43 protein-coding genes and 2 pseudogenes (1 of these 45 cut by a window edge) are annotated in these 57,671 nt (G+C 64.8%); 16 read left to right on the top strand and 29 right to left on the bottom strand.

Annotated elements, in window-relative coordinates:
• Window positions 1–894 carry the 5' portion of an ethanolamine ammonia-lyase subunit EutB gene (locus B5V03_RS08630; protein WP_129269126.1) on the bottom strand. 489 nt of this gene lie to the left of the window's left edge, so only the first 894 of its 1,383 coding nucleotides appear in the window; the start codon lies at window positions 892–894; the stop codon falls past the left edge of the window.
• Between the two features lie 219 nt (window positions 895–1,113).
• On the opposite strand from B5V03_RS08630, the gene B5V03_RS08625 reads away from it, so the two are divergent.
• Window positions 1,114–2,844 (top strand): methyl-accepting chemotaxis protein, encoded by a 1,731-nt coding sequence (locus B5V03_RS08625; protein ID WP_129269124.1) that lies wholly within the window; start codon window positions 1,114–1,116, stop codon window positions 2,842–2,844.
• A 966-nt stretch (window positions 2,845–3,810) separates the two neighbouring features.
• Here B5V03_RS08625 and B5V03_RS08615 read toward each other — a convergent pair.
• Window positions 3,811–5,304, bottom strand: a complete 1,494-nt coding sequence (locus tag B5V03_RS08615) for an FAD-dependent oxidoreductase (protein WP_129269122.1) — start codon at window positions 5,302–5,304, stop codon at window positions 3,811–3,813.
• 49 nt (window positions 5,305–5,353) lie between these two features.
• Between B5V03_RS08615 and B5V03_RS08610 the strand changes: the two genes are divergently transcribed.
• From B5V03_RS08610 to B5V03_RS08595, 4 genes are all read left to right on the top strand, one after another.
• A complete protein-coding gene (locus B5V03_RS08610; protein ID WP_129269689.1) occupies window positions 5,354–5,833 on the top strand; it encodes a MarR family winged helix-turn-helix transcriptional regulator in 480 nt (159 codons plus the stop codon).
• A gap of 24 nt (window positions 5,834–5,857) precedes the next feature.
• Window positions 5,858–6,310, top strand: a complete 453-nt coding sequence (locus tag B5V03_RS08605) for a low molecular weight phosphatase family protein (protein ID WP_129269120.1) — start codon at window positions 5,858–5,860, stop codon at window positions 6,308–6,310.
• Window positions 6,311–6,373: 63 nt separating this feature from the next.
• Window positions 6,374–7,891 carry a M81 family metallopeptidase gene (locus tag B5V03_RS08600; RefSeq protein WP_129269118.1) on the top strand — a complete coding sequence of 506 codons (1,518 nt, stop codon included), beginning with the start codon at window positions 6,374–6,376 and terminating at the stop codon, window positions 7,889–7,891.
• A 435-nt stretch (window positions 7,892–8,326) separates the two neighbouring features.
• The gene (locus tag B5V03_RS08595) at window positions 8,327–9,667 is read left to right on the top strand and encodes an epoxide hydrolase family protein (RefSeq protein WP_129269116.1); all 1,341 of its coding nucleotides are present in this window, start codon (window positions 8,327–8,329) and stop codon (window positions 9,665–9,667) included.
• 45 nt (window positions 9,668–9,712) lie between these two features.
• Here the strand turns inward: B5V03_RS08595 and B5V03_RS08590 are convergent.
• The 3 genes and pseudogenes from B5V03_RS08590 to B5V03_RS08580 all read right to left on the bottom strand — a co-directional run bounded on the left by B5V03_RS08590 (window position 9,713) and on the right by B5V03_RS08580 (window position 12,392).
• Window positions 9,713–10,729, bottom strand: a pseudogene (locus B5V03_RS08590) (zinc-dependent alcohol dehydrogenase family protein).
• Window positions 10,730–10,757: 28 nt separating this feature from the next.
• Window positions 10,758–11,143, bottom strand: a pseudogene (locus tag B5V03_RS08585) ((R)-mandelonitrile lyase); the annotation flags it as partial.
• A 19-nt stretch (window positions 11,144–11,162) separates the two neighbouring features.
• Entirely contained in the window at window positions 11,163–12,392 is a 1,230-nt protein-coding gene (locus B5V03_RS08580) for an MFS transporter (protein ID WP_129269115.1), read from the bottom strand.
• A gap of 130 nt (window positions 12,393–12,522) precedes the next feature.
• On the opposite strand from B5V03_RS08580, the gene B5V03_RS08575 reads away from it, so the two are divergent.
• The gene (locus tag B5V03_RS08575) at window positions 12,523–13,431 is read left to right on the top strand and encodes a LysR family transcriptional regulator (RefSeq protein WP_129269113.1); all 909 of its coding nucleotides are present in this window, start codon (window positions 12,523–12,525) and stop codon (window positions 13,429–13,431) included.
• Here B5V03_RS08575 and B5V03_RS08570 read toward each other — a convergent pair.
• The 19 genes from B5V03_RS08570 to hpaR all read right to left on the bottom strand — a co-directional run bounded on the left by B5V03_RS08570 (window position 13,428) and on the right by hpaR (window position 40,410).
• Window positions 13,428–14,900: a hypothetical protein gene (locus B5V03_RS08570; RefSeq protein ID WP_245502184.1), complete on the bottom strand. Its 1,473-nt coding sequence runs from the start codon at window positions 14,898–14,900 to the stop codon at window positions 13,428–13,430. The two genes, B5V03_RS08575 and B5V03_RS08570, sit on opposite strands and share 4 nt — an antisense overlap.
• Window positions 14,901–15,169: 269 nt before the next feature.
• On the bottom strand, window positions 15,170–15,661 hold the full coding sequence (locus tag B5V03_RS08565) for a septal ring lytic transglycosylase RlpA family protein (protein WP_349643388.1): 492 nt from the start codon (window positions 15,659–15,661) through the stop codon (window positions 15,170–15,172).
• Window positions 15,662–16,007: 346 nt separating this feature from the next.
• Entirely contained in the window at window positions 16,008–17,225 is a 1,218-nt protein-coding gene (locus B5V03_RS08560; RefSeq protein WP_129269111.1) for an acyl-CoA dehydrogenase family protein, read from the bottom strand.
• 194 nt (window positions 17,226–17,419) lie between these two features.
• Window positions 17,420–18,631, bottom strand: a complete 1,212-nt coding sequence (locus B5V03_RS08555) for an ABC transporter substrate-binding protein (RefSeq protein WP_129269109.1) — start codon at window positions 18,629–18,631, stop codon at window positions 17,420–17,422.
• Window positions 18,632–18,746: 115 nt separating this feature from the next.
• Window positions 18,747–19,322, bottom strand: coding sequence for an HdeD family acid-resistance protein (locus B5V03_RS08550; RefSeq protein WP_129269107.1), 576 nt, complete (start codon window positions 19,320–19,322; stop codon window positions 18,747–18,749).
• 140 nt (window positions 19,323–19,462) lie between these two features.
• A complete protein-coding gene (locus B5V03_RS08545) occupies window positions 19,463–20,578 on the bottom strand; it encodes a sensor histidine kinase (protein ID WP_129269105.1) in 1,116 nt (371 codons plus the stop codon).
• Window positions 20,579–20,584: 6 nt separating this feature from the next.
• A complete protein-coding gene (locus B5V03_RS08540; RefSeq protein WP_206736129.1) occupies window positions 20,585–23,194 on the bottom strand; it encodes an ATP-binding protein in 2,610 nt (869 codons plus the stop codon).
• A gap of 138 nt (window positions 23,195–23,332) precedes the next feature.
• Window positions 23,333–24,226: an alpha/beta fold hydrolase gene (locus tag B5V03_RS08535; protein ID WP_164987873.1), complete on the bottom strand. Its 894-nt coding sequence runs from the start codon at window positions 24,224–24,226 to the stop codon at window positions 23,333–23,335.
• A gap of 125 nt (window positions 24,227–24,351) precedes the next feature.
• Window positions 24,352–25,179 carry a metal-dependent phosphohydrolase gene (locus B5V03_RS08530; RefSeq protein WP_129269101.1) on the bottom strand — a complete coding sequence of 276 codons (828 nt, stop codon included), beginning with the start codon at window positions 25,177–25,179 and terminating at the stop codon, window positions 24,352–24,354.
• Between the two features lie 213 nt (window positions 25,180–25,392).
• Window positions 25,393–26,271: a transglutaminase family protein gene (locus B5V03_RS08525; protein WP_129269099.1), complete on the bottom strand. Its 879-nt coding sequence runs from the start codon at window positions 26,269–26,271 to the stop codon at window positions 25,393–25,395.
• A complete protein-coding gene (locus tag B5V03_RS08520; RefSeq protein WP_129269097.1) occupies window positions 26,268–28,805 on the bottom strand; it encodes a circularly permuted type 2 ATP-grasp protein in 2,538 nt (845 codons plus the stop codon). Before B5V03_RS08520 ends, B5V03_RS08525 begins: the two co-directional genes overlap by 4 nt.
• 27 nt (window positions 28,806–28,832) lie before the next feature.
• Window positions 28,833–32,102 (bottom strand): DUF2126 domain-containing protein, encoded by a 3,270-nt coding sequence (locus B5V03_RS08515; RefSeq protein WP_129269095.1) that lies wholly within the window; start codon window positions 32,100–32,102, stop codon window positions 28,833–28,835.
• 179 nt (window positions 32,103–32,281) lie between these two features.
• Complete coding sequence (locus B5V03_RS08510; RefSeq protein WP_129269093.1) at window positions 32,282–33,805, bottom strand: UxaA family hydrolase; 1,524 nt, start codon at window positions 33,803–33,805, stop codon at window positions 32,282–32,284.
• A 157-nt stretch (window positions 33,806–33,962) separates the two neighbouring features.
• Window positions 33,963–34,739: an HpcH/HpaI aldolase family protein gene (locus B5V03_RS08505; RefSeq protein ID WP_164987872.1), complete on the bottom strand. Its 777-nt coding sequence runs from the start codon at window positions 34,737–34,739 to the stop codon at window positions 33,963–33,965.
• A 260-nt stretch (window positions 34,740–34,999) separates the two neighbouring features.
• A complete protein-coding gene (locus B5V03_RS08500; protein ID WP_129269089.1) occupies window positions 35,000–35,728 on the bottom strand; it encodes an ABC transporter ATP-binding protein in 729 nt (242 codons plus the stop codon).
• Window positions 35,728–37,506, bottom strand: coding sequence for a branched-chain amino acid ABC transporter ATP-binding protein/permease (locus B5V03_RS08495; RefSeq protein WP_129269087.1), 1,779 nt, complete (start codon window positions 37,504–37,506; stop codon window positions 35,728–35,730). The genes B5V03_RS08500 and B5V03_RS08495 overlap by 1 nt, the downstream gene beginning before the upstream one ends.
• Entirely contained in the window at window positions 37,503–38,375 is an 873-nt protein-coding gene (locus B5V03_RS08490; RefSeq protein ID WP_129269085.1) for a branched-chain amino acid ABC transporter permease, read from the bottom strand. Before B5V03_RS08490 ends, B5V03_RS08495 begins: the two co-directional genes overlap by 4 nt.
• A gap of 84 nt (window positions 38,376–38,459) precedes the next feature.
• Window positions 38,460–39,605, bottom strand: a complete 1,146-nt coding sequence (locus B5V03_RS08485; RefSeq protein ID WP_129269083.1) for an ABC transporter substrate-binding protein — start codon at window positions 39,603–39,605, stop codon at window positions 38,460–38,462.
• Window positions 39,606–39,891: 286 nt separating this feature from the next.
• On the bottom strand, window positions 39,892–40,410 hold the full coding sequence (gene hpaR, locus B5V03_RS08480) for a homoprotocatechuate degradation operon regulator HpaR (RefSeq protein WP_129269081.1): 519 nt from the start codon (window positions 40,408–40,410) through the stop codon (window positions 39,892–39,894).
• 111 nt (window positions 40,411–40,521) lie between these two features.
• On the opposite strand from hpaR, the gene hpaH reads away from it, so the two are divergent.
• From hpaH to B5V03_RS08450, 6 genes are read left to right on the top strand one after another with little or no spacing between them, the layout of a single operon-like run.
• Window positions 40,522–41,328: a 2-oxo-hept-4-ene-1,7-dioate hydratase gene (gene hpaH / locus B5V03_RS08475; protein ID WP_129269079.1), complete on the top strand. Its 807-nt coding sequence runs from the start codon at window positions 40,522–40,524 to the stop codon at window positions 41,326–41,328.
• A 29-nt stretch (window positions 41,329–41,357) separates the two neighbouring features.
• Window positions 41,358–41,756 carry a 5-carboxymethyl-2-hydroxymuconate Delta-isomerase gene (locus B5V03_RS08470; RefSeq protein WP_129269077.1) on the top strand — a complete coding sequence of 133 codons (399 nt, stop codon included), beginning with the start codon at window positions 41,358–41,360 and terminating at the stop codon, window positions 41,754–41,756.
• Window positions 41,749–43,287, top strand: coding sequence for a 5-carboxymethyl-2-hydroxymuconate semialdehyde dehydrogenase (gene hpaE / locus B5V03_RS08465; RefSeq protein WP_129269075.1), 1,539 nt, complete (start codon window positions 41,749–41,751; stop codon window positions 43,285–43,287). Before B5V03_RS08470 ends, hpaE begins: the two co-directional genes overlap by 8 nt.
• 26 nt (window positions 43,288–43,313) lie before the next feature.
• Window positions 43,314–44,297, top strand: a complete 984-nt coding sequence (gene hpaD, locus B5V03_RS08460; RefSeq protein WP_129269073.1) for a 3,4-dihydroxyphenylacetate 2,3-dioxygenase — start codon at window positions 43,314–43,316, stop codon at window positions 44,295–44,297.
• A gap of 3 nt (window positions 44,298–44,300) precedes the next feature.
• Window positions 44,301–45,170 carry a fumarylacetoacetate hydrolase family protein gene (locus B5V03_RS08455; RefSeq protein ID WP_129269071.1) on the top strand — a complete coding sequence of 290 codons (870 nt, stop codon included), beginning with the start codon at window positions 44,301–44,303 and terminating at the stop codon, window positions 45,168–45,170.
• A 25-nt stretch (window positions 45,171–45,195) separates the two neighbouring features.
• Window positions 45,196–46,824 carry a thiamine pyrophosphate-dependent enzyme gene (locus B5V03_RS08450; RefSeq protein ID WP_129269069.1) on the top strand — a complete coding sequence of 543 codons (1,629 nt, stop codon included), beginning with the start codon at window positions 45,196–45,198 and terminating at the stop codon, window positions 46,822–46,824.
• Between the two features lie 3 nt (window positions 46,825–46,827).
• Here B5V03_RS08450 and alkB read toward each other — a convergent pair whose 3' ends face one another.
• From alkB to B5V03_RS08430, 4 genes are all read right to left on the bottom strand, one after another.
• Window positions 46,828–47,481 (bottom strand): DNA oxidative demethylase AlkB, encoded by a 654-nt coding sequence (alkB, locus tag B5V03_RS08445; protein WP_129269067.1) that lies wholly within the window; start codon window positions 47,479–47,481, stop codon window positions 46,828–46,830.
• Window positions 47,482–47,490: 9 nt separating this feature from the next.
• Window positions 47,491–48,237 carry a 2OG-Fe(II) oxygenase gene (locus B5V03_RS08440; protein ID WP_129269065.1) on the bottom strand — a complete coding sequence of 249 codons (747 nt, stop codon included), beginning with the start codon at window positions 48,235–48,237 and terminating at the stop codon, window positions 47,491–47,493.
• 185 nt (window positions 48,238–48,422) lie between these two features.
• Complete coding sequence (locus tag B5V03_RS08435) at window positions 48,423–49,109, bottom strand: DUF2848 domain-containing protein (RefSeq protein ID WP_129269063.1); 687 nt, start codon at window positions 49,107–49,109, stop codon at window positions 48,423–48,425.
• Window positions 49,102–50,451: an amidase gene (locus B5V03_RS08430; RefSeq protein WP_129269061.1), complete on the bottom strand. Its 1,350-nt coding sequence runs from the start codon at window positions 50,449–50,451 to the stop codon at window positions 49,102–49,104. Before B5V03_RS08430 ends, B5V03_RS08435 begins: the two co-directional genes overlap by 8 nt.
• 176 nt (window positions 50,452–50,627) lie before the next feature.
• Between B5V03_RS08430 and B5V03_RS08425 the strand changes: the two genes are divergently transcribed.
• The 4 genes from B5V03_RS08425 to B5V03_RS08410 all read left to right on the top strand — a co-directional run bounded on the left by B5V03_RS08425 (window position 50,628) and on the right by B5V03_RS08410 (window position 54,341).
• On the top strand, window positions 50,628–51,041 hold the full coding sequence (locus tag B5V03_RS08425; RefSeq protein ID WP_129269059.1) for a Zn-ribbon domain-containing OB-fold protein: 414 nt from the start codon (window positions 50,628–50,630) through the stop codon (window positions 51,039–51,041).
• 3 nt (window positions 51,042–51,044) lie between these two features.
• Window positions 51,045–52,193: a thiolase C-terminal domain-containing protein gene (locus tag B5V03_RS08420; RefSeq protein WP_129269057.1), complete on the top strand. Its 1,149-nt coding sequence runs from the start codon at window positions 51,045–51,047 to the stop codon at window positions 52,191–52,193.
• Window positions 52,190–53,104 (top strand): SDR family oxidoreductase, encoded by a 915-nt coding sequence (locus tag B5V03_RS08415; protein ID WP_129269055.1) that lies wholly within the window; start codon window positions 52,190–52,192, stop codon window positions 53,102–53,104. Before B5V03_RS08420 ends, B5V03_RS08415 begins: the two co-directional genes overlap by 4 nt.
• A gap of 124 nt (window positions 53,105–53,228) precedes the next feature.
• Window positions 53,229–54,341, top strand: coding sequence for an SMP-30/gluconolactonase/LRE family protein (locus B5V03_RS08410; protein ID WP_129269053.1), 1,113 nt, complete (start codon window positions 53,229–53,231; stop codon window positions 54,339–54,341).
• A 69-nt stretch (window positions 54,342–54,410) separates the two neighbouring features.
• On the opposite strand, the gene ppc is transcribed toward B5V03_RS08410, so the two are convergent.
• Complete coding sequence (gene ppc / locus B5V03_RS08405) at window positions 54,411–57,209, bottom strand: phosphoenolpyruvate carboxylase (RefSeq protein ID WP_129269051.1); 2,799 nt, start codon at window positions 57,207–57,209, stop codon at window positions 54,411–54,413.
• Window positions 57,210–57,671: the final 462 nt, after the last annotated feature.

The raw sequence follows: 57,671 nt of genomic DNA, 5'->3' as shown, positions 1-57,671 counted from the left end.
ATTGGCCGACAGCGCCGAACCCTGCCCGGTCTCGAAATACATCACGTTCTCGCCCACCGTACCGCGCTTCTGCGACAGCCCGGCCTGCTGCCCTTCCTTCAGCAGCGCGAGGTCGATGCCAAAGCTGCGGTTGGCGGCCTCGGTGCCGGCAACCGACTGGAAGACGAGATCGACCGGCACGCCTTGCCCGATCAGCGACAGCGTGGTCGTGACATGGGTGAGCACGCAAGCCTGCGTCGGAATCTTCAGCCGCGCGATGATTTCGTCCAGCAGCCGCAGCAATTGCCCGATCACGGCGGGATCGTCGCTCGCGGGGTTGATACCGATGCAGGCGTCGCCCGCCCCCAACAGGATGCCGTCGAGGATCGACGCCGTGATGCCCCTGGCATCGTCGAACGGATGGTTCGGCTGAAGCCGCGTGCTCATCCGGCCCTTCAGGCCGATGGTGTTGCGGAAGGCGGTGGTGACCTCGCATTTCCGCGCCGCCAGGATCAGGTCCTGGTTGCGCATCAGCTTTGAGACCGCGGCGGCCATCTCCGGGGTGATGCCGGGCGCCAGCCTGCGCAGGATTTCGGGCGTGGCGGCGTCCGACAGCAGCCAGTCGCGGAAGGCGCCGACCGTCAACGAGGCCACTGGCGCAAACGCCTTGGCGTCGTGGCTGTCGATGACGAGGCGGGTGACCTCGTCGGCCTCGTAGGGGATGACGGCTTCCTGTAGGAACTGCCCGAGCGGGACGTCGGCGAGCGCCATCCGGGCCGCGATCATCTGCTCGGCGCTGGCGGCAGCGATGCCGGCCAGCCGGTCGCCGGAGCGCGGCGGGGTCGCCTTGGCGAGGAGGTCGCGCAAATCGGGGAAAGTGTAGGTCGTGGCGTCGATGGTGTGGCGGTAGACCAAGGGCCTCTCCGGGGTTCGTCGGCCAGTGACCGACTTCAGCGCGATCCCAAGACTATAGCTTCGGATCAAGACGCTGAAATATCTTACCTTTCTTTCGACTAATGGCGAAGGGGCCGAACCAGCACGTTAACGCTGCATCCATCTTCATTCTGCATAGTTTTGCATCAATTGTGTACGACCGCGCACCGGCCGCTCCTGGCCATTCGGGCCCCTGAAGTCATGACCACCGATCGATCTGGGAATGCCACTCGCCTGGCAGGCCGTTTCACGCTTGCGACCAAGCTCTATGCGATCTTCGCGCTGTTCGCCCTGCTGACGGCGGCGATCGCGATGCTGTCGGACTACAATAGCCGCCGCAGCGCCGATTTGATCAGCGCGATCGAGACGGCCAATGCCGCCGCGCTGAATGTCGAGCGCGTCAACTCGCTGGTCTATGCGGTGGTGATGGAATCGCGCGGCGTCTACATGTCGACCGAGCCCGCCGTCGTGAAGAAATACGGCGAGGGCCTGCTCAAGTTCAACGACCAGATCCTCGCCGTCGTGAAGCACTGGGAAGGCATCGTCAAAGCCGACGATGCCGAGCAGTTCGCGACCTTCAAGAAGCGCATCGAGCAGTTCGTCGAGTTCCGCAAGGAGCTGGTGCGCCGCGGCGTCGAGATCAATGCGGCCGCGGGCCGCGAATGGGGCGACAACGACGCCAACCGCGCCGTGCGCTCGGCGCTGAACAAGGACCTCGAGGCGCTGTCCAAGGTCTATGCCGAGCGCGCCAGGCTGATCGCGCACCAGACCGAGACCAACCGCATCCTGTCGCTGGTGCTGACTTGTCTCGGCGGCGTGGCGCTGGCGCTGGTCGTGATCGGCATCGTCATCATCGCCCGCTCGATCGCGCGGCCCCTCTCCGCGATCACCGCGACCATCAAGCAGGTCGCCGATGGCGCCGAGAACGTCGTGGTGCCGCACGCCGACCGCGCCGACGAGATCGGCGCGCTGGCCCGCGCCATCCAGATTTTTCAGGACGCGATGGGCCGCAACCGCAATCTCGCCTCGCAGGTCTCGCAGGACTCGGCTGCACGCGAGCAGCGCGCCCGGCATATCGAGCAATCGGTAGAAGCGTTTCGCGAGGCGATCGGCGCGATCATGCGCGGCCTCAGCGACAACGCCAGTGTCATGCGCGAGACCGCGCAGACCATCACGCGCGTCACCGCGGATGCGAGCAATCGCGCCGGCACGGCGGCGAATGCCACCGAGCAGGCATCGCACAACGTCACGGCCGTGGCGGGTGCAGCAGAAGAGCTGTCGGCGTCCGTCGAGGAGATCGGCCGGCAGGTACGGCAGAGCGCCAGCGCCGTCGAGCAGACCGGCCAGCGCACCGAGAAATCGATCGCCGAGATCGAGAGCCTTGCGGCCGCGACGCAGCGCATCGACGGCGTGCTGACTCTCATTCAGACCATCGCGGAGCAGACCAATCTGCTCGCGCTCAACGCCACCATCGAGGCCGCCCGCGCCGGCGATGCCGGCCGCGGCTTCGCTGTCGTCGCGCACGAAGTGAAGGCGCTGGCAGGACAGACCGCAAAGGCGACCGCCGAGATCGGCGAGAACGTCAGCCAGATCCAGACGTCCACGCGCAACGCCGTCGACGCCGTCCGCGAGATCGGCGGCGCGGTTCGCGAGATCAACGATGTCACCTCCGCCATCGCCGGTGCCATCGGCCAGCAGGACCAGGCCACGCGCGAGATCTCCTCCAACGCGCAAAGCGCAGCCCAAGGCAACGAGACGCTGGTCGCCAACATCACCTCGCTGCGCGACGCCATCGGCGAGACCGACACGGCGGCAGCCTCGGTGCTGACGGCTGCGGGCAGCCTGACGGAGACCGCGGACACGCTGTCGCGTGAGGTGGAAAAGTTCTTCCAGAACCTGCGCGCGGACAGCCGCATCGCCAAGGCGGGGTGACGGCGCGTCGGCCGGCCCGCGAAGCCGGCGGTGGGTCAGCCAGAACAAAAATTCGAAAACAACCCCATGCACAGTAGCCGGGGATAGCGATATGATTTGGCGACGCGGCCAAGCGGTTTGCTGATTTTACGAAATCAATTTGAAGCCGAAATCATGGAGCCAGAGTTCGCCGAGGCCAGCAAGGTTGCGATGCGAGCAACCGGTTGGACCCTAGGATTCCATCACGCAGATCAGGGTTGTTGCTAATGCCCCCGCAACGGGCGCGCAGGTAGCATCGCCTCCGCTCAAACTGCGGAGTTGTTCCATGTTCAAGAAGGCCCTCATCGGACTCAGTTTGACTATCGTTCTCGTGACGGCGCCGACCGTTGCGTCTGCACAACGGTTCCACGGCGGAGGCTGGCACGGCGGCGGTTGGTCCGGCGGTGGCTGGCGTGGTGGTGGTTGGCGCGGCCCGGGATGGGGCGGTGGCGGCTGGGGCTGGCGCGGTCCCGCAATCGGCCTGGGCGTAGGATTGGGATTGGCCAGCGCCGCAGCATGGGGACCCGGATGGGGCGCTCCGGGCTGGGGCGGACCCGGATGGAGCTACGCCAGCTATGGCGGCTGCACTCGCTGGCGCCGGGTTTGGACCGGCTGGGGTTGGCGCCTCGCGCCCGTCAACGTGTGCTGGTAGCAAGGGCACCCTTGTCCTAGCGCCATGCGAGAGCGCCTGCATCGCCGCAAAGGCGCTCTTGTCCAGCGATCGCCCGCGACGCGGTGAAGGCCCAGGCGTCGTGCGTCCGGGCGTCGCGCTGGATCGTTCGTTCGGGCTTGCATGTCTTCGCCACCATGTCTTCGCCACCATGTCTTGGCCACCCTCTCGGCACCTGCGGTGTGCGATGGTCGGCCCGACGAGCGTGCTCACTTACTTGCAGGCCCCAAGTCGGCTTGCGGCCCGGCATCCGATCACGAGCCAAACCGTTCTCTCGATCAGCCTACCCCCTGCTCCGCCAGGAAACGCGCCAGCGCATCCGTCTGCTGCTCTCCCACAACAGCACCAATATAGCCGTCCGGCCGCACCAGCACCCAATCTCCCGGCGACACCGTGTATGCGCCACGGAAGTGGCCGCTCTCGTCGATCAGCTCACAATCCGGACCAATGCAGTGGATGTGCAATCCAGTGCGCGCCGGCACGGCCGCGCGTTTCACCTGGTAGCCGAGCAGTGTCCAATGCGGGCCCTTGAACAGCTCGAACACGCGTGTGGGCTGTCCGGCGGCACCGCGTAGCGGCGCATCCGGAGCGCGGTCTCCCGCGAGCACGCCTGCAACGCGCTCAGGTTTCTCCAGCGCCAGCGGTGAGTCGGCATAGCCGATGTCGAGTTGCTGGACTTCGCGGCCGCGCCTGATGTCGCCGCGCTTGGCGGCCTCCAGCAATCCGGTGGCCAGGCCGAGCATGCTGGCGGCGATGGGGCGGCGTTCGCTCTCATAGCTGTCGAGCAAACCAGCGGGCGCGCCGCCGATCACCGCTGCAAGCTTCCAGCCGAGATTGTAGGCATCCTGCACGCTGGTATTGAGACCTTGCCCGCCTGTCGGCGGATGAATGTGAGCCGCGTCGCCAACCAGAAACACGCGGCCATCCCGGTAACGATCGGCGAGGCGCGCGTTCATCTGATAGGCCGAGGCCCAATGCACGGCGTGAACGCGGATATCTTCGCGCCCGGTGCGATCGGTGATCATCGCCGAAAGCCCCTCAGCCGACAGATCGACCTCGCCTTCGCGCGGGACTGGTGCCTGCAACTGAAACAGCTCTGTTCCGGCGAGCGGACACAGCGCGAGCTGGCGGTCCATCGCGCCATCGTTGAAACGATGCCATGCCGTGCGGTCGAGCCCCGTCAGGACAATGTCGGCCACCACGGCGCGCACGCCGAGCGTCTTGCCGGGAAAGCCGATGTCGAGCGCTTGACGCACGAAGCTGCGGCCGCCATCGGCACCGATGAGGTAACGCACCCGCACAACCTCCTCGCCGGCCGCGCCGGACAGACGCGCCGTCACGCCGTCCTGGCCCTGCTCCAGGCCGATCAGCTCGCGGCCGAATTCCACGCGGTGGCCGAGTTCGAGCAAACGCTCGCGCATCACGCCCTCGGTCAGGAATTGCGGGATCATCAGCGCCATGTGGTAGGGCTCGGCGGGTGTCGGAGCGATGTGTTCGCCGACCTCGGAGTCCGTGAAGCCGCCGTCGTCGCGATAGACGCGCTGCGGCGGGTAGAGGCCGCCGGCCGCGACGATGCGGTCGATGATGCCGATATCTTCGAAGATCTCCTGGGTGCGCGGCTGGATTCCCTTGCCGCGAGAGCCGTGGAACGGACGGTCCGTCTTCTCGATCAGCCGGAAGGAGACGCCGCGCCGCGCCAGATCGATGGCGAGCGTGAGGCCGGCCGCGCCGGCGCCGCAGATCAGGACGTCCACTGTGGATTGCTTTGTCATGGGATCCTCAATATGTGTATTATGCACACATAAGGCAGAGGGCGGCGGGATGTCAAGAAGCGTGCAAAATACACATATTAAAAAACATGTGCGATCGCTTCACGAGGCGTTGATCGACATCATCAGCGTCATCAACCGCCGGCAGGGTGACGAGATGATGATCCGCGAGGCCGGCATCTCGCTCGATCGCGCGCTGTTTCCGCTGCTCGTCGGCATCGAGCGGCGCGGCCCGATCGGCGTCGTCGACCTCGCCGATCGCATGGGGCGGGACTACACGACCGTCAGCCGGCAGGTCGCGAAACTGGAGAGCCTCGGCCTCGTCAAGCGCCACGCCAGCAAAGCGGATCGCCGCGTCAGCGAAGCCACCATCACCCCGAATGGCAAGGCTATGACGGATGCAGTCGACCGGGCACGCGAACGCATCGTCGGCGGAATGTTCGCAAGCTGGGACGATCACGATATCGAGGAACTGGTACGCTTGATGCGCAAGCTCGCCGATGCGATGAACGCACAAAGCGACCCGGCCTGAGACCAATCACGGAAGCGCTGCCTGATGACCAAGAACAATCGCGTGCTGTTTCTCTGCACCGGCAATTATTATCGCAGCCGCTATGCCGAGGAGATTTTCAACCATCGCGTCGGGCGCGAAAGGCTCGGTTGGCAGGCCTTCTCGCGCGCCGTCGCCGAAAAGCTCTCGCCTGAAAACGTGGGGCCGATCTCGCTCCACACGCTGGAGGCCCTGCAAGCGAGAGGCATCGCGCCGGGAGGCGCTACGCGCAATCCGGTACTCTGCACGCTCGACGACTTTGCGCAAGCCGAGCTTGTGGTCGCACTGAAGGATGCGGAACATCGCCCCATGATCGCGCAGCGCTTTGCCGGCGTTGCCCATCGTGTCCAATACTGGGACGTGGACGATATCGAGGACCTCGATCCCAAGACAGCGCTGGGCAAGATCGACGAACTGGTCGGGCTCTTGATCGCGAGCTTGCAGATCCACGACCGATAGCGGCAAGCCCCTTGCATATGACCTTTCGCCAGATTGTATGAAGCAAGACCAAGAAGGAATCCCATGAGCCAGACGCGGCGCGTTCTCTCGGCGCAAGTCGCCCACGAGACCAACACTTTCTCAATCATTCCGACGACGCTGGAAGACTATCGCAAGCGGCTATTTCTGCTTGATGGCGAGATCGCCGCGGCGCTGGCCGATACCAGGATGGAGATCGCCGCGCATCTGGCCGCAGCCAAAAATTACGGCTGGACGCTGGTGCAGCCGCTCGCCGCCGCGGCCACTCCATCGGGCAAGGTGACGGCCGCGTGCTGGGCCGAGTTGCAGCGCCTGGTCTATGATGCCTGCGAAACCGGGCCGCTCGACGGCGTCATCCTCGCATTGCACGGCGCGATGGTGACCGAGACCGACGACGACGCCGAGGGGGCGCTGCTCGACGGATTGCGTAAGCGTCTCGGCGACACGATCCCGATCGCGGTGACGCTCGATCTGCATGCCAACGTCACTGAGCGCATGGGCCGGCTGGCCAGCATCATGCTGCCCTACCGCACCTACCCGCACATCGACCAGTATGAGACGGCGTTCCGCGCCGCCGAACTGCTGCAATCGGCGATGGACGGCACGATCCGCCCGAAAGTCTTCCGCTTGCAGGGAGCCCTGCTCGACGGATGCAATCACGGCCGAACCCAGGGCGGCGTGATGAGCGATTTGCTGGCGCGCGCCGCGGACATGCAGGCGCAAACGCCGGGCCTCCTGTCCGTCGATGTCTGCGCGGGCTTCAGCCGCGCGGACATTGCCGAGGTTGGCCCCAGCGTTCAGGTGACCTACGATGCCTCCCACAACGCCGCCGAAGCGGCCGCGCGGCAGGCCGCGGCCGCGCTCCATGACGAGATGGTCCGCCGGCGCGCCGAAGTCACCGTCACGCCGCTCGACTTGCCGACCGCAACGCAGCTTGCAGTCGCAGCCGCAGCCGATGTCGCGGATACCCGTCCCTTCGTGATCGCCGACTTCAGCGACAACCCGGGTTCGGGCGCCTACGGCGATGGTGTCCGCCTGCTGGAGGCGCTGCTACAGGCCGAAATCCGAAGCGTGCTCTTCGGCGTCCTCGGCGACGGCGAAGCCGCGGCGCGCTGCCATGCCGCAGGTCTCGGAGCCAGCGTGGATGTCGTTGTCGGCGCCAAGCGCCATCCCGCCAGCTACGGACCTCCGCTCACGCTGACCGGGCGGGTGACCGGCCTGTCGGACGGCGCCTTCGTATGCGAGGGGCCGATGAATGCCGGTCAGCCGATGACGCTCGGCCCCACGGCCTTGCTCGAGGTCAACGGGATCTCGATCGCGATTTCGACCAACACGCTGCAGACCTATGACCAGGAAATGTTCCGAATCCTCGGAGCAGAACCGGCTCAATTCCGAATCGTCGCGGTCAAGTCCGCACACCACTTCCGGGCTGCCTTCGGCCCGATGGCCAAGGAGGTGATCCTGGCCGATAGCGGCGGCCTTGCCACCAATGATCACACCAAGCTGTCCTACCGAAAGGTCCGCCGTCCGATCTGGCCGCTTGACGAACTCCCGCCGGGTTGAATCTCCCCCTCGGCTTCGGTTGGCATCTCGGCTCATCCCGCGATGCCAAACGAAAAACCCCAGCACGGATGCCAGGGCTTGCGATGTGGCCCGCGTACATCCGGCGAACCAATCGTCGAGTGGAAGACTAGCGACGGATTTTGAACGGATGATGACGAGGATGAGTCGACAACATGTCGCTTCGGACGAGCGCGGCTTGGGTCAACAGACGAGTGCCGCTGCTAGCCCCGGACATCCGCTTCCCCCTCGTGAGCAGACATGGACAGCAATGCTGAGCTTGTCTTGCCTCGCCATGCCCGGCAGCGGTCAGAACGTCTCACAGCAACTAACAACGCCTAACGAGCTATTGGCGAGCTTCGGGGCCATGTTGCAGAGCCAGACGAAGGACTGTCCTGCCCCGCAGGGACCGATCGCCTGAAGCCAGGAGGCAGTCCCATGCCCATGTCATCCAACTCGTCGTCCAACTCCGGAATCATCATCGACAGCGGGCGGCGCGCGCTGCTGGGCACCGCAGCGATTGGAGTTGCAGCGGCGATTTCCGCGAGCCTGTTTCCCGTGCGCGGAGCGTCGGCGGCCAGCGAGAGCGCAATTCGCCCCTTCCGCATCGATGTCCCCGAAGCCGATCTCGTCGAGCTTCGCCGTCGTGTGCTGGCGACGCGATGGCCTGACCGCGAAACTGTTTCCGATCAGTCCCAGGGTATCCCATTGGCGAAGCTCCAGCCGCTCGTGCACTATTGGGGCACGCAGTACGACTGGCGGAAGATCGAAGCCAGGATGAATGCGCTTCCGCAATTCATCACCGATATCGACGGGATCGACATTCATTTCATCCATGTCCGCTCCAGGCATCCCAATGCGCTCCCTGTCATCATCACCCATGGCTGGCCGGGATCGGTGTTCGAGCAGCTCAAGGTGATCGATCCGCTGACAAATCCAACGGCGCATGGCGGGCGGTCCGAAGACGCGTTCGACGTCGTGATCCCATCGATGCCCGGCTATGGTTTCTCGGGCAAACCGAAGGATACCGGCTGGGGCCCCGAGCGCACGGCGCGCATCTGGGCAGAACTGATGAAGCGCCTGGGTTACACCCACTATGTCGCCCAGGGCGGCGACTGGGGTTCGCCCGTCTCAGGCGCGATGGCGCGGCTGGCGCCGGCAGGCTTGCTTGGCATCCACATCAACCTGCCGGCGATCGTGCCGCCCGACATCGCCGCGATCCTCGCCGCCGGCGGCCCGGCTCCTGCGGGCCTGTCCAAGAAGGAGCGCGCGGCGTTCGACGCCTTCACCGCGGCCGCCAAGATGGGCAACCGGTCCTACGCGGTGATGATGGGGACGAGGCCGCAAACGATCGGCTACGGCTTGACGGATTCTCCGGCGGGCCTGGCGGCCTGGATGCTCGGTCACCCCGGCTTCACGCACTGGACCTATGACGGCACCGACCCTGAAAAGTCCCCCGACGAAGTGCTGGACGACGTCACGCTCTACTGGCTGACGAACAGCGCGGCCTCGTCGGCGCGACTCTACTGGGAATACGGCGGACGCAGTCCCGCGCTTGCCGGCCCGGAGAAGACCGCGGAGATCTCGCTTCCGGTCGCCATTACCGTCTTTCCCGGCGAGAGCTATCAAGCCCCGGAGACGTGGGCCCGGCGCGCCTATCGCAGGCTGGTCTACTTCCACGAGGTCGACAAAGGCGGTCATTTTGCAGCCTGGGAGCAGCCGGAGCTTTTTTCCGCCGAACTGCGCACCGCATTCAGGCCGCTTCGACCCGCGATCTGATCCAGGCGCGGCGAACGGACCGAGCCGGCACGAGGCGATGTGACACTACACCATCAGCAGCGTCTTGATCGCGCGGCGCTGGTCCATCGCCTTGTAGCCTTCTGCCACTTGTTCGATCCGCAGCGTAAGATCGAACACCTTGCCCGGCTGAATGCGCCCGTTGAGCACGCGGTCCATCAGGTCGGGCAGGAACCGCCGCACCGGAGCAGGACCGCCCAGCATGCTCCGCTGACCGAAGAACAAGGCCTGGCCTTCGAAGGTCACCCCATGGGGAACGCCGACATAGCCGATGCTGCCGCCGGGGCGTGCGCATTCGAGGGCCTGTGACATCGCTTCCTGCGTGCCGACGCATTCGAGCACCGAATCGGCGCCGACGCCTCGCGTGAGTTCCTTGACGCGCGCGATGCCCTCTGCGCCCCGCTCGACGACGATATCGGTCGCGCCGAACGCTTTGGCGAGGTCCTGCCGCGTCTTGTGGCGGCTCATGGCGATGATGCGCTCCGCGCCCATCTCTTTCGCTGCGAGCACACCCATGAGGCCGACCGCGCCGTCGCCGACCACCGCAACCACCGAGCCTTGCTTCACATTCGCGGCGTCCGCGGCGTACCAGCCGGTGCCGAGCACGTCTGACGTCGCGAGCAGATGCGGGATGAGATCGCGTCCCGGCATTTCCGGGGTCGCCACCAACGTGCCATCGGCGAGCGCAACGCGCGCGTAGGGAGCTTGCGCGCCCGACATGAATTCACGCTGCTCGCACGACGACTGGAAACCGAATTTGCAATGCGGGCAGGTATTGTCCGACAGGCAGAACGAGCCGACGACGAACTGGCCGGGCCTGACGGTCCGTACCGCGCTGCCAATTTCGACGACCACGCCGCAATATTCGTGGCCCATATGCGCAGGGCCTTCGCTCGGCTAGAGCCCGCGATAGGGCCAGAGATCGGAGCCGCAGATGCAGGTGGCCGACAGCTTGATGATGGCATCAGTTGGATGAATGATCTTCGGATCGTTGACGCTTTCGTAGCGGATATCGCCGGGTCCGTGGAGGACGGTTGCTTTCATTGTCATGCTCCTTTGGCGGCGGGGCGCCGTACTGCTCGTCCGTCACCCGTTCCATCCATGTGACCGGGTTGCCGTCGAGCGATTCCTGAATCGCGATATGGCTCATGGCAGACGTCGCCGACGCGCCGTGCCAGTGCTTCTCGCCCGGTTCAAACGACACCACGTCGCCCGGGCGGATGTTTTCGACCGGTCCGCCCCAACGCTGCACGCGGCCGAGGCCTGAGGTCACGATCAGCGTCTGACCGAACGGATGCGTGTGCCACGCCGTGCGCGCCCCGGGCTCGAAGGTGACGTGATTGCCGGCGACGCGAGACGGTCGACGGCAGGGAACAACGGGTCGATACGGACCGTGCCCGTGAAATATTCAACCGGAGCCTGGACTGATGGTTGCGAGCCTGCTTGCCGAATTTGCATGTTGTGCTCCTTGAGACGATCACAAGGCCTGGCTTGCCGGCACGCAGGCGGCGCATGGCGCGTCAGCTCTTGCCCTGCGACGAAGGGCTCCGATCAAGATGACCAAGGACGAGAGCGCGAGGATGACGGCGCTGAACAGAAAGGTGGCCCGATAACCGCCGTCGTCGAACAGCACGCCGCCGCCTGCGGCGCCCATGGTGATGGCGAGCTGAACCACTGCGACCATCAGGCCGCCGCCCGCTTCCGCGTCGTCAGGCAGTGCATTGCTGACCCACGTCCACCAGCCCACGGGCGCCGCCGTGCCGATGAATCCCCACAGGAACATCAGTGCCACCGTCGCGGCAAGCGAGGAGCCGAACGCCATCAGCGCAACGGCAATCACGGCCATGGCTGAGGGCATGACGATGAGAGACGCATAAAGGCGTTGGCGGATGACGAACCCAATGAGTGACGTGCCGACAAGACCGGCAACGCCCATCACGAGCAGCAACGCCGAAATGGTTGTGACGTCGACACGCGTCACCGTTTCGAAGAAGGGGCGCAAATACGTGAAGAGCGAGAACTGTCCTAGGAAGAACAGCGCCGCCGCGAGCATGCCGTAAGGCACGCCGGGACGGCGCAGGACCTTGAATGCCGCGGTCGCGCTTGCGCGCTCCCGGCTCGGCATCTCCGGCAGCGTGACGAATTGCCAAATCAGCGTCAGCGCGGCAACCGGCACGACGCAAAAGAACGCGCCGCGCCAGCCAATGTACTGGCCGAGGAAGCTGCCGAGAGGCGCGGCAATCGTCGTTGCGAGCGCATTGCCGCCATTGAGGACCGCGAGTGCGCGCGGCACGTCCCTGGCCTTGACGATACGGATCATGGTTGCGGCGGACATCGACCAGAAGCCGCCGACGGCCACGCCGACGAGCGCGCGCCCAGCCATGAACAGCGGGTAATTGGGCGCGAAGGCCACGACGATGCCCGAGACCAGCGTGACGCCGGTGAGCCACAGCAAGACGGTGCGGCGATCGATCCCGCGCGTTGCGGCCGAGATGAAGAGACTGGTGAGGATGGCGAACAGGCCGGATATCGAGATGGCCTGCCCGGCCTGCCCCTCGGTCAAATCCAGACTGTCCGCGATGGGCGTGAGCAGGCTCACGGGCATCCATTCGGATGCCACCAGCATCGAGGCGCAAAGCGACAGCGCGAAAACTGCGCTCCACGCGGCCTTTGGCTGCGTTGTGTCTTGGTCGGCGGTGACGACCATCGGGGATCCATATGTTGGCAAGCGCCCAGGCTGGCGCTGTTCACGGCAACACATAGAGCCCCGGACGGCATTCGATTATCCGCTATAATTTGCTTGCATTAATCGATCTGGACCATGAATAGTGACGGCCATGGCAGCGCAGGATTTCAACGATTTGCTGGCTTTCGTGGCGGTTGCCCGCGAGCGCAGTTTTACGAAGGCCGCAGCGAAGCTGGGCGTCGTGCAGTCGACGCTCAGCCATACGATCAAGCGGCTGGAATCGCAGATGGGCTTGCGGCTCCTCACCCGCACCACCCGAAGCGTCGGCCTGACCGAGGCGGGCGAGCGGCTTTTGCAATCGGTTGCGCCCCGCATCGAGGAGATCGAGCGCGATATCGCCGCGCTGATGTCGCTGCGCGACACGCCGTCGGGCACCATCCGGATCACGCTCTCGGACCATGCGCTGGACAAGGTGGTCTGGCCAAAACTGGCGCCGGTGCTGAAGAAGTACCCCGACATCAAGGTCGAGTTCAGTCTCGACACGGCCTTCCGCAACATCGTCGAGGACGGTTTTGATGCCGGCATCCGCCTCGGCGAGAGCGTGGAGAAGGACATGATCGCGGTGCGGATCGGTCCGGACTGGCGGCTCGTCGCGGTCGCCTCGCCGGCCTATCTGAAACAGCATCCGAAGCCGAAGCATCCGCAAGACCTGCTGACGCACGTCTGCATCAAGCGGCGCGCGGCGGCCGGCGGTCATTATGTCTGGGAGTTCGCAAAAAATGGTCCCGACCTCAGGGTGCGTGTCGAGGGGCAGCTGACCTTCAACGAGTCCGGCGCGATGATCGACGCCGCCGTCAAGGGCTTCGGCATCGCCTATCTCCCTGAAGACATGGTGGCGCCGCGAGTCAGGTCCGGGGAGCTCGTCATCGTGCTCGACGACTGGTCGCCGAAATTCGACGGCTATTACATCTATTATCCGACCTCGCGGCAGAACTCGGCGGCATTCAAGGTGATCGTCGACGCGCTACGCCATCACGAGCCGCGACGAAAGCGCGGCTAGCGCGCGCCGGACTGATCGACAAGGATTCGAACGCGGCCAACATCCTCGACTTCGCGATAGCGGCTCAACTCTGTTTGGAGTTCGGGATCTGCATTGGCCCAAGCCAACCAATCGAACGGGACCGTGCTCTGCAAATAGGTATCCACGAGAATCACATCCGGGCGGCCGTTTCGCAGGTCTGCCAACAACTGCCGCCGCTCGAAATCGATGATGCTGTCCAGTTTTGCTCGCTCTTCCCGAGTTGGCTGCGAGCTGTTCTGGACCAGCATTGCGCCGGCCGTCAGCAGTTGCACACACGAACTGCCCACCCAAATCCCATCGATCTGACGAACGAGCGGATGTCCCAGCGCGACGTGATCGGTGATCGTGAGCAGCCGCGGGTGCTTGGCAAGTGCCTGGATATGCCGCTCCAGCGGCGGAAATTCCTGGCGTGACAGCGACAAACAGAGCCCGATCAGCACAACGCCAACAAAGCCGCCGATCTTGACCGACACCGGCAATGTCTTGGTGCGAACATGCAGCAACGGCGCGGCAATCGCAAACATGCAAAACGCGTAGGCCGTGTATGTCCAGCCCTTGCCTTGAAGGACGAAACTCACGGCCCCGCCAATGGCTGCGGCCAGCCACGGGATTGCGTCGCCTTCCATTTTGAGGCCTTGCGGAGCGACCTGGCGCAGAAACGCAATGGAAGCCGTGATCACGACGATCGGGAAAGGAAGCAGACCAGCCAGATCCTTCCTCATTGCCAGATAGGTGGCAGCGACCATCGGGGCATAGGTGAACAGATAAGCGGGAAAGACGATCACGACCACCGCCCCGTAGCCGATGACGATCGCAGCGGCTGCACACGCTTCAGGGGTGAACAAGGGCCTGAGAGAACGTTGGCGGATGACGCCAAGGATGATCGGAAGGCCTGCCACGAGAGCAAGGTAGGGCTTGATGCTGATGGCCAGCCCGGCACTCAGTCCTGCCAGGATCGCAACCAGTCCGGGTGAAAGGCCGCGCCAGCGGATCGCAGTGATGGCGACAAAGGGGGTCAGGGCAATGACGGCTATGTGCTCACGCTGCCCGAATACGGCGCAAGGAAGGACTGCGAACAAAAAAGCGAGCAAGCACGTTGAAGTACTTCTCTCTCCGGCTCCCAACTTCGCCACCGCAGCGGCGCGATCGATCATCACGAGCGCGCCAACGATCTCGATCATCACCAGGATGATCACGATGATCTCGGGCGCAATACCGGTCATTCGCGCGAGCAGCGCCGCGGGCATGTACAGGTAAACCGATAGCGGCGGGTTCAGCTCGAAGACGTCGACTCCGAGCTTTCGGCCATCCAGAATTTGCTCTCCTTCAGAAAGCAGGCAGCTCAAATCCGGATTGAGAACGACGGGTATTTGAACAAGCAAGGCCGTCAGGAGGATCGCGGCCACGACAATCCAACGCTGGTTCAGGCCGGAATGACGTCCCGGCATGCCGGGGGTGCGCCCGCCAGTTGCGACGTCGGCAAAAGACCTCTGTTCCGGCGGAAGCGATCTATTTTCATTCACCTGCGCGGACCTGCCGTGGCGTGCTCGGCGCTACTCTCAATCGGTAGTCGTTACTATTGTACTACAATGATCTGAACCGATGACGTAACGGCCCGAAACAATGCAGTTTCGCGGCCCAGGGGGCGTGGAAACGCGGGGCCGGACTGTCCCCCTGCCCCGCCGTCGTTTCCGCACTCCCGGAGTGCCGTAACTCCTCAGCCGACCGGCCCGGGAGTCCAATCGTCGCCGGACAACGGCGTGACTGTGACGTCAGGAATGACTCCAAGATCCATGCCCGGATCGAAATGGCGCATCGTCCGCTCATTGAGGTCGATGATGCGGCCGGGCTTGAGCGGCCCCACGTCATTGATCTTGACGATGACCTTCTTGCCGACGGCCTCGACCAGAGCAAATTTCGGTCTCGCCCCGAATTGGACTCCACCAAATTTCTGACGCAAGCTCGTCTTGATGGCAGCCGTCCAGACCTCGGGATCATAACGCTCGCCGGAGGCCGTGCTCGGGCCGCCCTCCTCCTTGCCGGGCTTGAACGGATTATACGTCGATGCTGCGCCAACGATCGCCCCCCCGGAGGCGGCATCGGCGACGCTTGAATGAACCCCACTTGTTTCACTTCGTGCCACGGTAGCAGAAACGGCAATCGCCATCAGGGCGCCGCAAATTGCGGCGCTCGAGCGGAACACCATCATATCTCCTTTGATTTTCTCGATCGTCCGGTTCCCGATGCCGCGAAACATGGTCAAGCGAACGCGGAAGCGTTTCGAACTTGCGCCAATCGTTTGCGGATTCGAGCCAACCCCTTGGCTGCGGAACCGGTGGGAACCAGAGCGGTCCCAGTAGTGTTTTCGTTGTCGCCGTCTAAGACAGGGATTGCGTCAGCAACATGACTCCGGGAGTTCGCGGGTCTCGACTCCCGGAGTCTTACGTGCTCGGCGGTAAAAGCGCATTGCGCAATGTCCGCGAAAACCGCAATAGCGCGCGACTGCAGGACATGTTGCCTAGTGTTGATCGGCAACAGGAGGCTCTAGCCACAGCCTACTCCGCCATCACTCCGCCGCGCTTGATCAGTTCCTTGCCGACCGCAGCCAGATGCACCTGGTCCGGCCCGTCGCCGATGCGGATGAAGCGGGCGTAGACGTAGGCGCGCGCGAGGAACGTATCCTGCGAGACGCCGGCGGCGCCGTGGATCTGGATGGCGCGGTCGATCACGCGCGCGGCCATGCTGGGCACCACGATCTTCGCCGCCGCGATCAGGTCGCGCGCGGCCTTGTTGCCTTCCCGGTCCATCTTGTCGGCGGCTTGCAGCGTCAAGAGCCGCGCCTGCGCGATCTCGCAGAAGGAGTGCGCGATGTCCTCGCGCACCGAACCCTGCTCGGCGAGCGGCTTGCCGAAGGCTGTGCGAGACACCGAGCGCTGGCACATCAATTCGAGCGCGCGCTGGGCGCAGCCGATCAGCCGCATGCAATGGTGGATGCGGCCGGGGCCGAGCCGGCCTTGCGCAATCTCGAAGCCGCGGCCCTCGCCGAGCAGGATGTTTTCCGCGGGCACGCGGACGTTCTCGTAGAAGATCTCGGGGTGGCCGACCGGCGCGTCGTCATAGCCGTAAGTCAGCATGTCGCGGATGATGCGGACGCCGGGCGTCGCCTTCGGCACCAGGATCATGGATTGCTGGCGGTGGCGGTCGGGATCGTCAGGCGCGGTCTTGCCCATCACGATCAGGATCTCGCAATCCTCGTTCATCGCGCCTGACGTGAACCATTTTCGGCCGTTGATGACGTAGTCGCCGCCGTCGCGCTTGATCTGGCACTGAATGTTGGTGGCATCGCTGGAGGCGACCTGCGGCTCCGTCATCGAGAAGCCGGAGCGGATGCGCCCCTCCAAAAGCGGCTTCAGCCACCGCTCCTGCTGCGCAGGCGTGCCGTAATTCGCCAGCACCTCCATGTTGCCGACATCGGGCGCCGAGCAATTGAACACTTCGGGCGCCCAGAGGATGCGGCCCATGATCTCCTTCACCGGCGCGTAGTCGAGATTGGTGAGGCCCGGACCATGCTCGCCTGACAGGAACAGGTTCCAGAGCCCCTGCTCGCGCGCCAGCCGCTTCAGGTCTCGCAAAACCTGGGGCGTCTTGTAGCGCGCGGCCTCCGGCTTCACCTGCTCGTAATAGAGCTCCTCGACCGGCTCGATATGCGTCCGCATGAACTGGCGGACGCGCTCCTGCAATTCCAGCGAACGGACGGAGTGTTGAAAGTCCATGGTGGTCTCCTCTTCCCTTCTCCCCTTGTGGAGAAGGTGGCGCGAAGCGCCGGATGAGGGGTTGTATCCGCGAGCTCAAATAGAAATTCGACTCGCGGAGAGAAACCCCTCACCCGGCTCGCATCCTCGATACGATCCACCCTCTCCCACAAGGGGATAGGGTGCACCATCTCTGCGGCACTCGCTTCTCCGTTTCACGTCCCCCGCAACAACTCGCTGGCCACGACCCAATCGTTGCCGTCGAACTGGAGGATATAGCCGTCCTTGATCGGGCGGAAATCCTGCGGCGTGGTGTTGAGCGTGATGCCGGGCATCAAGAGCGACAGCGGCACGTTCTTCAAGTTGGACGCCTGCGCCATGATGTTCTCGCGCGTCAGATTGTCCTTACACTGCTTGAGCAGGACCACCAGCGCCTCGGCAACAGTGTAGCCATAGAGGCCGGCGACGTTGTTGATGTCGGCATTGGGCAGGCGCTTCTTCATGAAGTCGATATAGGCCATCATCGCCGGATCGTCCTTCGGCTGCTCGACGAACGGTTTTAGCGAGCCGAGCGACAGCACGCCCTTGCCGGCATCGAGACCGGCCGGCACCATCACGGTCGCCTTGTTGGCGCAGCCGGAGGCGAGGAAGCGCGTCGCCTGCCAGCCGACTTCGTGCGCTTTCCGGATCGCCTGCGCGCAGGCGCGCGGCGTCACAGAGTAAATCATGAACACGTCGGCCTTGGTGTTGGCGAGCGTCAGCACCTGGGAATCGACGGTCGGATCAGTCACCTCGAAGCTCGAGGCCATCGCGATCGCCTTGTCGGCATCTGCACCAAGTGCTTCCTTGACACCGCGAAAATATTCCTTGCCGGCGTCGTCGTTCTGATAGAGCACCGCAAAACGCGCATTCGGGTTCTTGGCGCGGGCATAGGCGACGTCGATCGCAGCCTCGCTGGTGTAGTTCGGCGCCCAGGGCAGCGCCATCGACCACGGCATGTTGGCGGGATCGTTCCACTTCGAGGCCGAGCTGATCAAAAACAGCTGCGGCACCTTGTTGCTGTTGAGATATTTTGCGATCGCCGAGCTCGGCGCTGTGCCCATGGTCGCGAAGATGAAGGCGACGCCATCGCCTTCGACCAGCCGCCGCGTCGCTTCCATGGTCTTCGGCGGCGAGAAGGCGTCGTCCAGCGACAGAAGATTCAGCTTGCGGCCGTTGACCCCGCCCTTCTCGTTGACCTCGTCGAAATAGGCCGAAATGACCCTGCCGGTGATGCCGAGCGGCGATGCGGGGCCGCTATAGGGCATGGTGTTGCCGATCTTGATCTCGGTGTCGGTGACGCCGGGACCGTAGGATTTCTGTGCTGAGACTGGCGTGGACAGACAGGCGGCAGCCAGCGCTGCGGCCAGGGCCAAAGCGGCTTTCATGGTTTCTCCCCGGTGATGATCGTCCGCGCAAGGCGACGACGCGGCGTGCTGCTTCTTGTCAGCGCGCCAGATCAGCGGAGTTCCGCAAGACGGTCTTGCGTCGAGTTGCTGGTAGCTAGCCGCGTCGCTTCAAGCTGAAGCCCAGGCTCACCCAGCCTGCGCCCGCCATGATCAGGTCGATGCCGAGGAACAGGCCGAGGATATAGACGCTGTTGACCGGCCAGCGCGCCAGGATCAAGAGCCCCAGCAGCAGTGTGATAACGGCCGACAGCGCCACCCACACCCACGGGCTTTCGCGCTTCATGCTGAAGGCGAGGAACAGCCTGACCGCGCCGGAGGCGAGAAGAGAGGCGCCCAGGAACAGAGTGAGCAGCGCGGCCGCGAACAGCGGGTTCTCGAAGGTCAGGAAGCCCGCGACGATGTAGAGCACCCCGAGCAAGGCCCAGATCGCGAACTTGCCCCAGCTCTTCATCTGGAACGCGCCGATCACCTCGGTGACCCCGGCGACGATCATCATCGCGCCGACCACGATTACGCTCGCTACGGTCGCCATCACCATGCTGCCGAGCGCGACGAAGCCGGCGATGAGATAGACGAGCCCGAGCGCGACGATCCAGCCCCATTTGGCATGCAGCGCCGCGATGCCCGAGCCGAGACTTGAAGGATGGGACGTATCGGAAGCACTTGTCATGGCGGCTACTCCTGCATGCGAAGCCCCAGGCGCATCTTTAGGATAGCACGCGCCAAGCCTGGACAACAGCCAGCAGAGCAGCCCGCGCCGGCAGCAACATTGACGCAAATCAAGATCGAATTCGGCGCTTGGCGCCCATCTCAGTCCGGAATGCTGAAATAGAACGCCGCTCCCTTGCCGATCTCGGCCGTGGCCCAGATGCGCCCGCCATGGCGCTGCACGATGCGCGATGCGATCGAGAGGCCGATCCCCGTGCCCTCGTATTGATCGGAATCGTGGAACCGCTGAAACGCCGAAAACAGCTTGTCCGCCTGCTGCATGTCGAAGCCGGCTCCGTTGTCCCGCACGCAGTAGATTCGCTCGCCGGCCTCGGTCCAGCCGATCACCGTGATCAGCGGTTTCTCGCGGGCCCGGGTAAACTTGAAGGCGTTGGCGAGCAGGTTGACGAGCACCTGGCGCAGCAGGGCCTGATCGCCGACGCAGGCGGGAATGTCGCCGACATGGACGGTCACCTCGCGGCGGTCATGCTGCCGTCGCAATTCGTCCACGACCTCGCGGACCAGCGCTCCGGTGTCGACCGCCCCCTTCGACAACGGCTGGCGGCCGAGCCGTGACAGGCGCAGCAGGCCGTCGATCAGGCGCTGCATGTGCTCGCCGCTTGCCATGATGGCGCCGACCAGCTTCCCCGGCCCGTCCGGCCATTGGGCGGCGTGATCGTCGATCAGCGTCTCCGCATAGCCGACAATGACCGAGAGCGGGCCGCGCAGATCGTGCGCGACGGAATAGGAGAACGCCTCGAGCTCCCGGTTCGCCGCCTCGAGCTCGGTGGTGCGCTCGCGCACCCGCTGCGCGAGCTCCGCGTTCTCAAGGCGCAGGCGCCGCACCGCCAGCGCGCGCTCCAGCACGGGAATGACGACACTCAGCTTGAACGGCTTGAGAATGTAGTCGAGCGCGCCCGCCTTCATGGCCTCGACCGCGGTCGTGATGGTTCCGTCGCCGGTCATGATGATCCCGACGAGATCAGGATCAATCTCCTGCGCGGCCCGCAGCAGCGTGATGCCGTCCATACCAGGCATCATCAGGTCGGCGAGCAGAAGGTCGCATCTGGCCCGCCGCAGCTCCGCCAGCGCGGCATGGCCGTCCGTGAAGCCGACCGCCTCGTAGTCGCCGCCCGGCAGCGTATCGCACAGCGCCTTCATCTGCGCCGCTTCGTCATCGACAACGAGGATGCGGGCCTTCGAAACCGTCGTCGGCATTGTTCTCTATCCTGCCGCCATCGGGCCTGACGCGCCATCAGGCCCGCAGCATCGCACCAGCGCCTCGCGCAATTCACGCAGCTTCGGCGGCTTGCTAAGGAGATAGTCGACGTGCGCCGGAATGTCATCCTCGGATGTGAGGCGCTTGCCCCAGCCGGTCAGCATGATCACGGGTGTCGCGGGCGAGGCGTTCTTGATCGCGCTCGCCACCTTGCGTCCGTCGACATTCGGCATGCCGAGGTCGGTGACGACGGCCGCGAAGGCCTCGCCGCGCTCCGAGGCGGCGTGGAACGCCGCGATGCCCGCGGCGCCGCCATTGGCGGTCACGACGACGTGTCCCTCGGTCTCCAGCGTATTGCACAACGACCGGAGCAGCAGCGGGTCGTCGTCGACCAGCAGCAGCCGCAGTCGCGCCGGCCTCGCGGTCTCGGGCCTGTCCTGGGACGGCGTCGCGGACGGCGCTTCGGGCACCGGAAAATTCAGCGAGACGATTGTGCCGCGGCCGACCGCGCTGTCGACCTCGACGTCGGCATTGTGCCGCCTCGCAACACCGTAGACCATCGCGAGGCCGAGGCCGGTGCCGCGCTCACCCTTCGTGGTAAAGAACGGCTCGAGGCAACGCCGCCGGGTCTCCTCGTTCATGCCGACGCCGTCATCACCGACCTCGACCCGCACCTGGTCCTGGCTGCCCCCGCCGCTGAGCAGCCGCGTGCGCAATGTCAGCGTGCCACCGCTGGGCAGCGCGTCGACGGCGTTGAAGATGAGATTGATCAATGCTTCCCTGATTTCGCTTTCGACGCAGGAGACCGCGGGCAACGGCTCGGCGAGCTCGTTGCGCAGCGTGATCACGGTTCCGCGGAGCTGCGGCATGTCGCTCCAGCGCGCCCGCGTCAAATCGGCGACCTGCCGCACCAGCTCGTTGAGCTGGACCGGCCGCAGCGTCAATTGCGGCTCGCGCTGCCGGTAGAATTCGCGCATGCGCGTGACCGTGTGGGCCACGTCCTCGACCGAGCGCTGGATCGTCTCCAGATAGTCGCGCGTGCGTGCGCTGAGGTTCGGCTCCGCTTCCAGCAGGGATTGCGTATAGAGCGACACCGGCGAGAGCGCATTGTTGATGTCGTGGGCGATGCCGCTGGCCATCTGCCCGAGCGCGCGCAGCCGCTCCTGCTGCATTACGGCCTGCTGTGTCTGCCGCAGATCCTCATAGGCCTGCTGAAGGGCGCCGTGGAGTTGCGCCTGATGGGCTGCGAGCGCCACATGTTCGCTGAGCTGCCGCAGAAACTCGCATTCGCCGCTGCTGAAGCTGCCCTCGTCCTTACGTACTGCAACAAGAGCGCCGAAGACCCGGCTCTCCACCTGGAGCGGAGCCAGCACCATCGCGCGCAATCCGCCACGGGCCAGCCGCATCGGAAACGGGAAGGATGATCGCGCGATGTCGGGCTCGTAGACGAGCTGGCCCAGCATGCAGCGCGACAGGCCGTTCTCGTCGATGTCGATCCGCGCGCGCTCGGGCATCGCGAGTTCGAGCGCGAGCGCGCCGCTCTTGAGCCCGACGCATTCCACCGTCATGACGTGGTCGACGGGATCGTGAAAGCACAGGCAGGCGAAATCCACCGGCAACTGGTCCTCGAGACTGCGGATCACCACCTGGAAAATGCTCTTGAGATCCTGCCGTTCGCCGATCGCGCGCGTGATCTGGTGCAGGAGACTGAGCCGGGCGAGCTGGGCCTGAGTCTTCTGCTCCGCATGCCGGCGCACGAGAATCTCGGATTCCAGGGCCAGGTTGGTGGACGCGAGCTGCGTGGTCCGCTCCTCGACCCGCTGTTCCAGCCCCTCGTTCAAGCGCGCGAGCTCGGCTTCCGCCCGCATCCGCTCCAGCATGTCCGAGGACGCCATCTGCATCATCGCGAGCAGCAGGACGAGACGTCCGGAAATCTTGCCGAGGTGAGCGACCATCGCCTCGGTATCGTGCGGTGCCTGCGAATACAGCATCGCGAAATGGCCAAGCAGAACGACGGCGCCCATCAGGGCCAGCGGCCGGAAAATCCGGTCCGTCCTTCGCAAACGCCAGCACAGGATGCAGGTGACGAGCCACAATGGCGGCGCCAGGATCAGCACGGGACGGGTGATACCAAGCAGGCCCGGCGGGCTATATGGCGGAAGGCGCTGGAAGATCACGACCAGCAGCACGGCCACCATCGTCATGAACAACGTAAACGCCGGGATCCCGACCCGATCCCGCCGCGACGACCAGATCGCGGCGAGGATGCCGATCGCGAGGATGTGCGCCGCGGGCGGCCACGTCGCCGGCCGGAGGAATTCCCGCAACTCCATGATGAACGCCAGTCCCCCCGACCATTCCACGATCACGAGGACGTGGAGGAACTCCAGGACGAAGGCGGTACCGAAAGCGATCGCGAGCCGCTTGTACAGCGGCTGCTGGACGCGGGCGCCCATATCCCAGAACAGCAACGCCACCAGCCCCGAGATGAGGGTTATGCCGGTATCCAGGATGGTGTGGAGCTCGGGATAGTTGCGTCGTCCAGTTGTCAGCAGCAACGCACTGCCGACGCCGAAGGCGATCAACACGCCGACGACGCTGAACGACGAACTCACGCTCCTGGTTGCCGTGCCCATATCGCCACCGCGGGGAATATCGCGTCGGAACAACGAACGATGCGAATCAAGGTCTGCAATTTTTCGCCATCTTCTGCACCGCACGCAATCTATACGTGCGGGACGGCGCGCGAAAGCCTATTGTAGCGCCGCCTTGCGCAGGTCGAGCACGGCCTGCGCCCATTCGGCGGGCCGTTCCTGCGGCAGGTTATGACCGGCGCCTGCGAACACGCGCCGCTCGAAAAAGCCCTCGAACTTGCGCGCATGGTGCGCGGTACCGGGATTGACGCCGTCGCTGTCGCCGTCGATCGCAATCGTCGGGACGCCGACCTGGGGCTGCGCGGCCAGCTTCGCCTCGATTCCGGCATAGGCGGGATCGCCTTGGACCAGCGCGTAGCGGTGGCGGTAGGAGTGGATCACGACATCGACGAAATCGGGATTGTCGAACGACACAGCGCTTGTCTCGAACGTCGCGTCGTCGAACGCCCATGTCGGCGACCACATCGACCAGAGCTGGCGGGCAAAGCCGCGGCGGTTGCGCTCCAGCGCGCGGCGGCCGCGCTCGTTGTGAAAGAGATATTGATACCAGAGCGCGGCCTCCTCCGGCGGCGAGGCCGGCTCCATCGCGCGCGCGATGTTCTGGATGTTGTAGGAATTGCCCGAGACGAGCCCGACCACGCGCTCGGGATACAACGCCGAGACCACGCAGGCCGCACGCCCACCCCAGTCGTAACCGCCGACGACCGCGCGCTCGATGCCCAGCGCGTCCATGAAGGCAAGCAGATCGGCGCCCAGTGCCGCCTGCTCGCCGGAGCGCAAGGTCGACGCGGAACGGAAGCGCGTCGGCCCGTAACCGCGCAGCCAGGGCACCAGCACCCGCGCGCCCGCCTGCGCGAGCAGCGGCGCAGTCGCGGCATAGGCGTTAACGTCGTAGGGAAAGCCGTGGCCCATGATGCAGGGCCAGCCATCCGGCGCGCCGTAGTCGAGATAGGCGATGTCGAGAACATCCGTGGTGACGGTTTTTTGTTGCATGATTTGCTCACGGAGTTTTGCGAGGTCGTAGCCCGGATGGAGCGAAAGCGTAATCCGGGACGGTCCATCCGCGGACAAAGCGGCCCCGGAATGCGCTGCGCTCCATCCGGACTACAAGGCCAAGCCTATTTCTGCGGCCCGGACAGCGAGATGTCGCGCTCGGCGCGGAAGACGTTGCTGTAGAGGTTGGCAATCCACTGCCGGCCGATCTCGGTCTTGTTGAGATAGCCGATCTCGGTCTGGATGTGCGGTGCGACGCTGTTCCAATAGAATTGCGGATAGCGGTTCACGATGTCGGCCGGCGAGTCGTAGCCGAGCTGCCGATTCATGCCGACTTCCTCGAACTCGTAGTACAGCGCATTGGCCTTGCGCAGATAATTGGGATCGCCGAGCTGGCCGATGAAATCGGCGGCGCGCAGGATCGAGGCGTCGTCGTCATACTCCTGCCCTTCCCGGGCCGGGAAGCGGGTGCCCTCGATGGCACGGGCAACGCGTTCCGGATCGAGTCCTGGAATATGTTGCAGCCTCCGCGTCACATAAAGCTTGGAACGATCGACGTGATACATCATCAGGCTGGCGTCCGATGCGCCGCGCGGCAGTGAGACCTTGGTACCGGCCGCATCGATCACGAAGCCATCGATGTCATCCTCCTCGAACAAGCCCCGGACATACCCGATGTCGTGGGCAAGGCAGGCGATCAGGATGTGGACGTAATCCTCTGCCTCCAAATGCGTATGGAGATATCGGCCACTAAGGATGCAATGGGCCGCCAAGGTCACGAGCATCGTATGCTCGATATTGTGATAGAGCGCATCGCTGTTGCCGATGCACTCCATCGCAGTGCGGGTCGCACTCTCGACGATGTTTGCGGAAGGCTCGCCAAACCGACGACGCATGAACGAGCCCAACCTCTTCTCCAGGGATTCGGCCGCCAGTCTCGGTAACGTGATCATGGATGCAGCCCCGCTAGTCGGTGGTGTCCCACGCCAATTTCCCGACGTCTCATGTTCTGTCCTCGACGCCAGCACAAGCATAGCCCATCTTGGGCCGAGTGACCAAATCCCGGGATGAAAAATGTTGTTGTTGTGCTCTGCGACATCCCTGTTGCGGCGACGGCTCGATACACCCGGCGGCAAACGGCGCCGGGCCGGGCCGGCAAGACAGGCTCACTCCACCAGCAGCACGTCCACGGCGACGCCAAGCTTCTGCTTCGGCGAACCGACGATGATGCCATCGACCGGCGAGACGTCGGAAAAGTCGCGCGCCACCGCGAGCACGATATGGTCGTTGGCGACGAGGAGATCGTTGGTCGGATCGAAATCGATCCAGCCAAGCTCCGTCCCGCACCACAGCGACACCCAGGCATGGGTGGCATCGGCGCCTTGCAAACGCGGCTGCCCCGCCGGCGGAATGGTGCGCAGATAGCCGCTGACATAGGCCGCAGGCAGACCGAGCCCGCGCAGGCCCGCGATCATCACGTGGGCAAAATCCTGACAGACGCCGTGGCGCTTGTCGAAGACCTCGTTGAGAGGCGTCGAGATCACGGTAGCCTTGGGATCGTAGCGGAATTCGGTGCGGATGCGATGCATCAGATCGACGGCGCCGGCGAGGATGCCGGCGCCGGAGGCAAAGCTCGCGGCTGCATAAGCGCTGACCGGACGCAGCACCGGGACCAGCGGGCTCGCAAAGACGTAGCCGACCGGCGAGGACGGCCCGAGGCTCGTCGCCTCGAACGCGATATCGCGGATACTTTCCCAGGACGGGCTTGCAGCGTCGCGCGCGGGCGGCTTGCGCGAGATCGAGACACGCGAACGTGAATCGATGCGCAAAGTGCGATGCGCGGCCTCAATCACCACGCTCTCGGTCAGCGTACCGAAGAAGTCGCGCCGGACATGGCGCTCGGCCGGACGCGGACGAATCTCGACATGGTGCGAGATCAGCTCCTGGCCATTGCCGCCTCTCGGCTCCAGCCGCAGCGTGCAGCGGGCGAAGCTGACCGGGCTCTCATATTCATAAGTCGTGACGTGCCGGATGTCGTAGATCACGCCAGCCCCGTCAGCTTTTCCGGACGGCTGGCATTGGGGCCGTGCGGGAAGTAGTGGAGACTGATCGCTTCGGCGAGGCTGAGCAGATCCTGCTCCAGTGCGAACAGGGTCTTGACCTCCAGCCTCTCGGCCTCGGCGGTGGCGAGCATCGCCTGCACCGCCACGGCAAGCCGCTGCGGCTTCTCGATCAGGCCATGCTCCTTTAGGCTCGGCAGTGCTGCGATGTGCTCGTTCAGCGTCGTCACCTGGAACGCGACCGAGCGCGGATTATAGGGATCGAGCACCGCGAGGTCGCGCACCGGCGCCAGGATCGGCGCCAACAGATAGCGCGAGCGGTAGGTGATCTGGGAATCGACCAGCGTCAGCAGGATGTCGAGGTCCTCGTCGCCGGCCTCGTCATAGGCGAACTGGCGGGCGAAACGCGCGGTGTTGATGGCGCGCTCGGTGCGGCGGCCGACGTCGAGGAAACGCCAGCCGGCGGCGCGGTTCATGTTCTCCTGCGCCAGACCTGCGAAGCTCGCGAGCTCCTGCAAGGTCAGCTCGGCCGCGCTGACCACGCTGTCGTCACCCTCGACCTCGAGAGCCAGCCGATCGGCCATCTCGGTGATGACCTGCCAGGCATCGGGCGACAGCCGCTCGCGCAACGAGGTCGCCGTGCGCTGCGCCGCGCGCACCAGCGACAATGCCGAGCCGAAGCGCTCCTCGCTCTGCAAGGCTTCGGCGACAACGCGCGCGGGGGCCGCGCGCGAGGCTTGCGAGATCGCGCCCCAGGCCACCAGCAGACGCTGGATGCGTTCGGCCGATTGCAGCGAGGCCGCGGTGCCCTTGTTGGGGCCGCTTGGCGAGCCCAGCGCGCGCACCAGCCGCAGCGTCGCCTCGGCGCGTTCGAGATAGCGGCCGAGCCAGAACAGATTGTCCGCGGCACGGCTCGGCAGCACGCCGGCAATGCGCCGGATGCGCACCTTGTCGGTCGCCGGCAACAACGTCGCGGTCGCAACCTTCTTCTCCGAGACCACCCAGACGTCGGCGGCGCGGGCGCCGTCGCCCATCGACACCGCGCGCGCATCCGTCTTCTCGGCGATCCGGCAGAAGCCGCCGGGCATGATGGCCCATCCGTCCGGCGTCGCGGCCGCGAACACGCGCAGCACGAAGGGGCGCGGCGTGAGCTGGCCCTGCTCCCACACCGGCATGGTCGAGAGCCGCACCACCTCCTGGCCGACATAGTCCATGCCGCGCGCGGCGATGGAGTCGATCAGGCGCTGGCGCCCGTCGGCGTCGAGCTCGCTCGCGAGCACCGGGCCATTGCCGTCCAAGCCGGGCACGCCGCGCCGATAGGCGCCTTCGATCGCGACCTCGTCGAGCCGCGACAGCACCTCGTCGCGCGCCGAGCGCTGGCCGCACCACCAGGTCGCGATGTGCGGCATTTTCAGCTCTTCGCCAAGCAGGCGGCGGCTGAGCGCCGGCAGGAAACCGAGCAGCGCGCGGGCCTCCAGCACGCCAGAGCCCGGCATGTTGGCGACGACGACGCCGTCCTTGCGCAGCACGTCGATCAGGCCGGGCACGCCGAGATGCGAGGAGGCATCAAGCTCGAGCGGATCGAGCGAGTTGGAATCGACGCGGCGGAGCAGCACGTCGAGCCGCTTCAACCCCGCGACCGTGCGGATGTGAATACGGTTGTCGCTGACGGCGAGATCGTCGCCCTCGACCAGCAGGAAACCGAGATAGCGCGCCAGTGTCGCATGCTCGAAATAGGTCTCGCTGAAACTTCCGGGGGAGAGCACGCCGATGCGCGGTTCGTCGCGATCGGCCCGCGCGCGCAGTGAGTCGCGGAACGCTTCGAAGAACGGCGCGACGCGCGGCACGTTCATCGACTTGTAGAGATCGGAGAAGGCGCGCGAGAGCACCAGGCGGTTTTCCAGCGCGTAGCCCGCGCCCGATGGCGCCTGCGTGCGGTCGCCGAGCACCCACCAGCGGCCGTCGGGGCCGCGGCCGACGTCGGCGGCATAGAGCGAGAGGTAGCGCCCGCCCGGAGGCTCGACGCCACAGACCGGACGGAGATATTCGGGGCTGCCGGCGATCGCGGCGGCGGGCAGCGCGCCTTCCGCGACCAGCTTCCCCTCGCCATAGATGTCGCGCAGCACGAGCTCTAAAAGCTCGGCGCGCTGGGTGATCCCGGCGGATAGCTGCTTCCAGTCGGCCTCGTCGATCAGGAGCGGCAAATGGCTGATCGACCACGGCCTGTCGGCGCTGTCGCCGGGTGCGCGGTAGGTGACGCCGGCCTCGCGCAGATGGCGGTCGGCCATGCCGAAGCGCCGCTCGACCTCGTCGGGGGCCAGCGCGCCGAAGGCGTCGAAGAAGCGGCTCCAGACCGCGCGGGGGGCGCCGTCAGGTCCCAGGAACTCGTCGGGAATGCCGGGCAGGCGGCGATAGTCGCGGACCCATTGCGCGAGGCGGCGCTGGCCTTCACGCTGGCCCTCACGCGGTCCTGGCGCCTTACCCGCCTTGTCGTCCTGTTCGGCTGCGCCCTCGCCCATGCGCCTCTCCCTGCCCCACCCTCATACTCATTGCAGGAGCGGGGTCCGCAAGTCGAGGGTCAGCGGAAACTCATTTGTGCGTTCCTCGGGCGGCGGCTGCATCGGACCCGGCGTATGACCGTGGTCCTGGAAGCGCGCCAGCCGCCGGGCCTCGGCCTCATAGGTGTTGACCGGCTTGGTCTCGTAGCTGCGGCCGCCGGGATGGGCGACGTGGTAAACGCAGCCGCCGAGCGAGCGGCCGTTCCAGGTGTCGATCAGGTCGAAGGTCAGGGGCGCGTGGACCGGAATGGTCGGGTGCAGGCCGGAGGCCGGCTGCCAGGCCTTGAAGCGGACGGCGGCCACGGCTTCGCCCGAGCGGCCGGTCGAGGTCATCGGCAGGCGGCGGCCATTGCAGGTGATGATGTGGCGGCCCTCGACGAAGCCCTCCGCCTTCACCTGGAGCCGCTCGACCGAGCTGTCGACATAGCGCACGGTGCCGCCGGCCGAGCCTTCCTCGCCGAGCACATGCCAGGGCTCCAGCGCCTGCCGCAGTTCCAGCGTCACGCCGCCATGATGGATGCGGCCAAAGGCGGGGAAGCGGAATTCGAGCTGGGCCAGATACCATTCGGGATCGAACGGATAGCCGGATTGCTTCAGCTCGGAGAGCACGTCCTGAAAATCTTCCCAGATGAAATGCGGCAGCATGAAGCGGTCATGCAGCGCGGTGCCCCAGCGCACGAACTTGCCGGCCTGCGGCTCGCGCCAGAATTTTGCGATCAATGCGCGGATCAGCAGCTGCTGCGCCAGCGACATGCGCGGATCGGGCGGCATTTCGAGCGCGCGGAATTCGACGAGACCGAGCCGGCCCGTGGTCCCGTCGGGCGAATAGAGCTTGTCGATGCAGATCTCGGCGCGGTGGGTGTTGCCGGTGATGTCGACGAGCAGATGCCGGAACAGCCGGTCCACCAGCCACAGCGGCGTCTGGTAGCCCGGCGGCGGCACGTGCGAGAGCGCGATCTCGAGCTCGTAGATGCTGTCATGGCGCGCTTCGTCGATGCGCGGCGCCTGGCTGGTCGGGCCGATGAAAAGACCCGAGAAGAAATAGGACAGCGACGGATGCCGCTGCCAGTACAGCACGAGGCTCTTCAAGAGATCAGGCCGGCGCAGGAACGGCGAGTCCTGCGGGCTGGAGCCGCCGATCACGACATGATTGCCGCCGCCGGTGCCGGTGTGGCGGCCGTCGACCAGGAAGCGGTTGGCGCCGAGGCGTGTCTTGCCGGCGTCCTCATAGAGCCCGACGGTGATGTCGACCGCCTCGCGCCAGCTCTTGGCCGGCTGGATGTTGACCTCGATGACACCAGGGTCGGGCGTCACCTTGATCACCTCGATGCGCGGATCGAACGGCGGCGGGTAGCCCTCGATGTGGACCTGAATCTGCATCTCTTCGGCAGTCGCTTCGAGGGCCGCGACCAGCTCGAGATAATCCTCGATGCGCTCGACCGGCGGCATGAAGGCGCAGAGCACGCCGTGGCGGACTTCGATCGACATCGCGGTGCGGACGGGGACGGACGTGTTGAGATGCTCGGGTTCGACCTTCGGCGGCGATTCCGGACGCGCCGGAAGGCTGAATACCGGCAGCTTGCCGCGGGCCTCCATCGGGTCCTGTTCGACGATGTAGGGATATTGGTTGGGCGGGATATGGCCGAGCGAGCCGATCGGCAACCGCAAGCCCAGCGGTGAATCGCCCGGCATCAAAAACAGATGATTGCGCCGGAGTTGCCAGCGCTCACTGCGCCAACGCGGCGGTGCGTTCCAGCGCTGCACCGGCAGCACGAACCCCCGCGGCGTGCTCAGCCCCTCGTCGAACACCCGCGCCATGCGCGCGCGCGCTTCCGGATCAGCTAATTTGGAGTCGGTAGGATCGACGTTGACGGGAAGCTCGGCCTCCTTGTGGAGCCAGTAGGCGGTGTCCTCATAGGCCGGGATGATGTAGCCGGGATCGAGCCCGAGCCGCACCGCGGTGCCCTCCACGAACGCCCGGGCGTCCTTGACCTCGGCGCGCCGCGGATTTTCGATCTTGGCGATCAGATCGGTATTCTTCCAGATCGGCACGCCGTCCTTGCGCCAGTACAGGCCAAAGGCCCAGCGCGGCAGGCTTTCGCCGGGATACCATTTGCCCTCGCCGTAATGCAGCAGCCCGCCCGGCGCGAAGCGCGTGTGTAGGCGGCGGATCAGATCGTCACCAAGCGCGCGCTTGGTCGGACCGACGGCCGCGGTGTTCCATTCGGCTGCTTCGAGATCGTCGACCGAGACGAAGGTCGGCTCGCCCCCCATCGTGAGCCGGACATCCTGCGCGGCGAGATCGCCATCGACCTGCTCGCCGAGATCGTTGAGCCGCGTCCAGGACTCGTCGGAGAACGGCTTTGTGATGCGCGGCGCCTCGCGGATGCGCTTCACGCTCATGTCGAACTCGAACTCGACCTCGGCAAAGCCGGCGCCGCCTGAGATCGGCGCAGCCGAGCGATAATGCGGCGTGGCGGCCACCGGGACGTGGCCCTCGCCCGCGAGCATGCCGGAGGTCGCGTCAAAGCCGATCCAGCCTGCGCCCGGCAGATAGACCTCGGCCCAGGCGTGCAGATCGGTGAAATCGTTCTCGACCTCCGGCGGTCCCTCGATCGGATCGATGTCGGGACGGATCTGGATCAGATAGCCGGAGACGAAACGGGCAGCGAGTCCGAGATGGCGGAAGGTCTGGATCAGGAGCCAGGCGGAGTCGCGGCACGATCCGGCGCCGGAGGACAGCGTCTCCTCCGGCGTCTGCACGCCGGGCTCCATGCGGATGATATAACGGACGTGCTTCTGGAGCTCGCGGTTGAGATCGACCAGGAAGTTGACGGTGTTCGGGGCCTCATGGGGGATTGTGTCGAGAAATTTTGCGAACAGGCGATCAGGCTTGATGGTCTCGAGATACGGCGCGAGCTCGGTCTTCAAATCCTTCGAATACTCAAACGGAAAGGCATCCGCATAAGGTTCGACAAAGAAGTCGAACGGGTTGACCACGGTCATCTGCGCCGTGAAATCGACCTCGAATTTCAGCTCGGTCGTCTTCTCTGGGAAGACATAGCGTGCGAGCCAGTTGCCCTGCGGGTCCTGCTGCCAGTTCACGAAATGATTGGCCGGGGTGACCTTGAGCGAATAGCTCAGGATCGGCGTGCGCGTGTGCGGCGCCGGCCGCAGGCGGATGGTCTGCGGGCCAAGATCGATCGGACGGTCGTATTTGTAATGCGTGACGTGGTGCAATGCGACGTAGATCGACACGGGGTGCGGTACTCCAGCAGCTTTTTTGAGCAGAACACCTGACGTCAGTGCGATCAAGCACTAACAACGGGCAGACCGTGCCTAGGAAGTATCCGCAGTGCTCCCGTAGCCCGGGACGATCGATCTCCGGGTGAAAGAACCCCGGATTGCGCTGCGCTCCATTCGGGCTACACGATCGACTACATCGTCGCGCCGAGCACCCAGGGCGCGAACTCGGCGCCGCCGAAATCAAAGCTCTCGCTCTTGGTCGGCTGGCCCGAGGCGGTCTTCAGGATGAGCTCAAAAATGCGCTGGCCGCACTCCTGGACGCTCTCCTCGCCTTGGAGGATGGTGCCGCAATTGACGTCCATGTCCTCTTCCATGCGCTTGTACATGGGCGTGTTGGTGGCGAGCTTGATCGAGGGTGCCGGCTTGCAGCCGAACACGCTGCCGCGTCCGGTGGTGAAGCAGACCAGATTGGCACCGCCGGCAACCTGGCCGGTCGCGGCGACCGGATCGTAGCCGGGCGTGTCCATGAACACGAAGCCGCGCTTGGTCACGGGCTCGGCGTAGCGCAAGACGTCAACGAGATTGGTGGTGCCGGCCTTGGCCATCGCACCGAGCGACTTTTCCAGAATGGTGGTGAGGCCGCCGGCCTTGTTGCCGGGGCTCGGATTGGCGTTCATCTCGGCGCCTTCGCGCGTCGTGTATTCGTCCCACCAGCGCATCAGATCGACCAGCTTCTCGCCGACCTCGCGGCTGACGGCGCGGCGCGTCAGCAGATGCTCGGCGCCGTAGGTTTCGGGTGTCTCCGACAGGATCACGGTGCCGCCGTGGCGGACGATGAGATCGCTGGCAGCGCCCAGTGCCGGATTGGCCGACACACCGGAATAGCCGTCCGAGCCGCCGCATTGCAGGGCCACGGTCAATTCGCTCACCGGCACGGACTCACGCTTGACCTTGTTGGAGTCAGCGAGCGCCTCGCGCACGAAGGCGATGCCGGCCTCAACTGTCTTGCGGGTGCCGCCGACTTCCTGGATGTCCATCGCGCGCAGGCGGCCGGCGAGCTTTTGCTCTTCCATGAGACCGCCGATCTGGTTCACCTCGCAGCCGAGGCCGAGTACGATGACGTGGGAGAAGTTCACGTGGCGCGCATAGCCGCCGAGCGTGCGGCGGAGCAGTGCGAGCGGCTCGTTCTGCGTCATACCGCAGCCGGTCTTGTGGGTCAGCGCGACCACGCCGTCGACGTTGGGGAATTCGGCCAGCGGATTGTCGCCGGTGAAGGGGTTCTTCTTGAAAACGTCGGCGACGAGGCTTGCGACATGCGCGCTGCAATTCACCGAGGTGAGGATGCCGATATAGTTGCGCGTGGCGACGCGGCCGTCGGGGCGGCGGATGCCTTCGAAGGTCGCCGGCAGGTCGAAATTCGGCGTCGGCTTGACGTCGGCGCAATAGGCATAGTCCTTGGAGAAATCGCCCATGCCGCAATTCTGCACGTGCACGTGCTGGCCCGGCGCGATCGGAATGGTCGCAAAGCCGATGATCTGGCCGTAGCGGATGACAGGCTCGCCCAATGCGATCGGCTTGATCGCGACCTTGTGGCCGGAGGGAATGCGCTCGACCGTGGTGACGCCGTCGGCGACGACGGTTCCCGGCGGCAGGCTCGCGCGCGCGATCAGCACGCCATCAGCGGGATGCAGGCGGATGACGGGGCTGATGGTCATGGGAGGTCTCCTTGGGTCTTCAAGTATTCGTACCCCGGACGCAGCGCAGCGTGAAACGATGCGCTGCTGAGCCGGGGCCCATGTGTGTGGCTGGCAACTGGGTCCCGGCTCTGCGGAGCGTCACTGCGTGCCGCACCGCGTCCGGGACTCAGAGAGATTAAGCCTTCCCGGCCGAATCCTTGCGGGTCGCATTGACCTGCATCTTGGCGTAGGTGGTCATCAGGCCGACCTCGTTCGAGAGCGTCACCAGCTTGAAGCCCATGTTGATGGCGCGCGCAGCACCTTCGGCGCCGCTGCAATGGATGCCCGGGAAGAGCCCACGCTTGTCGCATTCCTTGATGATCTTGTCGTAGATCGCGAGGATCTCGGGCTCGGTGCGGTCGAGCTTGGGCTCGAGGCCGTAGGAGAAGCCGAGGTCGGACGGGCCGATATAGACGCCGTTGAGACCTTCGACGTCGAGGATCGCTTCCATGTTCTCGACCGCGGTCTTGGTTTCCATCATCGGCAGCAGCACGATGTCGTCGTTCGCCGTCTTCTGGTACGAGCCCGCGGTGCCGTACATGCCGGCGCGGATCGGGCCGTTGGAGCGGACGCCCTGCGGCGGATATTTCGAATAGGAGACGAGGTTCCTGGCTTCCTGCGGCGTGTTGACCATCGGGCAGATCACGCCATAGGCGCCGCCGTCGAGCACCTTGCCGATGATGCCGGGCTCGTTCCAGGGCACGCGGACCATCGGGGTCACCGGGTGCTTGTCCATGGCCTGGAAGCACTGCACCATCGAGAGATAATCCTGGACGCCATGCTGCATGTCGACGGTGACGCTGTCGAAGCCGCATTGCGCGATCATCTCAGCCGAGAAGCCGGAGGGAATTGCCAGCCACGCGTTGACCACGGCCTTGCCCGACTTCCAGATTTCCTTGACCTTGTTCGCCACGTTGCCTTCCTTCTTCGTTGTTTGGGTCGTCGTTGTTTGAGCCTTCGTCACCATGACGAGCGCCGCGACAGCACAGTTCTGCTGTTACCGCGAACCGGGGCGCCGCGCTACGCTCGCAATGACGCAAGACCTATGCGCTTGGCCACAGGATCCGGGCCACGCGGGCGGCGTCCACTATCGCCGCCCGGGTGTCATCCGGCAAGGGGATGCCGTCGAGGCGTTCGGCCTGGAATCCGCCCCCCGATGACGGAACCGTCCGGCTACGCGGTCACCTTGGCATGACCGCCGAGATAGGCGGCGCGGATCGCTTCATTGCCCCAGAGCTCGTCGGGCTTGCCGCCGAGCACGATGCGGCCGGTCTCCAGCACATAGCCGTAATCGGCCACCGACAGGCCCATGCGCGCGTTCTGCTCGACGAGCAGAACTGTCGTGTTGCGGCGGATCTCGGAAATGATCTTGAACACGGCCTGCACGATCACAGGCGCTAGCCCAAGCGAGGGCTCGTCCAGCAGCAACAGCCGCGGCTTGGCCATCAGCCCGCGCGCGACCGCCACCATCTGCAACTGGCCTCCGGACAGCGTCCAGCCGAGCGCGTTGGTGAACTTGCGGATATCGGGGAACAGGTCGAACATCGCATCGGCCTCGCGCGAGATCTCCGAGGTCGGTGCCCGGCGGTTGGACGCGCCGAGCATGATGTTCTCTTTCACGGTGAGACCCGGAAACACACGACGCCCTTCCGGCACGTGGCTGATACCCATGCGGACGATGGCTTCCGGGCCGAGACCTGCGATCGACTTGCCGTCGAACAGGATGTCGCCCGACGTTGGTTTCGCGAGGCCGGAGATGGCGCGGAGCGTCGTCGACTTGCCGGCGCCGTTGGCGCCGAGCAAGGTCACCACCTGCCCCTCCTCCACGGCGCAGGTGACGCCGCGCAGCGCTTCGATCTCGCCGTAGCGCACGACAAGGTTGCGGATTTCGAGCAACGGCATCATTCGCTCCCGAGATAGGCGGAGACGACGTCGGGATGACGCAGCACGGCCATGGATTCGCCGTCCGCGATGCGGCGTCCGAAGTTGAGCACGGTAATGTGCTGGGCCGCTTCCGAGACCAGCGTCATGTCGTGATCGATGATCAGGATGGTGAGCCCTTGCGCGGCGATGCGCTTGAGCAGCTCGTGCAGCTCGAGCTTCTCAGTTGAGTTCAGGCCGGCCGCGGGTTCGTCGAGCAGCAGCAGCGTCGGGTTCGAGGCGAGCGCACGTGCAATCTCGATCAGCCGCTGATGGCCGTAGGAGAAGCTGGAGATCAGCTCGTTGGCGCGGCTGCCGAGGCCGACGAATGTCAAGGCCTCCATCGCACGTTCGGTCAGGGCGTCATCGCCCTTCCCAACCATGGTGTTGCCGGGCCGCTCCGCGCCGATCTCGACATTTTCCAGCGCCGTCATCGACCGGAACAGGCGGATGTTCTGGAACGTGCGGCCAAGACCCGAAGCCGTGCGCTGATGCGGCGGCATGTGGGAGATGTCGGTACCGTCGAGCACGATCCTGCCTGATGTGGCGACGTACAGGCCGGAGAGCACGTTGAGCGTCGTGGTCTTGCCCGAGCCGTTCGGCCCGATCAGCGCATGCACGCCGCCGCGCTTGACCGCGATGTCGACACCGTCGACGGCCTTGAGGCCACCGAAATGCTTCGACAGCCCCGTGACTTCCAGCACGGTGTCGCCGCCGATCGTCGCCGGTTTCAGCTGCAACGCGGCCGCGGCCGGCGTCGCCTTGATCTTGGCGCGCCAGCGCGTGAACGCGTCGGCGACAAAGCCCCAGATACCATCAGGCATGAAGCGGATGATCAGGATCACGAACAGGCCGTAGATCGCGAGGTAAAGACCCGGCACGCTTTTCAGGAACCGCAGCCATTCCGGGATCAGGATCAGGAGACCCGTTCCGATCGCCGAGCCGATCGGCGAAGCCACGCCGCCGAGCAGCGACATGGTCAGGAACACGATCGATTCCGCAAAGGAGAATTGATCGGGGCTGACATAGGCGAAGCCGCCGGCGAACAATCCGCCCGCGAGACCGCCGAGCAGCGCGCACAGCGCGAACGCATAGATCTTGGTGCGGAAAACGTCGATGCCGTTGACGCCGGCCGCCAGCTCGTTGTCGCGCACCGCACGCATGGCGCGGCCGAGTTTGGTATCGGCGAGATGCCAGACCAGATAGCCGACGATCGCCAGCATCGCGACGCAGAAGGCGAGGTAGCTCTGCGAGGTCTGGAACAGCTCCGGACGCTTGATGTTGGGAACGCCATCGGGGCCGCGCGTCAGCCAGATCGCGTTGATCATCACCAGCGTGACGATCTGCTGGAACGAGATCGTCACCATCGCGAGGTAATGACCGCCGAGCCGCAAGGTGGACATGCCGAGGAAGGCGCCAGCGAGCAGCGAGATCGCGCAGCCGCCGACGAGGCATAGCCAGAAGCTGAGCTGCAGATCCGTCGTGCCCATGCCGACGGCATAAGCGCCGAGCCCGAAGAACGCGGCCTGCGCCAGATTGATCTGGCCGCACAGGCCAAGCACCACAGAGAGCCCGAACACCGCGATCGAGAACGTGGTGGCCTGGAGCAGGATGTTATGGACGTATCCGTCGAAGCGCATGGTCGCGGCGAGCCAGACCAGGATCGCCGCGCCGATGAAGTACGGCAGATGCCGGACCACGAGCGGTTTCGAACGGATGGCGGGCGCCGGAATCGGCATGTTGTCGCTGGGAGCGCTCATGCTTTTTCCGCCACGCGTTCGCCGAAGATGCCCTGCGGCCGGAAGATCAGGAAGGCGATCAGCACCAGGAAAGCGAAGCCGTCCTTGTAGGGCACCGAGACATAGGCAGCCCCGAAGGTCTCGATCACGCCAAGGGCGAGACCGCCGATGATGGCGCCGGCGACATCGCCGAAGCCGCCGATGATGGTGGCCGCGAACGCCTTCAGCGCGATGGTCGAGCCCATCTGGATCGACACGAACAGCACGGGGGCGACGAGGATGCCGGCGAGGCCGCCGAGCACCGCCGAATAGATGAAAGTGATCATGATCATGGTCGACACGGAGATGCCAAGCAGCGAGGCCATCTCCTTGTCCTGCGAGGTCGCCTGCAGCTTCTTGCCGAGCAGCGTCTTCTCGAAGAACCAGAAATTGAAGATCACAAGGCAGATGGTGACGCAGATGATCAGGAGATACTGGCTGTCGAGATAGACCGGACCGACCTGAATGCCAGGCGTCTCGAACCAGCCTTCAAGCACCTGCGGCTGCGGGCCGTAGATCGCGAGCACGGAGTTTGCCAGCAGGATCGAGGCGCCGATGGTCGCGATGATCACGGGCAAATAAGTGCGGTGGCGCAGCGGATAATAGACGCCGAGATTGAAGACGACACCGAGCAGCGCCATGCCGAGCAGCGCGACGATGAAGGCCGCCCAATAGGGCAGACCGGCCTCGACCGCGACGACCATCAGATAGGCCGCGACCATGGAGAATTCGCCCTGGGCAAAATTCACCACATTGGTGGCACGGAAGATCAGCACGAAGCCGAGCGCGACGAGCGCGTAGACGGCGCCGATACCGATGCCGGTAAAGAGCAATTGTAGGGCGAGATCCATGACAAGCGTTCTGTTGGAGGTCGGATTCGTCCAGCGAAAAACGTTTCAGCCTCCCCGACCGGAACCGGGGAGGCCGAGACAACGTCAGTCGTTGAACTCAATGTGCTTGTCGAAGGTGATGTTGCCCTTCTCGTTCTTCACGATGTTGTAGCCGTGGAGACCGTCGCCGTTCTGGTCGAAATTGTATTCGCCCTCGGCACCCGGGAACTTCTTGATCGCGAGGATGGCTTCGCGGATCTTGGCCGGCTCGGTCGTGCCGGCCTTGTTGATGGCCTGCGCCATCACGTTGATCGCATCAAAGGTCCAGGAGCTCTGATTGTCGGGCGCTACCTTGACGGCGTCGCGGTAGATCTTGCCGAACGCCTTCGAGCCCTCGCTGGAATCCTCGGCATAATCCGCAACGCCATACGTATTGTAGAGCGCGGGGCCTGCGAGCTTCAGCGCGGTGATGTTGACGATCGAGGGCGAGCCGACCCAGGGAATGTTCACGCCGAGCTGACGGAGCTGGCGGGCGAAGATGCCGAGATCGTTCTCGAAGGTGAAGTAGGAGCCGAGGATGTCGGCGCCCGACTGCTTGATGGCAAGCACGACTGGCGTGAAATCCTGGCTCTGGTTGGCGTAGCCCTGATCGAGCACCGGCGGCGCGCCGAGCTTTTCGAGCGCGGCGGTCAACGCCTTGCCGCCCGCGGTGCCGAACGCATCCGTCGAGTGCAGCACGGCCCATTTCTTCTTGGCGAGCGTGGTGACGCCGTATTCGGCGATGACGCGGCCGGAATAGCTGTCATTGGGACGGCAGCGGAATAGCCATTGATTGCCCATGTGGGTGAGATTCGGATCGGTGCCGCCGATCATCACGGGCTTGCCGAGCTTGATCACGTCGGGTGCCATCGCGTGCACCTGGGTCGAGCGGATCGAGCCGAGGAAGCCGACGATGTCAGGCTGCGAGGCGAGCTTGGAGAAGGCGAGAACGATCCCGGGATTGGTGGTCTGATCGTCTTCGACGATCAGCTCGCCCTGCTTTCCAAGGATACCGCCGGCCTTGTTGACAGCTTCGAGCGCGAGCTTGGCGCCCTTGATGGCGTAACCGCCGGATTCAGCGGCAGGGCCGGTGACGGGCGCGCACATGCCGATCTTGATGGTGGCGCCTTGCGCATGCGCGCTCTTGATGAGGTAGGGCGCGGCAATGCCGGCAGCAATTCCGGCCGCGAAGTCGCGTCTCGTCAGTCTCATTCATTCCTCCCTGAGGCCGGGCATCCTTGTCGGCCCTTCTTTGTTTTGGCTCTATCGCTGAATACAGAGCCTGATGCTAGTTACGAATTCTCTCCGTGTGAGTAAATTGATATTGAGCCATCATCGACTAAGTGCGGAGAGCTCGCGCCCAACGGTGATTAACACCAACGGCGGCGATCTATTCTCGGCTATTTTTCCCAGGGTTTTCGCGCGGCTCGCGGTGCTTACGCGTTAGGCAACAACGAACAGTCATGCGTAACTGGCAAGTCATCATGCAAATTTGCCGTTACGTTTCATCCGCAACATCGTCACTCGCGTCGGTGGAAGCGAGACACAACTCCAACTGACCGAGCATCTCCTGCAACTCGGCGAGCTTTCGCGCGCCGAAGCGCTGCGTGATCTCGGCATAGATCGCTTCCGAGGACGGCGCGACCGAGGCCATCAGCTTCACGCCCTCCTTCGAGATCGAGACCATACTGCGGCGCTGGTCGGCCTTCGCGGTCTTGCGCTCGATCAAATTGCGCGCCTCGAGATCGCGCAGGATGCGCGACAGGCTCGGCCCCAGGAGAAATGCCGTGCGCGCGAGCTCCGTGACCTCGGCGGCCTCGATGGACGCAAGCGCTCGGAGGATGCGCCATTGCTGCTCGGTCAAGCCGTGCTCGCGCAGCTTGGGACGAAACTGCCGCATCACGGCCTCGCGCGCCCTGAGCAGCGACATCGGCAGCGAGCGCGAGAAGTCGCGCATCGGCACCTGCCTTGCGATCGTCGCACTTCCGTTCGCGGAATCAGCCGGTCTCTTCGCCATGACGCCCTTTCAGACCGCAAAACGTTTGCAGTGCAGCAAGCCCAATTTGTGTTTGACGCATTCACTTAACATGTTAAGTATCTCCGGCACCACGATTTGTAAGATCACAAAATGGCGCTTTCCAGCGACGATATCCAAGCTTGCGCGAGCCGTCTGCACCAGGCGGAGAAGACCCGCGTGCAGATCCGGCAGCTCTCGCAGGATTTCCCTGGCATCACCATCGCCGATGCCTACGCGATTCAGAAGGCCTGGGTCGACGTCAAGATTGCCGAAGGGCGTATCGTAAAAGGCCACAAGATCGGCCTGACCTCGAAGGCGATGCAGAGTTCGCTCAATATCGACGAGCCGGATTCCGGCGTGCTGCTCGACGACATGTTCTTTGCCGATGGCGGCCTCGTCCCGACCGAGCGCTTCATTGCGACGCGCGTGGAGGCCGAGCTCGCCTTCGTCATGAGCAAGCGGCTCGCGGGCCCCGACTGCACGCTGTTCGACGTGCTCAACGCCACCGACTTCGTCGTGCCCGCGCTGGAGATTTTGGACACGCGCATCGAGCGCGTCGATCCCCAGACGAAAGCGGCGCGAAAGATCTTTGACACCATCGCCGACAATGCTGCGAATGCAGGCATCGTGCTGGGTGGACGGCCGATCCGCCCGCTGGATGCGGATTTGCGCTGGATCGGCGCGCTCTGCTTCAGGAACGGCCAGCTCGAAGAGACCGGCCTCGCTGCCGGCGTGCTCAATCATCCCGCGACCGCCGTCGCTTGGCTTGCCAACAAGATCGCGCCGCTCGGCCTTGCGCTGGAGCCGGGGCAGGTCGTGCTCGCGGGATCCTTCATCCGTCCGATCGAAACCCGCAAGGGCGACACAATTCAGGCCGATTATGGCGCCTACGGCTCCGTGAGCTGCTACTTCGCCTGACAGATAAAAATACAGGGAGTGAAACCGCGATGCCGCATTTCACGATCGAATATTCGGCCAATCTCGATGGCCGTCTCGATATCGGCGCGGTCTGCGAAGTCGTGCGCAAGGCGGCGGTGGAGACCGGCATCTTCCCGCTCGGCGGCATCCGCGTCCGCGCTGTCAGGTGTGAGCATTATGCGATCGCCGACGCGCGGCAGGACTATGGCTTTCTCGACATGGTGCTGCGCATCGGCGAAGGCCGCGACCTTGCAACACGCAGGAGAGCCGGCGAGCACGTGTTCCAGGCACTGTCAAAACATCTCGATCCCGTCTTCGCCGTCAGCAAGTTCGCTTTGTCGTTCGACATGCAGATCAACGACAAGGACACCAGCTGGAAGCGCAACAACATCCACGACGCCCTGAAAGTGGAGGCTGCAAATGGATAAGCCCACGCCGAGAACCGATGTATTCCAGGCCAACCGCGAGCGCGCTGCGCCGCTGCTGAAGACGCTGCGCGCGGACGGCATCGGCCACATGATCGATGGCAAGGTCGTCCCCTCGATATCCGGCGATACCTTCGAGACCAAGTCGCCGGTCGATGGCGCGACGCTCGCGAGCGTCGCGCGCGGCAATGCCGAGGACATCGACGCCGCAGCCACGTCTGCCGCCCTTGCCTTCAAGTCGTGGCGCGACATGGCACCGGCGATGCGGAAGAAGCTGCTGCATCGGGTCGCCGACGCCATCGAGGACAATGCCGAAGACATCGCGGTGCTCGAATGCATCGACACCGGGCAGGCCTATCGCTTCATGGCCAAGGCTGCGATCCGCGCTGCCGAGAATTTTCGCTTCTTCGCCGACAGATGCGGCGAGGCGCGCGATGGCCAGAACACGCCGAGCGACGAGCATTGGAATGTCTCCACCCGCGTGCCGATCGGCCCGGTCGGCGTGATCACGCCGTGGAACACGCCGTTCATGCTGTCGACCTGGAAGATCGCCCCTGCGCTAGCCGCCGGCTGCACCGTCGTGCACAAGCCGGCCGAATGGTCGCCGGTCACCGCCAGCATTTTGTCCAGGCTCGTGAAGGAAGCCGGCGTGCCCGACGGCGTGCTCAACACCGTGCATGGCCTTGGCGAAGAAGCCGGCAAGGCGCTGACCGAGCATCCGGCGATCAAGGCGATCGGCTTTGTCGGCGAGAGCGCAACCGGCTCGGCGATCATGGTTCAGGGCGCGCCCACGCTGAAGCGCGTGCATTTCGAGCTCGGCGGCAAGAACCCGGTTATCGTGTTCGACGACGCCGATCTCGACCGCGCGCTCGATGCCGTCGTATTCATGATCTACTCGCTCAACGGCGAGCGCTGCACCTCGTCGAGCCGACTGCTGATCCAGCAGAACATCGCCGACAAGTTCGTGGAGAAGCTGACCGCGCGCGTGAAGGCGCTGAAGGTCGGCCATCCCCTCGATCCCTTAACCGAGATCGGGCCGCTGATCCACGAGCGGCATCTGGCAAAGGTCTGCTCCTATTTCGACGTCGCGCGCCAGGACGGCGCTGTGATCGCGGTCGGCGGCAAGGCCTATGACGGCCCGGGCGGCGGACATTATGTCGAGCCGACGCTGGTCACAGGCGCCAACGGCAAGATGCGCGTGGCGCAGGAGGAGGTGTTCGGCCCCTTCCTCACCGTGCTGCCCTTCAAGGACGAAACCGACGCCATCGCGATCGCCAACGACATCCGCTATGGCCTGACCGGCTATGTCTGGACCAACGACGTCGGCCGCGCGTTGCGCGTCGCCGATGCGCTGGAGGCCGGCATGATCTGGCTCAACTCGGAAAACGTCCGCCATCTGCCGACGCCGTTCGGCGGCATGAAGGCCTCGGGCATCGGCCGCGACGGCGGCGATTACTCGTTCGACTTCTACATGGAAACCAAGCACGTCTCGCTGGCGCGGGGCACGCACAAGATTCAGAAATTGGGAATCTGACGCTCGTCGTTCCGAGGGGAAACGCAATGCCCGTACCGCAACACATCTTCGAGCCGCCGTTCAACATCATCCGCTCCAGCCACGTCGTGCTCGACGTGACCGACCTGAAGCTGAGCCGCGCATTCTACGAGACGACGATCGGCCTGCATGTCGAGGATGCCGACGACAATGTCGTGTATTTGCGCGCCGCAGAAGAACATCAGCACCACTCGCTGGTGCTGCGCAAAGCGGCGGCGCCCGCCTGCAACAGGCTCGGTTTCAAGGTCGGCAACGACGGGGATCTCGACAAGGCCGCAAGGTTTCTCTCCGAGAACGGCCTTGGCTACGCCTTTGTCGACCAGCCCTTTCAGGGCCGCACGCTCCAGTTCACCGATCCCTTCGGCTTCCAGATCGAACTCTACGCGGCGATGGACCGCCGGCCGCATCTGTTGCGCCGCTACGACCTCTACAGGGGCTGCCACCCGCAGCGGCTCGACCATTTCAACGTCTTCGCCGCCGAGGTGCAGGACACGATCGAGTTCTATGCGCGGCTCGGCTTCCGTCTCACCGAATATGCCGAGGAGGACGGGCCGAACGGCCGCATCGCCGCCGCCTGGATGCATCGCAAGGGCAACGTCCACGATTTTGCGATCACGAACGGCAAGGGCCCTCGCCTGCACCACTTTGCCTACTGGACGCCGACGGCGATGAACATCATCCATCTCTGCGACGTCATGGCCTCCCAAGGTTTCGTGAAGAACATCGAGCGCGGCCCCGGACGCCATGGCATCTCGAATGCGTTCTTCCTCTATGTCAGGGATCCCGACGGACACCGCCTCGAGCTCTACACCAGCGACTACTTTACCGGCGATCACGACCACGAGCCACTGCGCTGGTCGCTGCGCGATCCGCGCCGACAGACGCTGTGGGGCGCACCAGCGCCGCGCTCCTGGTTCGAGCAGGGCTCGCCCTTCGCTGGCCAGGCCGTGCGTGAGCCAAAATTCGTGGCCGACGTGCTGGTGGCGGATTAAGCGATGAAGCTCCCTCGCCTCGCCGCCTATTCCATCAAGGGTGATATCAGCTACGGCGCCGTCCTCGAGGGCGGCATCGTCGATCTCTCCGCGCGCTACGCCAAGGACTATCCGACGCTGCGCGAAGTGATCGCGGCCGGCAAGCTTGCGAGCCTTGCCGAGGAAGCAGCCGGCCGCAAGCCGGATCATGCCCTCGGTGACATCATTTGGCTGCCGCCGGTGCCCGCGCCGGAAAAGATCATCTGCATCGGCGTCAACTATCCTGATCGTAACGCCGAGTACAAGGATGGCCAGGACGCGCCGAAATATCCGAGCATGTTCATGCGTTCGCCACGATCGTTCGTCGGCCACGACACGCCGCTGGTGCGCCCGCGCGCGTCCGCGCAGCTCGACTATGAGGGCGAGATCGTGCTGGTGATCGGCAAGGCCGGCCGGCACATCGCCGAGAGCGCGGCGCTCGACCACGTCGCCGCACTGACGCTCTGCAACGAAGGCTCGGTGCGCGACTGGCTGCGCCACGCCAAGTTCAACGTCACGCAAGGCAAGAATTTTGATTCCAGCGGCAGCCTCGGGCCGTGGCTGGTGCCTTATGCGAGGGAAGCGCAGATCGCCGACATCCGCCTCACCACGCATGTCAACGGTGAACTCAGGCAGGACGACCGCACCAGCCGGCTGATGTTTCCGTTCCGCTATCTCATCAGCTATATCTCGACCTTCGCGACGCTGGTCCCCGGTGACATCATCGTGACGGGCACGCCGACCGGCGCCGGTGCGCGGTTCGATCCGCCGCGTTACTTAAAGCCCGGCGATGTCATCGAGGTCGAAGCCGAGGGCATCGGCAAATTGCGCAACGGCGTCGTCGACGAAGCCTGACCAAGAATTGAAGTGGAATGATGCAATGACCACCCTCACCGGCGGCGAAGCGATCGTAAGCGGGCTTGTCGCCCATGGCGTCGACACCGTGTTCGGCCTGCCCGGCGCGCAGGTCTACGGCCTGTTCGACGCGTTCCACCAGGCCCAGCTCAAGGTGATCGGCGCGCGGCACGAGCAGGCCTGCGGCTACATGGCGTTCGGCTATGCGCGCTCCAGCGGCAGGCCCGGCGTGTTCAGCGTGGTGCCCGGCCCCGGCGTGCTCAACGCCAGCGCGGCGCTGCTCACCGCCTACGGCTGCAACGAGCCGGTGCTATGCGTCACCGGCCAGGTGCCGACGCAATTTCTCGGCAAGGGCCGCGGCCATCTGCACGAGATGCCGGACCAGCTCGCGACCTTGCGCACCTATGTGAAATGGGCCGACCGGATCGAACATCCCGGCAATGCGCCGACCACCGTGGCACGCGCCTTCCAGGAGATGACGTCAGGCCGGCGCGGGCCTGCCTCGGTCGAAATGCCCTGGGACATCTTTACCCAGCGCGCCGACACTCGTGCCGCACAGGTGCTGGAGCCGCTGCCCGCGCCGCTGCCCGATCCTGATTTGATCAAGCAGGCGGCAGCGTTGATCAAGGGCAGCAAGGCGCCGATGATCTTCGTCGGCAGCGGCGCGATCGAGGCACGCGAGGAGATCCTCGAGCTCGCCGAGATGATCGATGCGCCCGTGGTTGCCTTCCGCAGCGGCCGCGGCATCGTCTCCAATGCGCATGAGCTTGGGCTGACCATGGCGGCCGCCTACAAGCTCTGGCCGAAGACCGACCTGATGATCGCCATCGGTACCCGCGCGGAGCTGCCGGCCTCGGGCTTCCGCTGGCCGTATCAGCCGAGCGGGCTGAAATCGATTCGGATCGACATCGACCCGGCCGAGATGCGCCGGCTTGCCGCCGATGCCGCCATTGTTGCCGACGCCAAGGACGGCACGGCTGATCTCGTCGCCGCCGTGAAGAAGGCCGGTTATGCGAAGAGCAGCGGCCGACGCGGAGACATCCGCGAGGCCGCAGCGGCTGCGCAAGCCGAAATCCAGCGCATCCAGCCGCAGATGGCCTATCTCAACATTTTGCGCGAGGTGCTGCCGGCGAATGCGATCGTCACCGATGAATTGTCGCAGTTCGGCTTCGCCTCCTGGTACGGCTTCCCGGTCTACCAGCCGCGCACCTTCATCACCTCGGGCTATCAGGGCACGCTCGGCTCCGGCTTCCCGACCGCGCTGGGCGCCAAGGTCGCCAATCCCGACAAGCCGGTGGTGGCGATCACCGGCGACGGCGGCTTCATGTTCGGCGTGCAGGAGCTTGCCACCGCCGTGCAGTTCAACATCGGCGTGGTGACGCTGGTGTTCAACAACAACGCCTATGGCAATGTCCGCCGCGACCAGCGCGAACGCTTTGACGGCCGCGTGGTGGCGTCGGATCTGGTCAATCCGGATTTCGTCAAGCTGGCGGAGTCGTTTGGCGTGGCAGCGGCGCGCGTGACCGCGCCGGACCAGTTCAAGGCGGCGATGGAGAAGGCGCTCGCGCATGGCGGGCCGTATCTGATCTCGGTCGAGGTGACCAGGGATTCCGAAGTCAGCCCCTGGGCGTTCATTCACCCGCCGAAGCCGTAGACGTCAGCGCGTCCTGCGAAAGGTCAGATTGATCCGCTTGCGGCCGAGCAGCGCATGCTCGCCCTCGGCGAGCGGCGCGACGCCGTGATAGGCGAGCCTGCTGGCACCGCCCCAGGCCACGACGTCGCCATGAACGAGCCGGAAGCGGCGCGGCTTATCGCCGCGCGCCGGGCCGCCGAACAGGAAGGTCGCGGGCAGACCGAGCGAGACCGAGACGATCGGCGCCGAATAATCCAACTCGTCCTTGTCCTGATGCAGCGACAGCCGCGTGCCGGGCTCGTAGCGATTGACGAGGCACGCATCGGGCGCGAAGCCCGTGAAACCGCCCTGCTCCGCCGCGTTGCGGGCCAGATCGCAAAACACCGGCGGCATCGCCGGCCATGGCGCGCCGGTTCGCGGATCGATCGGGTCGTAGCGATAGCCGGTGTGGTCGGTGATCCAGCCGCGCTCGCCGCAATTGGTCATCGCCACCGACATCTGATGGCCGCCGGGCGTGGTCATGCGGCGGAACGGTGATTGCGCGACGATCGCGCGCACGGCGGCAATCAGCTCGCTCTCGATCGGCTTGACGAAGCCGCGCAGCAGCACGGCGCCGTCGGCGATTTCTTCGCGCGACGGCTGCGCCTCGGCAACGCTATCGAACAAGTCAGACGTCAATCGTCGCGCTCATTTGGCATCGTGAAAAATCACACCCAATGTATGGCGCTGGCCGAACCTGATGCGGCTGACGCCATGGCGCAGGTTAACGCGATAGGTGCCGCGTGTCCCCTGCACCGGGCGGTGATGCACAGCGAAAGCGACCGCATCACCTTGCGCCAGCGGAACCACCTCGGCACGCGACTGCATGCGCGGGCGCTGCTCGGTCAGCACGAACTCGCCACCGGTGAAATCGCGTCCCGGCTCCGACAAGAGGATCGCGACCTGGAGCGGGAACACGTGCTCGCCATAGAGGTCCTGATGCAGGCAATTGAAGTCGCCGGCTTCGTATTGCAGCAGCAGCGGCGTGGGCCGGCTCTGCCCCGCCTCATGGCAGCGCTTCAGGAAGGCTGCGTGCGCGGCGGGATAGCGGATGTCGATCCCCATCGCCTCGTTCCAGCGATTGGCGACGCCTTGAAGATGCACATAGAGCGCCGGGCGTAGTTGAGCGATCAGATCGGGCAGTGGATAGGAAAAATATTTGTACTCGCCGCGGCCAAAACCGTGGCGGCCCATGACGATGCGGCTGCGGAAGTGCGTGTCGTCGGGATAGAGCGCGGCGACGGCGCGGCATTGGTCCGGCGTCAGCAGGCCCTTCAGGACGGCGCAGCCTTGGGTGTTGAGCTCGGCGGTGATTTGGGGCCAGTCGAGTGTGTCGACGTGGGTGGCGAGGTCGGCGGCGGGCTTCTGGGGCGATTTGCGTGCTGATGCGGTCATGGCCACTACCTTCGCAAGACTGGCTCGCCCACCGCCACCCGATTTCCGATGACTTTCACCCCGTCGTTGCGAGGAGCCCTTGCGACGAAGCAATCCAGACTGGTTCCGCGGAGGGATTCTGGATTGCTTCGCTTTGCTCGCAATAACGCGGAGAGAGCTGGGCCCGCAATGACGGCGGAGACGCCTTAGCCCCGCACTGGCAACGTCACCACATCGTAGCCGTGCTTGATCGTGCGCTTCAGCACGGGGTCTTCCAGCTCGAAGTCGAAGCGTTCCGCCGGGCGGATGCCGCCCTTGGCGGCAAACGTGCCGCCGAACATGGCGCAGCCGTCGGGGAGCTTCTTGCCATCAAAGCCGCGGGCGATCAGGTCGGCGACGGGCAGCATGGCGTCCAGCGTGCCCTCCTGGTAGAGCACGCGCTCGCCCTTGATCGTGGCCCAGGAGCGCAGGATCATCCTGTCCCAATGGCCGATGACGTCCTCGAGCTCCCACAGCGTCGACGCAATCGGCTTGTCGCACATCTGCTTCGACACCGTGACATTGTAGGCCTCGACCTTGCGGTCGGTGTGATCAGACCCGCAGCCGACGAAGATGCGGCCCTGCCAGCCGATCAGCACGAACTCGACTTCGCCGGAGGAATCGCCGCCGGTGCACTCGATGCTGTCTTCCTGGGTCAGCCGCCGCGCCGAGGCCCGGTAGTAGATCGGCGTCGAGGCCGGCGGGGCGATGCCCATCTCCTGCAGCTCGGCGATGTGCTTGTCGCGCGCGACGGGATCGCGGCCGGTCCAGCCGGCGATGACCATCTGGTCGACCGGTAGCGTCAGCGGCGTGGTGGTGTCCTGGGCATCGACGGTGAAAGTCAGGTCAAACACGAATTACGGCCTCCATGCCGGCAGCAAGTTCAAAGATACGGCGGTCGGACCCGCCCGCCCCTGCAAGCATCAGGCCGACGGGAATGTCGCCCTCGCGATGCGCAGGGATCGAGATGGCGCAGCCGTCGATCATGTTGATCAGGGTGCAATTGCGCAGCGCGCGCAGGTTTTCTTTGGTGAACGCCTTGTCATCGGCGAGATCTGAAATCTTCGGCGGTGTGTTGGCGGTGGTCGGCAACACCAGCGCGTCATAGGGCGCAATGCGCGCGTTGACGCGGGCGATCAGCGAGCGGCGCTCGTTGAGGAGATCGATGTAGTCGGCCGCGCTCTGCGCCTCCCCGCGCAGGATGCGCACGGACACGCGGGGATCATAGACGTCTCCCTTGGCCGTGATGAGGTAGCGGTGCCAGGCGTAGCTTTCGGAGGCCGCAAAACCGCCCTTGGCGTTCATCGGCCCGATGTCGTGGAATTCGGCCATCTCGATGCGCTCGATGATGGCGCCGTGATCGGCCAGCGACTTCAGCGCGCGCTCGAAGGTCTCGGCGACGTCCGCATCGAGATCATCGAGCGCGATCGTTGTCGGCACCGCAAGCCGCATGCCCTTCACGGGGCGCGGCTTCAGCGGAACGATCGGCTCGTTCGCGAGCACCGCATCGAGTATGGCACAGCAACTGACCGATCGCGCCAGCGGCCCGATGCTGTCGAGCGAGAACGACAGTGGCACGGCGCCATCGAGCGGCACGCGGCGCTGCGTCGGCTTGTAGCCGACGATGCCGTTATAGGCCGCCGGAATCCGGCAGGAGCCGCCGGTGTCGGTGCCGAGAGCGCCATGCGCCATACCGTCGAGCACGGAGACCGCCGCGCCCGAGGAGGAGCCGCCGGGCACGTGGCCTACGGTCCGGTTCCAGGCGCCCTTCGGCGTGCCGTAATGTGGATTGATGCCGATGCCGGAATAGGCGAACTCGGTCATGTTGGTGCGGCCGATCACGACGAAGCCGGCCTTGCGCAGCCGCGCCACCGTTGCGGCATCCTGCTCGGCCGGCGGGGAATCGTCGAGCGCGCGGGAGCCGGCGCGTGTCACCTGGCCCTTGATGTCGAACAGGTCCTTGATCGAGACCGGGATACCGGCATAGCGCGACGGCGCCGCCTTGGCCTTGCGCAGGACATCCATTGCATCCGCGGTCGCGAGCGCGGCGTCCTTGTCGACATGGACGAAGGTGCGCTGGCCCTCGCCGGCGGGATCGGCGATTTTGGCGATGCACGCCTCGACCAACTTGCGGGAGGTGGTGCGGCCATTTTCGAGGTCGTCGGCGAGCTCCGCCAGTGTCGGAAAATCGGGCATGTCTGTCTCACGGAATATTTGCGCGCAATCTATAGCGCAGGCTCAGTTCGACACAAGCATTGTGCGCATGATGGCATGCATGCACATTGCTGGACCGTTGACGCGCCATGGTCGATTGTCGCATCAAGATCGAAACAGGCGGGCACGAAGCCTGAAGCTTGGGAGGACCAGCCGACATGGCCGAACCGCAACGCGCGCGACCGAAACCGACGCCGGAGACCCAGCATTTCTGGGACGGCACGAAAGCGGGCGAATTGCTGCTACAGCGCTGCGACGCCTGCGCGCATGTCTATTTCCCGCCGCGTCCGTTCTGCCCGTCCTGCGCCTCGCGCAAGGTCAGCATCTTCAAGGCGAGCGGCAAGGGCTTCCTCTACAGCTACGTGATCAACCACCGGCCCGCCGCGCCCGGCTTCACGCCGCCTTATGCGATCGCCGTGGTCGAACTCGACGAGGGCCCGCGGATGATGAGCAACATCATCGACTGCCCGCAGACGCCGGAGGCGCTCGAACTCGACATGAAGCTTGAAGTCGCCTTCCAAGCGCTCGACGACAAGATCACCCTCCCCGTGTTCCGTCCGGCGAAGGGGTAGACCATGCGCAAGAACCAGGTTGCCGTCGTCGGCGCGGCCGAGACCACCGAGCTCGGTGTCATCCCCAACATGTCGCAGCTCCAGCTTCACGCGGATGCGGCGCTCAATGCCATTGCCGATGCCGGGCTGAAGTTATCCGACATCGACGGTTTTGCCACCGCGGTCGAAACGCCGCAGCAGGTCTGCCACTATCTCGGCATCAAGCCGACCTGGGTGGACGGCACCTCGGTCGGCGGCTGTTCGTTCATGCTGCACGTCCGCCATGCGGCGGCGGCGATCGAGGCGGGTCTCTCCAAGACCGTGCTGATTACGCACGCCGAGAGCGGCAAGTCGATGATCGGCAAGACGCCGCGCTCGACAGCGCCGGACAGCCTCAACGGCCAATTCGAGGCTCCGTTCGGCGTCTATGGGCCGCCGAGCATGTTCCCGATCCCCGTCCTGCGCTTCATGAAGACCTACGGCATCACCCATGAGCAGCTGGCCTCGGTCGCCGTGGTGCAGAGGGAATGGGCGGCCAAGAATCCGCGCGCGATGATGAAGGACCCGATCACGGTCGCCGACGTCCTCAACTCGCGCATGATCGCCTATCCGTTCCGGCTGCTCCAGTGCTGTCTCGTCACCGACGGCGGCGGCGCGCTGATCCTGACCTCGGCCGACCGCGCCAAGGATTTCCCGCGAAAACCCGTCTACATCATGGGCACCGGCGAGAGCGTGGAAACGCCGATGGTCAGCCAGATGGAAACGTTCAACTCCTCGCGCGCGTTCAAGACCGCGGGGCCACTGGCGTTCAGGGGAGCCGGCATCGCGCACAAGGACGTCGATCATCTCATGATCTACGATGCCTTCGCGCATCTGCCGCTGTTCGGTCTCGGCGACCTCGGCTTCATGCCGCACGAGGAAACCGGCCAGTTCATCGCGGACGGCAACACCCGGCCCGGCGGAAAGCTGCCGCTCAACACCAATGGCGGCGGCTTGAGCTACATGCATTCGGGCATGTACGGCATGTACGCGCTCCAGGAGAGCGTGCGGCAGATGCGCGGCATCGCGCCGGCGCAGGTGCCCAATGCGAAGATTTCGGTGTGCCACGGCGTCGGCGGCATGTTCGCCGCAAGTGGCACGATCGTGTTTACGAACGAGAGGTCATCCACATGAGCAAATCACTGCAAGACAAGGTCATCATCGTCACCGGCGCAGGCCGCGGCATCGGACGGGAGATCGCGCTGCTCTGTGCAGCCGAAGGCGCCAAGGTCGTCGTCAACGACCCCGGTAGCGCCGCCGACGGCGCCGGCTCCAGCGCCTCGCCCGCCGAGGAGGTGGTCGACGAGATCAAGAAGCGCGGCGGCATCGCGGTCCCCAACTTCGAGTCGGTCGCGGAAGCCGTCCCCGCCAGCAAGATCGTGAAGACCGCGACCGACCATTTCGGCCGGCTCGACGGCGTCGTCAACAATGCCGGCATTCTGCGCGACATGATCTTCCACAAGATGAGCGTGGAGGCGTTCGAGGCCGTCATCAAGGTGCATCTGATGGGCTCGTTCTACGTCTCGCATGCCGCGGCGCGAATCTTCCGCGAGCAGGAGTCGGGCTCCTTCGTGCATTTCACCTCGACCTCCGGCCTGATCGGCAATTTTGGCCAGGCCAACTACGCCGCCGCCAAGCTCGGCATTATCGGGCTCTCGAAATCCATCGCGCTCGACATGGGCCGCTTCAACGTCCGCTCGAACTGCGTCTCGCCGTTTGCCTGGACCCGCATGATCGGCACCATCCCGACCGAGACCGAGGCCGAGAAGGCGCGGGTCGAGAAGATCAAGCAGATGGGACCTGAGAAGATCGCGCCGATCTGCGCTTATCTGCTGTCCGATGCCGCCAAGGAGGTCTCGGGGCAAATCTTCGGCGCGCGCATGAACGAGCTGTTCCTGTTCAGCCAGAACCGTCCGCTGCGCTCGGTGCACCGGAGCGAAGGCTGGACGCCGCAATCGATCGCGGAGCACGGCATGCCGGCGCTGAAGGGCTCGTTCTACAAGCTCGACCGCTCCGCCGACATCTTCCCGTGGGATCCGGTCTAAGCGTCTAGCCGGATTTCCGGCATCCCTGCCCTGCGATCTCCGGTTGTCTTGTCCGGAGATCGCCCCGCTTTATGCCCGATTGCAGGCGAATGGTGTCCTCCCAACAAAACTTTGGGAGGAAACCATGACAAGAATACTGACCAACTCCGACGACATGCCTGCAACCGGCGGCCTCGGCCGCCGCACGCTTCTCAAGGGCGCCGCGACCGTCGCCGCATCCGCGTTGCTCGCCTCGAAGGCCAACGCCCGCGACTTCGGCGCCAATGCCGAGCCGCAGCGCTATCCCGACCCCGACATCGTCGTCATCGATCCCAAGCGCTTCAAGGCCAAGGTCGGCAATACGTCGATCAAGCGGCTCTACACCGGCTGCCTGTGGGCGGAAGGGCCCGCGTGGAACGCGCAAGGACAATATCTCGTCTGGAGCGACATCCCCGCCAACCGGCAGCTGCGCTATCTCGACGACGACGGCCACATCTCGGAGCAGTTCCACAAGCCGTCGAACGAGGCCAACGGCAATTCGTTCGACACCGAGGGACGCCAGATCACCGCCGAGCGCACCCGCCTCGTCCGCTATGAGCACGATGGCTCGGTGACGACGCTGGCCGAGCAGGCCAATGGCAAGCCGCTCAACGGGCCGAACGACATGGTGGTGCATCCCAACGACAAGGCGATCTGGTTCACCGATCCCGGCTATGGCGCGATCAGCATCTACGAGGGCAAGCTCGCCAACACCGGCTCGCTGCAGCCTTACCAGAAGGAAGCGGTCTATCGTCTCGACACGCAGACCGGTCAGGTTGCCAAGGTCGCCGACGAGCCGTTCAAGCCCAACGGTGTCGCCTTCTCGCACGACTACAAAAAACTCTATGTCTGCGACACCGGCATCACGCATTATCCGCAGGCTGAGAACGTGGTGTGGTCCTACGACATCGACGGCCCGAAACTGTCGAACCCGAAGCGGCTGATCGACATGAAGCTCGACGGCAAGTCGGGCTTCCCCGACGGATTGCGTGTCGACGCCGAAGGCAACATCTGGGTCGGCGCCGGCTGGGTCGGTCCGGGCTATGACGGCGTGCAGGTGTTTTCGGGCGCCGACGGCGCGCGGATCGGGCAGATCCTGCTGCCGGAGACGTGCGCCAATCTCTGCTTCGGCGGCCGCAAGCGCAACCGCCTGTTCATGACCGCGAGCCAGTCGCTGTATTCGGTCTATGTGGAGACGCAGGGGGCGCATTTCTGTTGAGGTGACGCGAATAGTGAGTGGCGAATGGCGAGTGGACTCCATTCGCTACTCGCCACTCACAACTCGCCCCTAACCCGTATTTCTCAACCCCGCCGAGATGCCATTGATCGTCAGCTGAATCCCGCGCAGCACCTGCTCGTCCGGGTTCTGCGCGCGATGCTCTTTCAGCAACTCGACCTGCACGTGGTTGAGCGGATCCAGATAGGGGAAGCGGTGGCGCACCGAGCGCTCCAGCAGCGGATTGCCTTGCAGCAGCCGGTCCTGGCCCATGATGTCCAAGAGCGTCTCGATGCAGGAATGCCATTCGCGGCGGATGCGGCCGAAGATCTTTTCGCGCAAGGCTTCATCGGGCACGAGCTCCGCATAGCGCGAGGCGATCGCGATCGAGCTTTTGGCGAGCACCATGTCCATGTTCGACAGCAGCATGCGGAAGAACGGCCATTCCTTGTAGAGCTCCTTGAGGAACGGCATGCCCTTGTCGGGATGCTCCGCGATCCACTGCTCGACCGCGCTGCCAAAGCCGTACCAGCCCGGCAGCATCAGCCGGCATTGCGCCCATGAGAACACCCACGGGATCGCGCGCAGGTCCTCGATCGCACGGGTCTTCTTGCGCGAGGCCGGACGGCTGCCGATGTTGAGCGTCGCGATCTCGTTGATGACGGTGGAGCCCCAGAAATAGTCGACAAAACCGTCGGTCTCGTAGACGAGGCCGCGATAGGCCTTGAAAGCAAGGTTCGACAGCTCGTCCATCGCGGTCAGATATTCGCGGCGCGGCGCGCTCTCGCGCGGCTGCAACAGGCTCGCATCCAGCGTCGCAGCCGCAAGGATCTCCAGATTGTTGCGGCCGACTTCCGCGTTGGAATATTTCGAAGAGATGATCTCGCCCTGCTCGGTGATGCGGATCTGGCCGTTCACGGCACCGCCCGGCTGGGCGACGATGGCATCATAGCTCGGGCCGCCGCCGCGGCCGACCGAGCCGCCGCGGCCGTGGAACAGGCGCAGCCGCACGTGATGCCGTTCGAACACCTCGACGAGGCCGATCTCGGCCTTGTAGAGCTCCCAGCCCGAGGTGACGAAGCCGCCATCCTTGTTGCTATCGGAATAGCCGAGCATGACTTCCTGCACGCTGCCGCGGCTGTCGACGAGCCGGCGGTAATCGTGCAGCGACAGCATGCGGTCCATGATGCTGGAAGAGGCCTGCAAATCCTCGATGGTCTCGAACAGCGGCACGACATTGATCGCGCTGCGCCCCGAGGGATGGACGAGGCCGACCTCCTTGAGCAGCACCGCGACCTCGAGCATATCCGACATGCCCTTGCACATCGAGATGATGCATTGGGGAATGGCATCGGAGCCGAACTTCGCATGCGCTTCCGCGGCGGCATGGAAGACGTTGAGCTCTCCCATGGTCTCGTCGCTGTACTTGACGAAGGGCGAGACCAGCGAGCGCGTTGAGCGCAGCTCGTTGGTCAGCAATGAGACGCGCGCATCCTCGCCGAGCGCGAGGTAGGACATGCCGGGATTGGCGGCATCCATCAGCTCGGCGATGGTGCGCTCGTGCACGGCAGAATTCTGGCGGATGTCGAGCCGCGCCAGATGGAAGCCGAAGCAATCCACCGCGCGCCGCAAGAGCCGCAGGCGGCCACGCGCGATGACGCGGGCGTTGTTGGAGATCAGCGAGCGGTGCAGCACGTCGAGATCGGCCTGCAGCTCCCTGACGTTCTCATACGGCGCGGCCTTGCCAACCGGCCGGCGGGTGATCTCGACCTCGAGCTTTTCGGCCGTGGCGGTCAGACGCGCATAGATGCCGGAGACCGCGAGGCGATAAGGCTCGCCGCTCCGGTGCGGTGAGGTGTCCGGCGAGCGTTCCGCCAAGTTGCGCAGCTCCTCCGAGACGTCGGCGAGATGGGCCGCGATCGACAGCTCGGCGCCGAGCACGTGCAGCTCGTTCAGATAGAACTGCATCACCCGGCTCGACTGCAGCCGCAGCGTACCGCGCATGACGTCGGCGGTGACGAAGGGATTGCCGTCGCGGTCGCCGCCGATCCAGCTGCCCATGCGCAGGAAGGAGGCAAGCTCGCTCGCGGCCTGCCCGCCGCTCTCCTCCAGCCGGTCTTCCAGCACATTCACCAGCCGCGGCACCTCGCGCAGGAAGGTGTAGTCGTAGAACGACAGGCCGTTGGCGACCTCGTCGAGCACGGTGAGCTTGGTCCGGCGCAAGAGATTGGTCTGCCACAGCGTCAGCACCTCGCGGCGAAGCTGCTCGTCGCTGGCGGCGGCTTCGTCTTCGGTCAGCGCGACCCGCTCGCGCCGGTCAAGCAAGGCAGCGACCTCCATCTCGCGGTCCATCGTGCTCTTACGGCGGACTTCGGTCGGGTGCGCGGTCAGGACGGGGCTGACCAGCGCGGTCTTGAAGAAGCTGCGCAAGGCGTCGGCGCCGATGCCCGCGGCCTTGGCGTGGGCAAGTGTCTCGGCCAGCACGCCCGAGCCACCGCCTTTGGCGGCGCTGCGGGCGCGCATCTGGCGGATGTTGTTCTGGTCCTCGGCGATGTTGGCGAGGTGGGAGAAATAGCTGAAGGCGCGGACGATCCGCACCGTCTCCGAGGTCGACATGCTGTCGAGGATCTGCTCGAGCTCGCGGCGGGCGAGCCGGTCCTCGTCGCGGTGGAACCGGATCGAGGTCTGCCTGATGCGCTCGACCAGGTCGAACAGGTCCGCCCCCTCCTGATCACGCACGGTGTCGCCGAGGATGCGCCCGAGCAGGCGGATATCGTCACGCAGCCGCGCGTCCGCTTCCAGCGCCTGGACGTCCTCCGGGCGGTTCGGGCGAAGATCGGCGGCTTCGGATGGTAATGTCTGGAGGGACATGGCTCGCTCCCTGGTTCGAGCTCGCTTGGCTGCCCGGCCTAGTAAGTGTGCAAGTTTTTTGCCGCAGCGCAAGATGAAGTTGGGAGCGGCGCACAGTGTCGGCAGGGTTCGTGTCCCGGACGCGCTGCAGCGCTTGCGCTGCTGCGCAGAGCCGGGACCCAGAAGCCACAGAGCGCATTGCCGAAATATGGGCCCCGGCTCTGCAGCGCATCACGCCGCGAAGACGCGGCGCGCTGCGCTGCGTCCGGGGCACGAGACAATAACGAGCACTGTCAACAAACATACCTCGCAGCCTCGCGGCGCGGGCGCCCGAGCTTTGCTCTTCGTTTCGCCCTCATCGAGAAGAAAAGGGCGCAGGGAAGGCCGGGCGCCGGCTGGCACCCTGGGTCCGCACGCGAAAAACGCACGCGGGGTGACCACAGGTGACGCCGGGACATCCCGGCCTTCCCTGCGCAATGGTTT

The sequence above is a fragment of the Bradyrhizobium betae genome (assembly GCF_004123905.1).
GTDB classification, from domain to species: Bacteria; Pseudomonadota; Alphaproteobacteria; order Rhizobiales; family Xanthobacteraceae; genus Bradyrhizobium; species Bradyrhizobium betae_A.
This window is presented reverse-complemented; position numbering and strand designations above follow the sequence as displayed.

What these genes read in the sequence shown, in the direction of transcription:
- B5V03_RS08625 (WP_129269124.1), top strand. Translation starts at nt 1,114, where the DNA reads ATGACCACCGATCGATCTGGGAATGCCACTCGCCTGGCAGGCCGTTTC.
- B5V03_RS08615 (WP_129269122.1), bottom strand. Translation starts at nt 5,304, where the DNA reads ATGACAAAGCAATCCACAGTGGACGTCCTGATCTGCGGCGCCGGCGCG.
- B5V03_RS08610 (WP_129269689.1), top strand. Translation starts at nt 5,354, where the DNA reads ATGTCAAGAAGCGTGCAAAATACACATATTAAAAAACATGTGCGATCG.
- B5V03_RS08605 (WP_129269120.1), top strand. Translation starts at nt 5,858, where the DNA reads ATGACCAAGAACAATCGCGTGCTGTTTCTCTGCACCGGCAATTATTAT.
- B5V03_RS08600 (WP_129269118.1), top strand. Translation starts at nt 6,374, where the DNA reads ATGAGCCAGACGCGGCGCGTTCTCTCGGCGCAAGTCGCCCACGAGACC.
- B5V03_RS08595 (WP_129269116.1), top strand. Translation starts at nt 8,327, where the DNA reads ATGCCCATGTCATCCAACTCGTCGTCCAACTCCGGAATCATCATCGAC.
- B5V03_RS08580 (WP_129269115.1), bottom strand. Translation starts at nt 12,392, where the DNA reads ATGGTCGTCACCGCCGACCAAGACACAACGCAGCCAAAGGCCGCGTGG.
- B5V03_RS08575 (WP_129269113.1), top strand. Translation starts at nt 12,523, where the DNA reads ATGGCAGCGCAGGATTTCAACGATTTGCTGGCTTTCGTGGCGGTTGCC.
- B5V03_RS08570 (WP_245502184.1), bottom strand. Translation starts at nt 14,900, where the DNA reads ATGCCGGGACGTCATTCCGGCCTGAACCAGCGTTGGATTGTCGTGGCC.
- B5V03_RS08565 (WP_349643388.1), bottom strand. Translation starts at nt 15,661, where the DNA reads ATGATGGTGTTCCGCTCGAGCGCCGCAATTTGCGGCGCCCTGATGGCG.
- B5V03_RS08560 (WP_129269111.1), bottom strand. Translation starts at nt 17,225, where the DNA reads ATGGACTTTCAACACTCCGTCCGTTCGCTGGAATTGCAGGAGCGCGTC.
- B5V03_RS08555 (WP_129269109.1), bottom strand. Translation starts at nt 18,631, where the DNA reads ATGAAAGCCGCTTTGGCCCTGGCCGCAGCGCTGGCTGCCGCCTGTCTG.
- B5V03_RS08550 (WP_129269107.1), bottom strand. Translation starts at nt 19,322, where the DNA reads ATGACAAGTGCTTCCGATACGTCCCATCCTTCAAGTCTCGGCTCGGGC.
- B5V03_RS08545 (WP_129269105.1), bottom strand. Translation starts at nt 20,578, where the DNA reads ATGCCGACGACGGTTTCGAAGGCCCGCATCCTCGTTGTCGATGACGAA.
- B5V03_RS08535 (WP_164987873.1), bottom strand. Translation starts at nt 24,226, where the DNA reads ATGCAACAAAAAACCGTCACCACGGATGTTCTCGACATCGCCTATCTC.
- B5V03_RS08530 (WP_129269101.1), bottom strand. Translation starts at nt 25,179, where the DNA reads ATGATCACGTTACCGAGACTGGCGGCCGAATCCCTGGAGAAGAGGTTG.
- B5V03_RS08520 (WP_129269097.1), bottom strand. Translation starts at nt 28,805, where the DNA reads ATGGGCGAGGGCGCAGCCGAACAGGACGACAAGGCGGGTAAGGCGCCA.
- B5V03_RS08510 (WP_129269093.1), bottom strand. Translation starts at nt 33,805, where the DNA reads ATGACCATCAGCCCCGTCATCCGCCTGCATCCCGCTGATGGCGTGCTG.
- B5V03_RS08500 (WP_129269089.1), bottom strand. Translation starts at nt 35,728, where the DNA reads ATGCCGTTGCTCGAAATCCGCAACCTTGTCGTGCGCTACGGCGAGATC.
- B5V03_RS08495 (WP_129269087.1), bottom strand. Translation starts at nt 37,506, where the DNA reads ATGAGCGCTCCCAGCGACAACATGCCGATTCCGGCGCCCGCCATCCGT.
- B5V03_RS08490 (WP_129269085.1), bottom strand. Translation starts at nt 38,375, where the DNA reads ATGGATCTCGCCCTACAATTGCTCTTTACCGGCATCGGTATCGGCGCC.
- B5V03_RS08485 (WP_129269083.1), bottom strand. Translation starts at nt 39,605, where the DNA reads ATGAGACTGACGAGACGCGACTTCGCGGCCGGAATTGCTGCCGGCATT.
- hpaR (WP_129269081.1), bottom strand. Translation starts at nt 40,410, where the DNA reads ATGGCGAAGAGACCGGCTGATTCCGCGAACGGAAGTGCGACGATCGCA.
- hpaH (WP_129269079.1), top strand. Translation starts at nt 40,522, where the DNA reads ATGGCGCTTTCCAGCGACGATATCCAAGCTTGCGCGAGCCGTCTGCAC.
- B5V03_RS08470 (WP_129269077.1), top strand. Translation starts at nt 41,358, where the DNA reads ATGCCGCATTTCACGATCGAATATTCGGCCAATCTCGATGGCCGTCTC.
- hpaE (WP_129269075.1), top strand. Translation starts at nt 41,749, where the DNA reads ATGGATAAGCCCACGCCGAGAACCGATGTATTCCAGGCCAACCGCGAG.
- hpaD (WP_129269073.1), top strand. Translation starts at nt 43,314, where the DNA reads ATGCCCGTACCGCAACACATCTTCGAGCCGCCGTTCAACATCATCCGC.
- B5V03_RS08455 (WP_129269071.1), top strand. Translation starts at nt 44,301, where the DNA reads ATGAAGCTCCCTCGCCTCGCCGCCTATTCCATCAAGGGTGATATCAGC.
- B5V03_RS08450 (WP_129269069.1), top strand. Translation starts at nt 45,196, where the DNA reads ATGACCACCCTCACCGGCGGCGAAGCGATCGTAAGCGGGCTTGTCGCC.
- B5V03_RS08440 (WP_129269065.1), bottom strand. Translation starts at nt 48,237, where the DNA reads ATGACCGCATCAGCACGCAAATCGCCCCAGAAGCCCGCCGCCGACCTC.
- B5V03_RS08430 (WP_129269061.1), bottom strand. Translation starts at nt 50,451, where the DNA reads ATGCCCGATTTTCCGACACTGGCGGAGCTCGCCGACGACCTCGAAAAT.
- B5V03_RS08425 (WP_129269059.1), top strand. Translation starts at nt 50,628, where the DNA reads ATGGCCGAACCGCAACGCGCGCGACCGAAACCGACGCCGGAGACCCAG.
- B5V03_RS08420 (WP_129269057.1), top strand. Translation starts at nt 51,045, where the DNA reads ATGCGCAAGAACCAGGTTGCCGTCGTCGGCGCGGCCGAGACCACCGAG.
- B5V03_RS08415 (WP_129269055.1), top strand. Translation starts at nt 52,190, where the DNA reads ATGAGCAAATCACTGCAAGACAAGGTCATCATCGTCACCGGCGCAGGC.
- B5V03_RS08410 (WP_129269053.1), top strand. Translation starts at nt 53,229, where the DNA reads ATGACAAGAATACTGACCAACTCCGACGACATGCCTGCAACCGGCGGC.
- ppc (WP_129269051.1), bottom strand. Translation starts at nt 57,209, where the DNA reads ATGTCCCTCCAGACATTACCATCCGAAGCCGCCGATCTTCGCCCGAAC.